Here is a 57,671-nt window from a genome sequence, read left to right as displayed (position 1 = left end):
GAAAAAGAGCTGTTTGCACACCGCTATAAAATGGCACCGAAAGCCCCATTATTGCACAGCAAACTACGAATATTACAAATCCATTTGGAGGAAGTATTCCCGAAACGGCTAAACTGGTCCCCATTATAAAAAATGAACTTGTTATTAGTAATACATGCTTTTCGAAGCCCCCTAATCTTCCTAATAATAAGCCTCCTGCTAGCATCCCAAATGCAAAGGAAATTTCCGTAATAGAAATATGCACAGGCGTTCCATTAAAGTGTTCCATGTTTATTAAAGGAAATAGTGCATTGATTGGCATATAAACAAAAGTATATAGTGTTCCTAAGAGTAATAAGGCAAACAATCCTTTGTTTTGTCTCAGAACCACAACTCCTTCTTTCATCTCCCTTATGAAATTTGGTTCTAAACTTTGCACTTGATTACCCAGCTTAGGTATACGTACAATTGCTACCGTAATAGATGCAATCACAGCACCCAATACGTCGATGGCAATAATAGCATTTAAATCCCAAACGGAGTATAAGAGTGCTGCAACTGCCGGACTAACAATATAGCTTATAGACTGCAAAGACTGACTATAGCCTGCGCATTTCGTTAGCTGTTCTTCTGGTACTAAAAGTGGTGTAACCGCATTGAGTGCTGGGGTATGAAAAGCTGTTCCAATGCTACGGATAAACAATACTATCATAATCATCCAGACAGGTAGCTCCATACAGAATGCAACAATAGCAAGCACTGCACCAGCTGCTGCGATAATTAAATCGGCACCAATCATTATCTTCTTCCTATCATGACGATCCACTAGCACACCAATGGCAGGTCCCAAAATCGCATAGGGTAAAAAACCTACTAATGAAGCCATAGACAAGACCATCGCAGATCCTGTTTTTTCTGTAAGGTAAAAAATAATCGCCATTTGCAGGATGGCACTAGTGATTAATGATACTGCTTGCCCTGCCCATATTGCATAAAATTTTCGTTTCCAATTGTTGTATTTTTCCATTTATATTATCTCCTGCATATTATTTTGCTTGAATTTCTATTTTGAATAGCATTCTAGGCAATAAAAAATGCAGGCCAAACCCCACAATGTGGCTTTTGGTCTGCATACATACAATTTGGAAACATTCATATTAAAGACATAGTTAAATAAAGGTATAGTTAAATAACCAATATCCTCACCGTAACTAATGAATGCTCAATATCGTATAAATAAGCACAACAAAAAAGCCTATCATCGGGTATAGATTCTGCTTTTTTTATTGCCAGCTTATCTTAAACGCATTGAGGCTGTCATAGTTTCGGTTCCTCCTACATCTTTGTTTATATCAATTTATAGTATAACACAACAAGATGATATGTTCAATATAAAAGTTATGGAATGAGACTCATACTTCCAATTCGATGCCAGATTTAAAGGATATGACGAAGTTTTCTTCATAGACTGTAACGCTCTGGATTATCTTCCTTAGTAGCAAGCGATTAGCTTTCACAAAATCTTCTGTTTGTAGTTTTAAAAATTCATCAGGATTTTCTAACTCAACCTCAAAATATTTCATTTTACATTCCCTCATTTCATTTATTGATAAATTGAGTTTGCAAAAAAGAGTGGACAATTTTTGTCTACTCTTAACCTTTAAAATAGTTTTTTTTAATCGATTTGAAGTTGCCTAAATTATTACTTATTCGGTAAAATGAAGTATTGCTTTCAACAGATTTCCTTCAACTACACTTCACTTGATTCAAACAAGGTGGGTACATTTCTATTCCCACAAACTCCTTGTCAATGGAAACAAACACGTACCCACAGGGTAAATGGAAATAGAAACTGATAATTTCTAGCTATCACTTCTACTCATTCCAAAAATTTTCTCACTCTGATACTTACCCACCATAAAGCAAAAAGCCTTGCAATCAAGGCTTTCATTATCCCTTTCGTTCAAAGGTTTCTAAGCTTTTACGAGCAGAGCGACACACTCAGCGGTTCGCTATCTCCGTTCTGTCTGCGTGCTAGCACTTGTCAATCACGGACAGCTATCGCATGGGCGGAAGTAAATGCTAATCTTCGTCGTTTTACTCCTTGACTAGCAAACTTACCGCCTCAACATGTGGAGTTAGTCAACATCTATATTATATAACAAAAATGAGTGAGTTGTTGTTTAAAATTAAACTGTAGAATGAAAATATTTAAAAAAAGTAGATCACTTTTAGAAGTGTCCTACTTGTATTATTTTCATTTAAAAAGGTATAAATCCTCAACAAAAGGGGGTTACTCCCGCGCCTGCGGGAAGTTTATCTTCTCCAACACTTGTTCAATTCGCTTCATTGGCACGTTTAAAATAAATGCCAAAATCATCCCTAAAATAAGCGGGAACATCATCCCAATAAATTCGGAAATCCATGTGAGGATGGCGCTAAAATTCAAGACGACAAGTAACGAAACAGCCGCCAGAGCAATCATCACTGCCCAATCTTTTCTAATCTTATCCATACTATAACTCCTTTTTTAATTGTTCTAAGAGCGCATTGCATCCCAATGTCACATCGCGGTACGTCGCATCAAAGTCTCCTGTATACCACGGATCGGCAATATCGCGTGCAACTCCTGCCACTTCTAATAAGCGAGCCCGTTTACGTGTTCTTCCGACTTGACGAAGCCTTACCGTAACCGTTCCTTCAGAGTCACAATACTTGTTAGCATTATCCACAAGGAGAGTTACAAGTTCAAAGAGAGACTTTTCCTCGGCTTTCACATGGATATCTGGGGTAATATCCATAACGAAGGATTTGCCATCTCGGACGACAGGTCCCTTAAAGTCCTCGGCTGCATCCTCTGTAATATAGGAAAAATCCACATCTTGAAGAACAATGTCCGGCTGCTCCTCCAGACGAGATAAAGCCACAAGAGAATTAATTAGATTGGTCAAACGTGTCACCTGGTCGTTAGTAGACTTGGTCCATTCGTTTTCTCCAGTCATGAGTTCCTGTAGCTCCGTATTAGCAGAAATAATAGCTAACGGGGTTTTCAATTCATGACCGGCATTGGTGATAAAACGCCGTTGCTTTTCATATTCTCTTCTAGCAGTGTTTGGCAATAAGGTCACGGACTTTATGCATTGCTTTTCCTGGCTAAGTATGCGATTATCTCACTATTAATAGCAGCAACATGATTTCTGATGAAATTACTATCATCACTATATCCAGGATGCCCATTAAGCGAATAGAAAACAATAAGCATCAGAAAAGGTAGGGAAATTAAAAAAATAATCAGCTTATTGGATTTTAACACGGGGCTCCTCGTTACTTTTTTACATGTTTACAACTCCTCAATTTTAATTAAGGATAAAATCTTGTAGTACTCTGGAATTTGTGACATTCTCATAAACACAAAACCAAACCAGGATATAAGGCCATTCACAATCAATAATGCCCCCTTCGGTACCATTACTAGTTCCAATTTTAAAATATCCTTACAAAATGACTGTAAAAGTGATGGTGTCATCTTTGTAGGAGGCAAAGAGACGCCCTTTAAATAATTTGACCATGCTTTGAGCCATGGATAGGCCTATGCCAAAACCTTTAATTTCCTTGTTATTATGAGATTCTTCGATACGATAAAAGCGCTCAAAAAACTTACTATAATCGACTGTCTTACCATCTTTATAGGTATTTGACACTTCTAAGCGAGCCCGTTTACGTGTTCTTCCGACTTGACGGAGCCTTACCGTAACCGTTCCTTCAGAGTCACAATACTTGTTAGCATTATCCACAAGGAGAGTTACAAGTTCAAAGAGAGACTTTTCCTCGGCTTTCACATGGATATCTGGGGTAATATCCATAACGAAGGATTTGCCATCTCGGACGACAGGTCCCTTAAAGTCCTCGGCTGCATCCTCTGTAATATAGGAAAAATCCACATCTTGAAGAACAATGTCCGGCTGCTCCTCAAGCCGAGATAAAGCCACAAGCGAATTGATTAGAGTGGTCAATCGTGCCACCTGGTCGTTAGTAGACTTGGTCCATTCGTTTTCTCCAGTCATGAGTTCCTGTAGCTCCGTATTAGCAGAAATAATGGCTAAAGGTGTTTTCAATTCATGACCAGCATTAGTGATAAAACGCCGTTGCTGTTCATAATTTCGAATGAAGGGGCGAATGACAATTCCTGATAAGGCACTGACAATGATGACAAAAAAGATAAAGGCAAACAGTGATAAAAGAATAGAAAGATTGAACAAGGATTGGGAAGAATTATAATAATAGGTCGTGTCCAGAAAGACTACCAAAATCTTATCTTTACTGACCTTGCTAACTTGATAGCTAAGATTGATATTTTTTTCTCTAATCGTTCCAAGATTATTGGTCAAGCGACTAACTTTCAGGGCATATCTAGCCGCTTCCTCGTCGTTTATTAGAGACATATGACTGGTATCCTGGCTAACAACCTTATCACCCGACAAGGTCACGCTGAAAAATTGATAACTGTCCGAAGGAATCTCAAGTCCTTGATTGGTCTCAATTTCTGTGGTTTTTCCAAAGATTCCATTATTTTCCGTGAGTGTGTTGAGGACCTTGCTAATTTCCTGCTCCGTCTGAAAGGAACTCACAGCATTGATGATTCCTACCGTAAAGATCAAGATAAAGAGGATAGACAAAGAAGCAATTGTTATAAACTGAAGTCGTAAACGTCTAAACATGGACTACTCCTTTCTAAATTTGCAGAAGGCAGAAGTCACCACCCTTTTCACCAAGAATACTGATATCAGCTTGAATAGCTTGCAATTTCTGGCGCAGATAGGAAATATAAACCCAGACAATTGACTCGTCCACATCTTCCTCATCATCCCAGATAGTTTTAAAAAGGTGATCAGTGGTTAATTGCTTAGCAGGGTTGAGCATGAAGTGGGCCATTAACTTGGTCTCTCTACTTGAAAGTCTTATGGCGTTGCCAGCTACCAACTCCTGCTCCTCTTGGTCCAAGCGAACAGAACCAAGGGTCAAAATTTTGGCAGTAAAGGTTTCACTAACACGACGCTCTAGCGACCGCAGACGAGCCAAAAGTTCCTTTAGGGAAATCGGCTTGGTCAGGTAATCATCTGCCCCAGCATCAAGTCCTGTCACACGATCATCAACTTCAGCCATGGCCGTCAACATAATGACATGAGTAGTATTCCCAGAGGAGCGAATCTCTTTCAGGGCCTCAATACCTGTTTTGATAGGCATCATAATATCCATAATGATTACTTGATAGGCATTCTGTGCAGCTAGGTCGACTGCCTTTTGACCATTAAAAGCCTGATCAACTTCAAAACCTTGATGCTCAAGTGCCGCCTTGTAAACTCGAGATAAGGCTTCCTCGTCCTCAGCCAATAAAATTTTCAGAGCCATTCTAGTCACTTCCTTCTTGAATTAAGTTACGGATGGTCTGCATGGTCAGGTCACATGAAGCTAATTCATCTGCACAGCGCTTAAGCTCACGGGTAATCATTTCTGAATTCTTGATGTCATGTTTATACTTCATCTGATGCTCCAAACTGGCCCACGAGTCCTGAGCGATGGTCCGAAGCTGAACCTCAACAAAATAGGTCCCTTTATCATTGCCTAGGACATCTGGAAAATTTGTCTCCATTTGCAAAATGAGGTGATAAGAGCGATAGCCGTTAGGCTTGGCAGTTGAAATATAATCCTTCTCATTGTAGACCATGACACCAGGAATAGCCTTGATTACTTCGATGATCTTGTAAATATCATTGACAAAACCACAAATAATACGGATTCCAATGCTGTCACGAATTTCCCTAAGGGCAGACTGGCTCGTCTCAGGCAAATTCTTTCTACGACACTTTACACGCATGGAGTCGCTTTCCTTAATCCGTGAAATGAAATGTTCATAGAGTTTAAAACCTGTTTCTTTTTTGCTAGCAATATTAGCCGCAATAATGGGGTCTGTTATTTCTTGTAAAATTTTGGGGAGATATTGAGCATACTCCCCATAAATACTTTGAGTTGACATATAAACCTCCTCTAATAGCTTCACTTCATTATAACATAGATGGTCTTAAAAATAAGGAATGAGATTGTGACTATAACTTTTATGCCCACCAAATCCAAACTTACTTAGTCCATCATTAACAAGCAAATCACCGTATCTAATCAACAGTGCTATGCATTCCTCTCTTGAACAACCATCAATATAATAAACATCCTTATGGGATTCCTTGATAATATTCTTTGCTATCACTTTTTCTCTATCAATACTGACAGGTAATTCTAAAATAAAAAACAATGGCTCATCATGAATCGCAATAAAGTGTTGAAAAACCTCTAATATTTTTTCTGCGTGTACATTCGCCGTCAAATGATGTTCAGGTAACTTTGTAAATGATTCAAACAGGTTCTCTACCAAGCTAACTTGGTGACCTTTTACTAAATTCAACATTATGAGTCCTCCAGAGAATTTAAACAATATCCACATTTATAATCTCATTATACCATTAAACCCCTAAAAAGACTGTAACTTCCCAGTAACAGTCTCTTATAAATCTACCTCAGTTCCTTCAAGGAAAGTTACTACAATTTGTCCAGCTTCTGAAATAGATTGATAGCATGTCAGACTATAGTATCCAGAAGCCATACTTGAACTATTACTCTGATTCTTACCCTCTATTCGATTAGAGAAGCTACCTTCACGCTTTTCATTCTCCCTTTCGTTTAAAGGTTTCTAATTTTTTACAAGCAGTGATACCGCCTCAACGTGGGTTTTAGAGGACTAAATGGAGTCTGAATTACCTGATAGAGATGTAGTATTGATTAAGCAATCAACAAATTATGTACAAAACAAAAATAAAGTACACTGCTTAATGAGTGTACTTTATCCTTCTAATTCAGTTTTATCAATGGTTTAGCTCTAGTTAAGTCGATTAGTTAAATGAATTTAGACTATTGCTTTTTATAACGACTATAAATTGTATGCTCAATGTTATAATTTATCTTCCGAATCTACTTCTTCATAATTTATCGGAATTAAAGCAACTTCACTGCTTAGAGTAGATTGTTTTTCATTTTCACTTATTTGAATGGCATTTTTGAGTGAAAAAATAACTTCTCTTACAAGATTTAATAAATCTAATGTACACTCTTGAAGTTCAAATTCAGTTAGATACAGTCTAGTTTCATTATTTTCTTCACTTCCATCAATAAAATTCAATGTAATATTAGTAAACCTATGCTCTAAATAATTTCTAATAGTTTTTAATAGCTTTGCGTGTGGATTTGCTGTCAAAGAATTATTACCATTATCAAAATCTTTCGATATCCAAAATATAGATGATAGACCAATATTCTTATCCAACAACTTACCTAAATTGCTATCTGTTCTCCAAATTGAATGAAAATTTACTTGTCGAGTCTTAATTTTTAAAGAATAATATTCATTTATAAACATTCCTACTTTATCTAATAATGAATATAGTGTTTTAAAAGCTGCTTTTAATCCTTCTACTCGGATAGAATATTGTACGTATTCTAGACAATCAATAAGATCAACATTCTCATCAGCATAATGAACCGAATCAATTTCAATGCTATTAAAACAGAGATAACGCGCATAAACATATTCTTGCTTAATTTGATTAAACATAGAAATATATTTGTTTAAATCTTTATCCGATTGAAATAATAAACTTGGTAGTAAAAGATTATCATCATATCTATTTATATCGTCAGCTTGTAAGTCATTAAGTGGATTAAGATACAGCCCGTTATTCCAACACCATTCGCGATACTTTTGTGAATTAGGATTATAATCGATGGTTTTACAAGAGCATTCATCTAAGTCTTTATAATTAAGATATTGTTCGTAAAGTTCAATAAATCGCTTTTCTGCATAATCAACTCTGTTTGGATCTGAAACAGTTATGCTTGTTTCTATTAAATTTTTAATTTTTTTAATAAAGTGGAGGTGTTCGTTATCATTCAAAAAATTACGATAATGATCTAGACAAATAGCCAAGTTACCACTAGCCATTGTGAATCTTGGATTGATTTGTATACATTTACAATACATCTTAATAGCTAACTGCTTTCTACCACAAGCATCTAATAAATTTGCGTAATTAGTGTAAAGTGAACATAATAATGGGAAAACAAACCTACTGTTCTCAGAATTTATATCAACGTTATTTGAAATTTCTATAGCTTTTCTTAAGTAATAAATTTGTTGAACTGTAAAATCGGTATCTATGTTGAAAACTAAGTTATCACTTAGTTCAAATATATCAGCGTATGCTGTCCCAATAGAATAAAATAATTGAATTTTGGAAATATCATCAATAGTGTTTTCCATATTTTTTCCAAATTCTATTAGTCTATAGATTTCCTCTATATTTTTATGTTTAAAAGCATTATCGAAATCCATTGACAATTTAAGTACACTATGATTAATTGGATTATTTGTTAACATCTTCACCCCAAACTAAATATCTCGATTTTAAATTTGATTTTCCTTTATTTTCCTGTTCTTCAACTAACATATCAGATAAAAACTCTTTTATCATGTCCCAATTAAAATTCTCTTTAAATCCTCTACTACCATCAGAAGGAACATTTAATGAAAATGTTGCAAATACGGTTTCACAAGTTCTTCTTGGAAATTTTGCTAAGTAAGAATCAAAAAATGAATTTGAATACCTATAATGATGGCTATGAATAAAGTCTTTCCATGTATTTAGCATAGTCTCTTCGTCTATAATATCTATTACGGAAACTTCTTCAAGTGGTCGGTCTTCAATATTTCCCCATGCTTTTTTCATTAAATTAACAGCATCTACATCGCTCTTAGGAGCACTGTATCCAAAAATAGTTAACATATATGAATGATCGACAAAGTAATCTAATGCTTTCCAACACCAATTTATGTATCCATCGGAAGAATAGTCTTTGTTTTTTACGGGATACAATAATTTTGTTGGATTTAATTTTTTATAACATGTTGGGCAATAGTAATCTACTGTTCCAAACTCAGTATGTTCTTCACAAAAACCGACAGCTACATTCCCATGTAAACAAAGAATTTGTGGCAGGTTCAGAGTAATTTTTGAACAGCGAACATAAGCTTGTATAAGTAAAGGGTCCCAATTAAACGTAGCTATGCAATCTTTATTAGTTAAACTTAATATTAAAAGATCATAAATTGTTGGTTCATCAGGTAACTCCAACGAAGCAAAATAATCATAGAGTCTTTCTTCTAGTTTTTTAACTATTTCGGAGCACTCTTCTCTCTCAAATAATTCTGAATAGATATCTTCTAAATTTTCGCTCTTTGTCTGTAATTCAACACCAGCAAGAATTTCTTCTAAATTTAGTTTTTTTAGCAATCCATTCATAACTGAAGAACTTTTGCCGTTTTTATCACCATCTGGAATTGCTGCAATAGTAGCACCAGCACCTAGAATAACTGTGTGCGATCTCATGTCATTTCTCCTGAAAGTCTTTTGACACTATTATACCACTGTATCTACTTTATTTATGCTTCAAATACTAATCTTATAACTATAAATATTTTAAATAAAATGTACAATTGAACCACCACTTCTTCTACCGTTACTAGAGTAAAAAAATGTACAAATCAATTTCTTCGATTAGCTGATATTATGCACTAGCAAACATACAAAATACCATTCCAAAATAATGTACAAAATAAAAATAAAGTACACTTTTTAAAGAATGTACTTTATGCTTCTAATTTAGTTGTATCAATGGTTTAGGTCTTGTTTGGTCAATTGTACATAAACTTTTAGTTTTTCTTTCTATACTAGATCACTTTTAAACACAATAAAATCAGCAAATCACATGGATCTACTGATTATTTTCTTCTCTAACTTATTTTTCTACATATTGAAATGGAATCTTGCTACCACAGAGCCAATTATAGACTCGATCATTGACTTGAACGTTCATAGCTTCGTGGGCATATTCTGGCATGATTAAATGCTCTTTTGGACATTCTAATCGATTATAAATGGCAAACTGTGTCACAGGATAACAGACATCATCATCTAGACCGGTAATCATGTGAACCTGTCCTTTGATGCGATGGGCAAAGTTTTTTACATCAATATAGGCCAATGTCTGCATCAAACGATCTTCGGTTTCGTGGAATGGATCATGGAACTTGAAATAACGGAAAAGCTCGTCATAGGCCTCACTGGTGTTCCCGATCTCTAATACTCGTCTGAAGTCTGATAAGAATGGATAAATGGCTACTGTTCGGCAAATTCGTGGATTCAATCCGGCAGCAACCAGAGCTAGGGCACCACCTTGAGAGGCTCCATAGCTGGCGAGTTTGCTGTCGTCTACTTGAGGAAGGCTGGCTACAATTTCAATTAACTGATAAAGATCCAAGTAGACATCCTTATAAAAGAGCTCCTCAGGACCATCCACGGCTCCGCGGATAATCTGTCCTTTTACCGTATTACCAAGTGGTGAACGGTCACCGTCTGTTGAATAGCCTGACTGCCCTCTTACGTCCATAGACACAACACCATGGCCGGCTACTGTATAAGCCAGCATATCAGCCCAATCCCAACAACGACCCATATAGCCATGAAAATGGAAAATGACGGGAACCTTTTTATCCGTTTTTGGAAAAACAACCCGCGCATAAACTAGTCCATCTCGTGTTCCTTTAAAGGTTAATTCATAACAAATCACATTTGGAATGCTGAAATCTCGTTCTTCGAGCTTGTATTCAGGCAGTTCAGTCATCTTTGCTAGGGCTTGATCCCAAAAAGCATCAAAATCTGCGGGAACCTCATCCCGTCCCTTGTAATCTTTCATTGTTTCTAATAATTTGGGATCTTTCATAAAATCCTCCTTAAGTATGTGTAATCGCTACCAAAAATGTATCATATTTACTTAAGGATTGCAAGAGACAAACAAAAATTACATAACCGAAATTATGTAATTTCACTATAGATTCAAAAATAGACTTAATTGTTTCACTAGATCTGGATTAGTGGGTAAAGCTGAATGATGAGCCTTACGACCGTTTAAATTCACTTCTGTATAGGTTTGATTGTCAAAAATAGATTGTGCTGCTTGGGCACTAGAGAGAGGGACGATGCCATCTGATTTCCCAGCAAAGCTACCCACAAAATTAAGAACTTCTACTTCTTTTCCCAGACGATGCTTCCATGTTTGAAAATCGTCATACATCTCTTGATTGAAACGGTAAGGACTTCCAATAATAGCCAACTTGGTTACGGTTACCTTCTTTTTCTCTAAAAAGCCACTTTCCAATAAACCAGTCAAAACCAGTCCACCATTAGAATGCCCTACTGCCTTGAAGTCTGTAAAATGATAGTGATCAAGAAGGTAGGTTAGAGCTATCTTAAGGGATTCGATTTGCTGCTTGATATTGCTGTAGCCATCTCGATTGTTCTCAAAGCCAATCACAATCATCGGATTCGGCTCTTTTGTATTTAGTCTTCCTTCCATCTCTATAGAATCATCTTTGTTGACTTTTATTTTTAAGAGACTCTGCTTTTTTCTAGAAAAGCGATGGAGCATGCGAATGGTTCCGTTGAATCGCTGTATACTGGCTGAACTCCCAGGTACAAAGATGATTGGTCTAATCGGTGGTTTCTTCGACCCTTTTGGGAATTCAAAGGGCTTGCTGTGCGAAGAAAACAATCTTGCAAAGAAACGAATGAGTTGTTGAATTAGTTTTTTTAACATCTTTCCTCTAGTAGTAGTTTCTAAAAGAACCCAGAACAGTGTGTTCCAGGCCCTTATTAGAAACGATTATTTCCGTTTTTTCTTATTTTTGCGCATTTGTTTGGCCATCTTGTTCATCGCCCGTTTCATCATAAATTCACCGGCTTTTCCTTTGAGACCACCGCCAAACATTTGGCTCATGTCAGGCATTCCAGCGCCTCCGCCAAGAGCTGACAAGTCAGGCATGCCACCTTGTCCCATCATGCCTTCGAGGGCAGACATATCAGGCGTGCCACCAGGCATATTCTTCGGCATGTTATTTGGATTGAGCCCCATTTGTTTCATCATCTTGTTCATATCGCCAGAGAGGACGCCTTGCATCATCTGTTTGGCTTGGTTAAAGTCCTTGATGAATTTATTGACTTCGACAAAGCTGTTTCCTGAACCAGCCGCAATCCGACGACGACGGCTTGGATTTAACAAATCTGGATTTTCCCGTTCAGCTGGTGTCATGGATGATACGATCGCACGTTTGCGAGCAATTTCTCGTTCATCGACCTTGAGGTTCTTCATGGCTGGGTTATTGGCCATGCCTGGAAGCATCTTGAGCAGGTCTTCCATTGGTCCCATGTTTTGGACTTGGTCTAACTGATCGATGAAGTCGTTGAAATCAAAGGTGTTTTCTCGCATCTTCTCAGCGAGTTCAAGCGAACGTTTCTCATCGTATTCTTGAGAAGCCTTCTCGATCAACGTCAGCATATCCCCCATACCGAGGATCCGACCAGACATACGGTCTGGGTGGAAGGTTTCGATATCAGTGATTTTTTCACCAGTACCAGTGAATTTGATTGGCTTCCCAGTAATCTGACGGACAGAAAGGGCCGCACCACCACGGGTATCCCCATCGATCTTGGTCAAGATGACCCCAGTTACTTCGAGTTGTTCATTGAACTCACGCGCCACATTGGCTGCCTCTTGACCAATCATGGCATCGACAACCAAGAGGATTTCGTTTGGCTCGGCAAGGGCTTTGACGTCGCGCAACTCGCCCATGAGTTTTTCGTCGATTTGCAGACGACCAGCCGTATCGATCAAGACATAGTCATTGTGATTGGCTCTTGCCTGCTCCAAACCTTGGCGAACGATCTCTACTGCAGGGACTTCTGTACCAAGTGAGAAGACAGGGACATTGATCTGTTGACCAAGGGTCTTCAACTGGTCGATGGCCGCTGGACGATAAATATCGGCCGCAATCATCAAAGGACGCGCTTTTTCTTCCTTGACTAATTTGTTAGCCAATTTACCCGCAAAAGTTGTTTTACCAGCCCCTTGAAGACCGACCATCATGATAATGGTTGGAATCTTTGGAGATTTGATAATTTCTGCTGTTTCTGAACCCAAAATCGCTGTCAATTCTTCATCGACAATCTTGACGATTTGTTGGGCAGGGTTGAGGGTTTCGATGACCTCATGACCTACGGCCCGCTCGCGGACGCGTTTGATGAAGTCTTTTACAACTGGAAGGGCAACGTCGGCCTCTAAGAGGGCAAGACGAATCTCTTTAGTCGCCTCTTGGACATCTGCTTCAGAGATTTTCCCTTTCTTACGAAGATTTTTAAAGACGTTTTGTAAACGTTCGGTTAAACTTTCAAATGCCATTATTTTCTCCTATTTTTTCAATTCAGTGGATATCGTCCGAAATGTTGCAAACATTCTAGTTCTTCGGGTGTGACTTCTTTCATGATTTCATTTGGATATCCCCAACAGCTAAAACCTATTTGCATAGCCTTGGAGATATCATTGGGCGAGATAATCTGTAGTCGAGTAGGAAATACTTCCTCTGCGACTAATAGTTTGCAAGGTATTCCTTGATAAATGACGAGACTGCCCATAATCACTCCCGATTGTCAATGCTTGATAAAATTTCAACCTGCTCTTGTAGAAAAGTATCTTCCGGATAGCGTTCTAAAATCTGATCAAAAATCTGGCTGCGTACAATGTAGTCAGAGTACATGTGCAACTTCATTTCATAATCCTCAAGAATCTTCTCTGTCCGCTTGATATTGTCATAAACCGCCTGACGACTGACCCCAAACTCTTCAGCAATCTCAGCCAAGCTATAGTCATCTGCGTAATAGAGCTCGATATAGTTCATTTGCTTGTCTGTCAAGAGCGCTGCGTAAAACTCAAAGAGCGCATTCATTCGGTTGGTTTTCTCAATTTCCATACCTTTCATTATATCAAAAAAGCCCGCCAAAGACTAGCGGGACTTCATGCTTTTTGCCTGTGTTTTTAGGAGTAGACACTATTTTTTATCTAAGCAAAGAATTAGATTTTCAGAGCCAACATATTGACCGTCATACCCGCTGCAGTTCCCATTAAGAAGATGGTATCTCCTTCTTTGACAAGGCCACGTTCCAGGGCGTAAGCTAGGCCAAAAGGTATAGCTACTGAAACCATGTTTCCGTAATCGCTGACAATGTTAAGATACTTATGGTCTGGTACCCCTAATTTTTCCATGACCAAAGGAAGGGCACGACTAGCTTGGTGAGGAATGATATAGTCTACATCAGCAAGCGATAGGCCGACCTTGTCTTGAAATTCTTGGAACATGTCAGGAATAACACGCGCAGATAGAAGCAAAATCTTCTTCCCCTTCATGTCAAACATGAAGTCGGTTTTGGTTGATTCAGAGTACAATTTCGGATGATACGCTGTCAAACCACCACGAATTTCGGTGTCATGGGCTCCCTCAGACCAGGTACGTTGCATACTGGCAATGATTCCTTTATCTTCCTTTGTTGCTTCAAAAATAAAGGCTGCAGCTCCATCGCTAAACAGTTCAAAACTTTCTTTTTGTTTAGGATTCAGCCCTAGGCTTCCTACTTCACTTGATACAATCAGAACCCTTTGGTATTCACCACCTTCAATCAGATAAGAAATGGTGCTTAAAGCAGATACAAAACTGGTACAAGTGGTGTTGATATCCATAGCAGGAATCGTCAGTCCCTTGGCCACGCGCTCATGGATCAGAGCTGCTGTACAAGGAATGGGCTGAACGCCAACCGCACTAGCCGAAACCAGGCAGTCGATGTCTGCCATTTCAAGCCCCGCATGGTTTAAAGCCGCTTCAATCGCACGCGCTGCAAGATCAATCTGTGTTTCTTCTCCTTCTTTCACGCGGTAACGAGTCTGGTCTTTGAAAGTTACGGTATGAGCTGGAAGCGCTGTTCCATAGCCTTTAATTTGCAAATGTCTTTTTACAGTAGTCATAGGACTCTCCTTTTATTGAAGTCGTTGAACACGTTTTAATTTACGTGTGGGGTCCCATTGGTAATCGATAAATTGAATACTTGGGAGAATGAATTGTTTTTGCTGAGCTAAGAGTTCAAATTGAGCAAAGATTGCTTGCTCTATAGACTCTGTCCGGTAACTCAAGGCAATGGTAATGGATCCATCTGCCAACTGAGTCACTTGATAGTCCTGAATATTTTCGACAAAGAGAATGCACCGTCGAATAAAATCCGGATAGATCATTTGGCTACTGCCATCGTCTTTTTTGAAATAGAAGATATCATCTGATCGTCCTTCGATCTTTGCGATTCGAGTAAAGACGGAACCGCAAGGGCAAGGAGACTTTTCTTCCACCAAAATATCATTGAGGCGGTAGCGATAGATGGGTTGACTGGTTCGTTTGAAATCCGTAATAATCGGATAAAAGCGGCTATCATCTAGATACTCTTTTTCGACATACAAAATATCTTCGTTGAGATGTAGATTGCCTTCTGAACAGGTACAAGCTAAAAATCCTTCTGTCGCTTGGTAGACCTGATCAAGCTTGTCTAGTTGAAAAGCTTTGGCTATGATCTGAGCATCTCGATCTTCTAGGATCTCTGCGACAGAAACGACCTTGACGGGTTGAATCGCAAGTTGCTGATTGCTGACATAGTTGGCTAACTCAATCAAGGTTGAAGCTGGTGCAACCACAATGGTTGGTTGATAGTCTTTGAGACGCTCTAAATGCTCCTTGCTATCCTTGAAAATATCAAAATATTCCAAGCGAATCAGGCCTGAATTAATGGTTTGATAGAGTTCATTGTCCGCTCGTAAGAAAAAGGCAATGCGATGACCAAAGAGTTTTCCTTTCGGTAGCATCTTGGCTAGAATCGCTGCAGCCCACATACTTCTTTCTTTTTCTGTGGTGACAAAAACTCCTCGGTGGCCGGAGGTTCCAGAAGACAAGCCTACTGCTACTTCTCCATTCATCTCAGTAAAATCTCGCGTCTGTTCTCCGCGAATCGCCATCTCTAAAGCCTGATCTCGATCCACTCCCAGGGTATTGAGTTCGTTGAAATGTGTCATCATGAAGGTTTTATCCATGGTTCCAAAGGATTCGGGAGAATGGGTTTGAAAATAGGGGGATTGAGAAGTGATAAATGCATGGTAGCGTGCCAATTGCTTTTTTTGGTACCTTTCTAAGGCTTCCCTTGAACGGAATCGATGGCACCATCTGGTTTCAATAAAGGTTTTCAGAAAGACTATTTTTTTCATTTAAAATCCTTTCAATCCGATCTTGCGGGTCGTGGCTGACCACAACTTGAATGCCATCTTGCAAGAGTGTTTCCAGCAAATCAGCTCCTTTTAAATAAGCCTTCTTATCATCCTGAACCAAGGAAGGAATGAGACGCATTTGCCGTGTGAAAGGCAAGAGGTCTACTCCCCAAGAAAGATCTGCTCCGATGAAGAGTTTGAGCTCATCCAGATAAAGACAACCTTGCCCTCTCGCATGTCCATCAATAGACGATACAAGAATGCTCCCATCACCAAAAAGATCCGCAGTCGGGCGATAGGGGAAAGCAGGATGCCTTTGATCTGCTTTGAGACAAGTCACCCGATCTTTGAAATCAGCTGGCAAAAACTCTTTAAAAATCAGATCTTTAAATTTCGGTTTTTGGTACACCTCATAGACTTCCCGGGTAACAAAGAAATGAGCATTTGGAAAAAGTGCTGCTCCGCCGAGATGGTCAGGGTGCAGATGCGAAAGAATCACATAAGTAATTTCTGCTGGATCAATCCCACGCTCTTGCAATAAATAATCGATCTGGTCTTCTTTTTTCATCTGCATTGGGGTGGCTAGACGGTACCAGAAATACCGTGCTTTTTTCTTAATCTCGAAGTGATAGCCGGTATCATACAAAATATAGCCTTTTTCACGATGATGAATCAAAAAGACACCTGCTGGAAATTGCATTTTTTCATTTGGAATTCCTTTAAATAAGAGACCAGAATGACTGCTACAATAGCCTGCTGGAAAATAATCAATGCGCTTGATCATGTTGGACATAGTTGTCAATCCCTTCTTCAATAGTCATTTTTGGATAGTAGCCAAGTTCGGTTTGGGCCTTTTGAATATCGAGGGTTTGGCTATATCGAAGGAGATAATAGGTATAGCGAGTCAATGGAGGTTCAGTTTTCAGATGGAATAATCGATACACTCCTTCAAGGCTATAGGCCGCACCTGCTACAAGACCTGCCGGAATTTTCCGATAGCGAATCGGCTCTCCCAATCCCTTTAGTGTGGTTTCGATCAAATACTTAAAGGTCTTTGGTTCCCCATTTGTAATATTATAAACCTGCCCGTGTGCTTCTTTTGCTTCCAGAGCCAAGCGAATGGCTAGGGCAACATTTTCCACACAGGTCATATCCATGAGCTGCTCTCCTCCTCGAATCAAAGGAATTCCAATTTTTCGACTGAGGCGTAAGACACGAGGCAAAATACTGGTATCTCCCACACCAAATAATCCTCTAGGACGCAAGATGATACTTGGCACATCCGGATAGTCAGAAAAAAGTTTTTCAGACGCCAATTTGCTTCGGATATAATTGTTGAGGTGATTTTCTTTTGGAGCATCGCTTTCCTTGATGTTAAATTGATCTTTTCCAGCTGCGTAAATACTGGGAGAAGATACGTAAACCAAGCGTTTTACCGCATATTCACTACACAAGTCAAGGACATTTTGAGTGCCAACTACATTCGCCTGATAGAAGGCCTTCCAAGGTCCCCAAGCGGAAGATAAAGCTCCTGCATGAACCACAGCATCAACAGACTGAAAGGCTTGTCTTAATTCCTCAATAGAGGTCAAATCCCCTTTGATAAATTGGACGCACTCACCTTCCAGAGCCTTCCCAATTTTTTCATTTCGGCCAAAGGCTACAATGGAATAGTTGTGTTCCAACAACTCATCAATCACATATTTTCCAAGGAAGCCAGTCGCACCTGTTACAAGAATTTTCATAGTTTCCCATCCGTTCCACGTCTTAATAATCGTTGAATCTCAAACTCCAAGGTATCCAACGGCTTGTAGGTTTTTGAAAGTTTGTTTAGTCTCTCTAACTTTTCCCAAGATTCTTTTTCTAATAGGGCATTGAAACCTGCTTGAATCTCTTCGGTGCGATTGCGATGTGCTTGAAAAGCAATTCCTGCTTCTACTCCTCGAATCGCATAGTCAAATTGGTCATAATCATGTGGCAAGATCAAGGCTGGTTTTTTAAATTCGATACACTGATAAAAGATTCCAGCTCCTCCATGGTGAATGACATAGTCCATCTGCGGAATATATTCTTTGTAGGGTAGATAAGAGACAACCGTCACATTTGGCGCTACTTCTTCTTCAGAGAATTCCTTTGCCCCATCTCCAAGAGTGACAAAAAAGTGACATTCTGGATGCTCTTTGGCCAACTGCTTGGTTTGTTCTAGCAAATTCTCCTTCGCCCAAGGCAACTGGGTTCCACATGTCACGAGGACCTTCGTCTTGTCCTCGTAAGGACTGAGATCTAAAGGATAATCTTCAGCTTTTTCAAGAGAAGTTCCCAAAGGGCCAAGCCACGCATATTGATGAGGGAAGTGTGTCTTCAACTCTAGCTCCATCATCCCAATTCCAAAGATGGCATAAGGAGAGTAGATGGTCTCCACTCCATTTTGATTGTACAACTTGAAATTGTATCGTTTTAAGCGTTTGCGTAAGAGGAAAGCCCCACAGTATTTTCCAATGCGCGTGAGTTTACGGCATAGTGCTTGGATCTTCTCTTCCTTCTTCGTACGCGCGACTCCCATCCCTCCGAAGAAGCAAGGAGGACCATAAGGAGTTTCGATTGCAAATTGTGTTGCCATGGTGGTAATCCAAGGAATTTCTAACTCTTCTGCCACAAAGCCTGCTGATAGAGTGATAAAGTCAGCAATGACAATATCTGGACGGTTGACACGCCACTCCTCTAGCAATTGATCCGATACATGATTAATCAAATCAAGACTCCTAGACAATTGCCGATAAGCTGAAAAGAGATTGTGTTTTTTATCGTTATTAGCCACACGTTCAAATTCTTCTACTTTGTCCTCTAGAATCGGAACGACCGTGAAGCCGAGACTTTCTGCGACGGCTTTTTTCTGAGGACCCGTGAAAACTCGGATTTCCATAGTTGGATCATCTAATAAGGGTTTAACGAGATTTAAAGTTGGGTACAGATGCCCACTCAAGGGAACAGCTACCACATCGATTTTAATTTTTTTCATTTTTTCCTGCCTTATATCTTTTTTAGATCTAAAACTAGCTTCTATCTATTAATTCGTAAAAAAAAACAAAAATTGAAGAAAAAATAAAATTTTTTTTAAAAATTTTTAAAAATTTTCAATGTTGCCTTTACTATCACTATTTAGAAAGAATGATTTCAACCTAAAAAAGCTCCCAAATGCCAAAGAGAGTGAGCCTCTCACACATTTGAAGAGTTTTCTATTTTTACGATTTGCGAGCTTAGTTATTTTCTAAATAAAATTCGAACCGCTCGCCGACATACTGACTTTTTACATACTCAAAAGCCGTCCCATCTTCAAAATAGGAAACCTGTGTCAGACCTAAAATAGCCTGCCCTTTTGAAATCTGTAAGTACTCCGCAATCTTATCCTTGGCCAATCGCGCATAGATGGTCTGGTGCGACTTTCCAATCTTATAGCCATGACGCTCCAAGGTTTGGAAGAAATGGCTGGTAACCTCTTCACGATTGAAATTCTTAATAAATTTCTCTGGAATAGAGGCCACTTCATAAACAACAGGGATCCCATCGGCATACCGGACCCGCTCCATCCGAATGATGGTTTCTGTCTTATCAATGCCCAATTTGTCCACTTCTTGGAGGCTAGGAATGGTTTTACGGTAAGAAATCACTTGGCTAGAAGGTTCCTTGCCTTGCGATTTCATAATTTCTGTAAAACTGGTTGTGCCTCGCATTTTTTCTTGGACGCGCGTGCTAGTGATAAATGTGCCACTTCCTACTCGTCTTTCAAGCACTCCTTCTTCAACCAGAAGGGTAATGGCCTGACGAAGCGTCATCCGACTCACTTGAAATTTCTCAGCTAGATCGCGTTCGCTGGGAAGGCGCTCCCCGATTTTCCATATTTTTTGATCAATCTCAGACTTAATCTGATCATGGATTTGAATGTAAGCTGGAATCATAACCTTGCTCTTTCTCTGTGTTATCTCTATTGTAGCGTAAAATTCCTAATTCTTCAATCAGAGATTGGTAAAGACATGGCTTTTGTGTTAGAATAGAGGAAAGTAAATTTCTTTAAGAAGGGGATAAGATGACAAACCTATCAACTGATTTGCATGATGTTGAAAAAATCATCGTGCTTGACTACGGTAGCCAATACAATCAGCTTATTTCACGTCGGATTCGTGAAATTGGAGTCTTCTCAGAGTTGAAGAGCCATAAGATTTCTGCTGATGAAGTTCGTGCAATCAATCCAGTTGGGATCGTTCTTTCAGGCGGACCAAACTCTGTATACGAGGAAGGTTCTTTTGATATCGATCCTGAGATTTTTGAACTCGGTATTCCAATCCTTGGAATCTGTTACGGGATGCAATTGTTGACCCATAAATTGGGTGGGAAGGTCGTTCCTGCAGGTGATGCTGGTAACCGCGAATATGGTCAATCCGAACTGACTTTGACAGAATCTTCTGCTCTTTTTGCCGGCACACCAGACAAACAATTGGTCTTGATGAGCCACGGGGATGCTGTTACAGAAATTCCGGCTGACTTTATCCGCACTGGTACTTCTGCTGACTGTCCATTTGCATCCATTGAAAATCCAGACAAGAAAATTTACGGAATCCAATTCCACCCTGAGGTTCGTCACTCTGTTCACGGTTATGATATCTTGCGTAACTTTGCCTTGAACATCTGTGGGGCTAAAGGTGACTGGACCATGGACAACTTCATTGATATGCAGATCAAAAAAATCCGTGAAACCGTCGGAGACAAACGTGTCCTTCTTGGTCTTTCAGGTGGTGTTGACTCTTCTGTTGTTGGGGTTCTCCTTCAAAAAGCTATCGGCGATCAATTGATCTGTATCTTTGTAGACCACGGTCTTCTTCGTAAAGGAGAAGCTGACCAAGTGATGGATATGCTTGGTGGTAAGTTTGGTTTGAACATCGTCAAAGCAGACGCTGCAAAACGTTTCCTTGATAAGTTAGCTGGTGTGTCTGATCCTGAGAAAAAACGGAAGATCATTGGTAATGAGTTTGTATATGTCTTTGATGACGAAGCAAGTAAACTCAAAGATGTGAAATTCCTAGCACAAGGAACTCTCTATACAGACGTAATCGAGTCAGGTACGGATACTGCTCAAACCATCAAGTCTCACCACAACGTTGGTGGACTTCCAGAGGATATGCAGTTCGAACTGATCGAACCACTGAATACTCTTTATAAAGATGAAGTTCGTGCGCTTGGTACTGAACTTGGTATGCCCGACCACATCGTTTGGCGCCAACCATTCCCAGGACCAGGTCTTGCTATCCGTGTCATGGGTGAAATCACTGAAGAAAAACTTGAAACAGTCCGTGAATCTGACGCTATCCTCCGTGAAGAAATCGCTAAAGCAGGTCTTGACCGCGATATTTGGCAATACTTCACGGTTAACACAGGCGTTCGTTCAGTAGGTGTTATGGGTGACGGCCGTACCTACGACTACACTATCGCCATTCGTGCTATCACTTCTATCGATGGAATGACAGCTGACTTTGCGAAGATTCCATGGGAAGTCCTCCAAAAAATCTCAGTCCGTATCGTAAACGAAGTTGACCACGTCAACCGCATCGTCTACGATATCACAAGTAAACCACCTGCAACTGTTGAGTGGGAATGAAAAAAAAGGTCCGGGGGACCTTTTTTTCACGAGCTAAGAAATAGAAAAGCGAATCTAAGGTCCAGTGGACCTTTTTTTATGAGCTTAACATAAAATTTCTAATTGAGTATAAAAATAGGAAACGACACACAAAAAGCACTCTGACTTATTGTCTGCAGTGCTTTCGTGCTATTTTTAGCCAACTAAACCACTAAAGAATTTAACAATTGCATTCCAGATGGCTCCGAAGAAGCCAGCAATGGCATTCCACGCATTTGTGAAGAAGTTTCCACTGTCTTTTAGAATAGCATTTGTATCAAAATTGAGATTGATATTATTAAAGGTATCGCCTGCCTTGTCTACGATACTATCTTTCAGATCCGACAAGGTCTTCGTAAAGCTTTTGCTACTGATGACGCTACTCTTTGAAAGATTCACTGCGAAATTCACGATCAAATTGATCTGGTTACCTGTCACAGTTGTATCCAGCTTATAATTTTTCAGTGTTTCTTCGACGATCTTTCGAATATCATCCTTGCTTAAATCCTGATTGTTCTGTTTGGCATTGGCTACTGCTGTTTTAATGTCGGTCAATGCTACGTTTAACTTATCCGCATCGAAGTTTTTCTTTCCCGCGTTCTCTTCATTGATCCCTGATAGAGTCTTTAACTCTTCTTGGGCCAGATCTTTGCTTTCTTGAGAAACTTTGGCACCATTTTTTTCAAGCGAGTAATAGATCCCAGCTAAGGCACTTTCTCCGGTCACTTGGATAGGGGAAGCTACTGTAATTTGAGCATGCTCCAATCCAAGTGTAACGGCTGCATTACGATACATATCTGCAGTGACCTTGGTGATGTTTTGAGGCGTTACGATATTCACTTCTAGAGCCTTATTCTTACCTAATTTTTGAATTTTAACGGAGGAATAGAGTTCTAGACTATCATCGTTAGCAACGTTCATAATCGAAGAGTAAACCTCTGGTGTCATGGTCTTCCACTCTTCTTTGTCTTTTGAACTATCGTAGTTCAAGAGACTCAAGGTTTGCTCAATTTGACTTTGGTCCAGCGAATAGCCCAAAACATAGTCTGGTTTGACATAAGTTTCATCAATGACTTTCTGGACATTAGTATCTGCAGAAACACGTGGGACAGCTGTAAACAAAGCCAAAGTCGTCGTTACAAACAATGCAATCTTTTTTAATTTCATCTTTTTCTTCTTTCTAATTCAAATTACCTCTGGGTATCTCATATTACCTTTCTTACCTCACTAGAGATGAAAAAAGAAGTAAATAAAGAGTTTACCCACTTCGATTTTCATTATACAGTTGATTTCTTAAAACTAGCTTACAGTTTTTTTAAGAATGCATGACATTTTTATTTTCCCTAAAAACCGGAGGCAGAACTGATCAGCTTAAAAAAGAGCCAATTGGCTCTCTGGAAAATGATTAAAACCATGAAAATAACTTCATAATTGTCATATTAGTTTCTACTAAACGAGAATAATAAATGTTCCCCCCATTAATGTAGAGTTCCATCCCATTTAATAGGGAAATAGGGTGAAGATAAAGATAGGTTTCTCCGGTTACATTGCCAAGGCTTGGCGCTACTACATCCCGCGAATAAGCTCGGGCCAACTCTAGGGAATTGGTTCCACCGTGTTTAGCTACATAATCAATGTAGTCCTTCCCGAAATTATAGGCTTGAACGGCTGTCCAGCTATCAACCCCTTTTTTCTTGGCTTCTTTCAACTCATCTGAAAGAGTCTGAATACCTTGGCGAATGCTGGCCTTATTATCACTAATGGTATTGGTCTCACCACTTGCACTCTCGCTAGCCTGCATGACATCGTCCTCTCGACCTTTGGTCTCTGTATAGATCATAGCCAGAATGAGGTTTTCATTGGCTGTGGTATCCTCCTCAGCAAGGACTTCTCTAACCAAAGAGCGATACTGCATGACTTGTTTAACATCATGGTGGATCTGGATCCCCTTGTAGATTCCAAATATAAGTAAGATGAATAAGAAGATCTTCACTATGCGTTTAATCATTATTTACTCTGTATATCCTCAATGTTTTTGATCAGAATAGAATAGGTCCCGTTCTCGTTTAGAATAAATTCAACAGATTCTGCATCTTCATAGACATTATTCGGAACGATCAGTTCAATTCCATTTGACAATGACAATTTCTGATTTTCGAACTTCTTCAACTGACGACTTGCATCAATTTCTTCAAAAGTGACAGGTTCAGGTACCGCTTCTTTAACTTGGTCAATAAAACTGAGGCGGGCTGTCAGGTTATCATCAAAGAGATCATCTGCTAATTTCTCTGGAGAGAGTTTATTTTCTTCCTCGATATGATTGAAAATAGCTGATTTAACCTTTGATTGAAATTGAAAATCATCTGTATTAAAGCTTTCCGCAATCTTCTGGGCTGTTTTTTCTAGAGCCTTGATCGATTTTTTAGGAGAAATCTTGGGTTGCGCCTGCAAGAGATTCTCAGAAAAATAATTCAAGAAGGTCCCGTTATACTTGATCCGTTTTTCAATCAAGTGGTATTTGTGGCTTTGAAGATTAATGACCAAGGCTTCATCAGCACCAGTCCCAAAACCAGGTAGATTGTTTTGCGTCAGCTTAATCGGATTGTCCACTTCACCGCCAAGATGGGTCAAGGTTTCTCGTAAAGCGATTCGAAGAAAGGCAAAATGCTCCACTCCTTCTTTCGAGAATTGGACGAATACCAAATCGTTGGTCTTTTGATTCTCAGAGACGACAAATTCTTCCTTCCAGCGATTCGCTACTGCGACAGATGTTTCTAACAGATCATCTGAAATCATCTCAAGAAAAGGATTGTCCTCTTCGAAAATACCGGTCCTGGCTTCATCGGAATAAACTCGCTCAATCTTCTTGCGCAAGTATTCCTCAATTTTAGGCGTGATATTGAGGAATTTATCTGCCAGATAGAGATCGGTATCATCTGGGCTAAATTGATGAATGATGGCTTTCTTTACGTAAATATCCATAAGATGATTTAGTCCTCGTAAAGTGGGAAGGCATCTGTCAAGGCTTTAACTTGAGCACGCACCTCTTCTAATACTGCTTCTTTATCTGCATTCTTCAGCGCTTTGATCATGAGTTCAGCAACGGTGCGACTTTCTTTTTCACCAAAACCGCGAGCAGTGATGGCTGCTGCACCAATCCGAATCCCACTGGTCTTAAATGGAGACAAGGTTTCATAAGGAATAGAGTTCTTGTTGAGGGTAATGTTGACCTCGTCCAGTAAGTTTTGCGCCACTTTCCCATTTTCAACGACTTTAGTCACATCGACAAGGAAAAGGTGGTTCTCAGTTCCGCCTGAAATGACACGGAAATCAGGATCTTGCAAGAAGACATCAGCCATAGCCTGACTGTTCTTAATCACGTTAGCTGCATACTCTTTAAAGGCAGGATCCAACGCTTCTTTGAAAGCAACGGCTTTAGCTGCAACGACATGCTCTAGTGGTCCTCCTTGAATACCAGGGAAGATAGCAGAATTAATTTTCTTAGCTAACTCCTCGTCATTGGTCAAGATCAAGCCACCACGAGGACCACGAAGGGTCTTGTGAGTGGTTGTTGTCGTGATATGGGCATAAGGAACTGGACTTGGGTGAAGACCTGCTGCAACTAGACCAGCAATATGGGCCATATCAACCATGAGCTTAGCTCCTACTGCATCTGCAATTTCACGGAATTTTGAGAAATCAATAATGTGAGAGTATGCTGAGGCACCAGCAACAATAAGTTTTGGTTTGACTTCTTGGGCTTGTTTTAAGATGGCGTCAAAATCCAAGAGTTCTGTTTCCGGATCTACACTATAGGACACAAAGTTATAAGTTTGACCAGAGAAGCTCACAGAAGCTCCGTGCGTCAAATGCCCACCGGCAGCTAGATCCATCCCCATGACAGTGTCACCAGGTTCAATCAAGGCCATATAGGCAGCACAGTTGGCCTGACTACCTGAGTGGGGTTGAACATTGGCAAACTTAGCCCCAAAAATTTCCTTAGCGCGTTCGATGGCCATGCTTTCGACGATGTCTACAACATCAGTCCCACCGTAGTAACGGCGACCTGGATAACCTTCTGCATATTTATTGGTCAGAATAGACCCTTGCGCTGCCATAACCGCCTTAGAGACGACATTTTCAGAAGCAATCAACTCGATATTGTTTTGTTGGCGTTCCTCTTCTTTAGCGATCGCATTCCATAGGTCTGCATCATAGGCTTTGTAATCTTCTTTATCAAAAATCATCCGTCTACTCCTTATTAAAAATTTTTTTATATACATTATGACAGAGGAAGGTCATCTTCCTCAAAGATAAGCTCGGGCACTTGTGCAAGCAAATTAGCTTTCGTAATCGAACCTTGTCGTAAAATCCTGGCCTTGGTCCCAGAAATATCTAGGATAGTCGAATCTTGCCCAGTAAGGAAAGCATCGTCCTCAAAGCCAGGAATTACCTGATCGAATTCTTTTACAATAGCTTTATACTTTGTTCCGCTAGCATGTCCAGATAGATTTGCAGAAGGACCAACTAAAGGACCATATTTACGAATTAATTCCAAGGTCTTTGGATGGGCTGGCATCCGAAAGCCAACCGTAGACATCCCTGAATGAATCCAGTCAGGCACCTTTTCATTTGCTTGAAGAATAATAGTTAAAGGCCCAGGTAAAAATGAATCAATCAGTTTTGTTAAATAGCTAGGTTGATTTTTCGAATAAATTCGAACACCTTCTTCATTTGCTACATTCAAGTTCAGGGCTTTCTCTCTAGGTCTACGTTTTAATTCGTAAATATAATCAACTGCCTCTTGATCCAAAGCTTTAGCGAAAATGCCATAGACTGTTTCAGTTGGCAGAATAACCGCACGTCCTGCTTCTAATTCTTTCTCAATGTGATCCATTGTCTACTACTACCATTCTATCTTGTCCAAATTGGTCTTTCAAAACTCGAACTTGTTTGTTGGAAAATGCCTCTTGAAAAAGCTCTTTTACCTTGCTTCCTTGCTTATAGCCAATTTCTAGATAGATCTTTCCTTCTGGTGTTAAAACACTTGGTGCTTGCTGAGCAATTTTTTCGTAGATGGCATAGCCATCACGGTCTGCAAAGAGAGCTAAGTGAGGTTCAGAGGCTAATACATTAGCTCCAACTTCTTCTACATCGTCCTGTGAGATATAGGGTGGATTGGAAACAATCAAGTCGTAAGGACCTTTTAGATGATCCAGAACATCAGAATACTTAAAATTAAGGATTACTTCTAACTGCTGGGCATTTTCTTGAGCAAGCTCCAAAGCCTCCTCTGACACATCACTAGCTTGAATCTGCCAGTTAGGTCTAGCAAGGGCTATGCTAATGGCAATGGCACCACTTCCTGTTCCAACATCCAGAACTCGTAAGGATTCCCCATCGTTTTCCTCAAGTATGAGAGCGACCAACTCCTCAGTCTCTGGGCGTGGAATCAGCACGCGCTCATCAACTGTAAAAACATGGCCACAAAATTCTGCACTCCCAATAATATATTGGGCAGGGATGTGATGTTTCAACTGCTCAAAGATGGATCGAAGCAAGTCCTGATCCTCTACTTCCACTTCTTTTTGCAAGGCAAGGACAAAGTCTGTAAAGGTCCAGTTTTTTAAAGCACGATATGCGAAGGAGAGGCTTTCTGCTTCCTCTCCAACTGCTATTAATGCTTCTTCATACTGGGCTAATAATGATCCCAACAACATTATTTATTCAACTCTTCTAGTTTTTGTGTTTGATCATACAAGACCAAAGCATCGACCACTTCATCTAATTTACCAGATAAGATAGTATCCAGTTTTTGAAGGGTCAAGCCAATCCGGTGATCAGTCACACGGTTTTGAGGGAAGTTATAAGTCCGGATCCGCTCTGAACGGTCACCAGTACCGATAGTTGACTTCCGCTCTGCGTCTTGCTCGTCTTGGGCAATCTGAGCGAAGTGGTCAGCCACACGCGCACGAATGATCTTCATGGCTTTTTCACGGTTCTTTTGTTGCGTCCGTTCTTCCTGCATCTCTACCTTGATATTGGTTGGCAAGTGGACGATACGAACGGCTGTTGCAACCTTGTTGACGTTTTGTCCACCCGCACCAGATGCGTGGTAGATGTCAATCCGAAGGTCTTTTGGATCAATGTCGTACTCAACTTCTTCGATTTCTGGCATGACCAGAACGGTTGCTGTAGAGGTATGGACACGACCTTGGCTTTCTGTCACAGGAACCCGTTGCACCCGGTGGGCGCCTGATTCGTACTTAAGTTTTGAATAGACAGATTGACCAGATACCATGGCTACGACTTCTTTGATCCCACCAACGCCATTGTAAGAGGCTTCCATGACCTCAAAGCGCCAGCCTTGGCTTTCCGCATATTTTTGGTACATCTGCAAGAGGTCGCCAGCAAACAACTGTGCTTCGTCTCCTCCTGCTGCCCCACGGATTTCCAAGATAATGTTCTTGTCATCGTTTGGATCTTTTGGAAGAAGTAAGATCTTCAGTTTTTCTTCGTACTCTTCTTTTTCAGCCTTGGCATCTTTCAGCTCTTGCTTGGCCATTTCTTCCAAATCTGCATCGCCGCCTGCTTCCTTGATCATTTCTTCAGCATCGACGATATTTTGAAGCACTTGCTTGTACTCTCGGTAGGCTGTCACCGTGTCGCGAGTGGAAGCCTCTTCTTTTGAAAGCTCCATAAAGCGTTTGGTATCAGAGACCACATCTGGGTCACTCAATAATTCCCCTAACTCTTCATAACGGTCTTCTACAGCTTGTAGTTGATCATAGATATTCATGTTTGCTCCTTAATTCTAGGTTGTTAGATCATAGATTGCTACAATTTCGTCTTCTATGACTTGGCCAGTTTCTTTAAATCCATAATGGAGATAGCAAGATCTCGCTTGATTATTTTCCGGTTCATAAGATAACCAAAGACTTGTTGCTTTTCCAGCTGGCTCTGTTCGAACAAAGTCAATGACTGCATCCATAGTCGGTTTAAAATAGCCTAAACCTTGAAATCGTTTATCGATCATAAAACGAAATAACAAGTAGTTCCCCTTACTGATCCCAATTTTCCGGTCATAGGCAATCATAACAAAACCAACTAATACTTCCTTATCATAAACTGCTAAGGGAGCTATAAAATCACCATTTTTATCATATACATAGGCTTCAGCTAAACTAATGGAATTGGATGCAATAAAATTCCTTTGGTTTGGATGAACTTCTAGATTTAAAACGTCAAAATAATTCTCTATTGTAATATCTTTTAAACAAATAGACATTATTATCCTCTCTAAAACGTTCTAGACGCTTTCAGTTGGTATGTCCGGATTAAAATAATGCTTGCGGCAAACCGAGATATAGGTCTCGTGTCCACCAATCTGGATCTGCTCTCCGTCGTAGACAGGTTTGCCCGCTTGGGTGCGCAAGACCATGGTCGCCTTTCGGGAACAGTATTGGCAGATGGTTTTGATTTCCTCGATCTTGTCCGCTAACAAGAGGAGGTGTTTAGAACCTTCAAAGAGTTCATTTCGAAAATCATTTTTGAGGCCAAAAGCCATCACCGGCACATCCAGTTCATCAACGACTCTTGCCAGATCATAGACATGGTGGCGTTTCAAAAACTGAGCTTCATCGATTAAGACACAGTAAGGTTTGATTGCTTGGTTTTTAATAAAGCCAAAGATATCGGTTTCGTCTTCGATCGCAACGGCTTCCCGTTTCATACCGATCCGGCTAGAAACCACTCCAAATCCATCACGCGTATCGATTGCTGAGGTCATGATAACGACGCTTTTGCCTTGCTCTTCATAATTATGGGCCACCTTCAAAATCTCAATGGTTTTACCTGAGTTCATGGTCCCATATTTATAATATAATTGTGCCATTTTCCTTCTGTTCTCTCTAAAATGTGTTTCATTATCATTTTACCATAATTTTGCTGACCTTTGTATCCCAAAATGTGATAAAATAGTCCTATAAAAAATTTAGGAGGTGGCCATATGCCATTTGTACGAATTGATCTATTTGAAGGACGCACTTTGGAACAAAAGAAAGCCCTCGCTAAAGAAGTAACGGAGGCTGTTGTCCGCAATACTGGCGCTCCTCAGTCAGCTGTTCACGTTATCATTAATGATATGCCTGAAGGAACCTACTTCCCTCAAGGTGAAATGCGCACCAAATAATATTTCCACTAGAAAAACCTTTCTTGCTTGTGATAACACATAGCAGGAAAGGTTTTTGTTTTATTTTTCTTGTGCTTGACGTTCTGCTTTACGTTCTTCAAATTCTTCATCACTCATCAGAGTTCCACCGACATTAGCTGATTTAGCAAATGCAGTGTAGCGGCGCAACCATCCGCTTGAAATCTTAGATTTGAAAGGTTTCAAGTGTTTACGGCGTTCTTCAAGCGTTGCATCATCGACAAGCAAATCAAGGGTACGATTTGGAAGATCAATCACGATTTCATCCCCATCTTCGATTAAGGCGATATTACCACCTTCTGCTGCTTCTGGAGAAACGTGACCAATCGCAATCCCACGAGTAGCTCCTGAGAAACGACCATCCGTAATGAGAGCCACATCCTTACCAAGACCGCGTCCGACAATCTTAGAAGTTGGCGCAAGCATCTCTGGCATACCAGGACCACCTTGCGGACCTTCGTAACGAATGACAACGACATGTCCCTTCTTGACTGTTCCATTGTCAATCAACTCAAGGGCTTGATCTTGTGAATCACAACAAATAGCCTTACCGCGGAAAGTGGTCACAGACGGATCGACGCCACCGACCTTGATGACCGCCCCATCTTGAGCAATATTTCCGTAAAGGATAGACAAACCACCAACTGGTGAGATAGGATGCTCAATTGGATGGATAATTTCTTCATTTTTGATTTCCGCACCAGCTACGTTTTCTTTCAAGGTTTTACCAGTAACTGTAATACGATCACCCTTAATAGCACCTTTTTTGATCAACTGATTGATAATGGCTGGAACACCACCAGCTTCTTGCACATCATGCATAGTGTAAACACTTGAAGGTGCAATTTTAGAGAGATAAGGTGTCTTCTTGGCAATTTCGTTGATATCTTTGAGATCATAGTCAATCCCTGCCTCACGCGCAATCGCAAGTGTATGGAGAACCGTATTGGTTGAACCACCCATGGCCATATCAAGCGCAAAGGCATCATCGATAGCTTCTTTGGTCACAATATCCCGTGGACGGATATCTTTTTTAATATTCTCCACCAATTGTTTGGCTGCTTGGCGAACCAATTCGCGGCGTTCATCTGAAACAGCTAGGATGGTACCATTTCCTGGAAGAGCAAGACCTAATACTTCCATCAAACAGTTCATGGAATTGGCGGTAAACATACCAGAGCAAGAGCCACAAGTTGGGCAGGCATTTTTTTCCAAGAAATCCAGCTCATCCATGCCCATATCACCAGCTTGATAAGTACCGACAGCTTCAAACAAACTTGAGAGAGTCGCCTGATGCCCCGTCATGTCAACGCCACCCTTCATAGGTCCACCAGAACAAAATACAGCTGGCACATTGGTCCGCATAGCTGCCAAAATCATTCCTGGTGTAATCTTGTCACAGTTGGGAATATAGAAAACACCGTCAAACCAGTGGGCGTTGATGACTGTTTCAGCAGCATCTGCGATCAACTCGCGTGATGGCAAACTATAACGCATCCCGATATGTCCCATAGCAATTCCATCATCGACACCGATGGTATTAAATTCAAAAGGAATCCCACCAGCCTCGCGAATAGCTTCCTTAGCAACATCTGCTAATTCACGCAGGTGAACATGGCCTGGAACGATATCAATATAGGAGTTACAAATGGCAATAAAGGGCTTTTGCATATCCTTTGCTGATTTTACTTGCCCTGTCGCATAGAGGAGACCACGCGCTGGTGCTCGGTCGATCCCCATTTTGATCATATCACTTCTCATCTTGTTCTCCTTCTAGTTCTTCATTTCTACCTCCTAATCTTACCACTTTGACATCAATTGTCAAGAACTTTCAGAAAATTTATAATATTCACGGTACACAAAAAGCCTGGTTTCCCAGACTTCATTTTAGTTTGCCTGCTTTTTTTCGATCTGCCAGAGCCGAAGCTGGTAACAAATTCCACTCACGACAAGGCTAGAAATAAGGCCGATCCAATAGGCGTATGGACCCAAGTTGGTCACATGATCAAGGAAAATCCCTAGTGGGATAGAAATGCACCAATAACTAAAGACTCCTAATAAGAATGGAACGGTTGTATCTTTATACCCTCGCAAAATCCCTTGTAGGGGTGCTGCAAAAGTATCAGCCACTTGGAAAAAGAGACTATAGGTCATGAAAATAGCTGTTTGTTGCACAAAAATTGGATCCTTGCCATACAGCCCTGCTAGTTGGAAGCGGAATGTATAGAGAAAGACGAGAGTGACAATGGCAAATCCAAATGCTGTCAGTCGTCCCAAACGGCAATATTGTTTGACCACTTCTGGTCTTCCTGCTCCCAGTTCGTAAGATACGATAATCGCCATGGTACTAGAGATACTAACCGGGAAAGCATACATCAGGGTAGAAAAATTCATGGCTGATTGGTGGCTCGCGATGGTCAGTGATGGGAATTTTGCCATTAACAGACCAACCAACGAGAAAATGATAACTTCTGCAAAGACAATTCCACCGATTGGAAGCCCAAGTCGCAATACTTCTTTCATCCCTTTAAAATCATAAGGCTGCGGCTTCCACAATTGGAAAGGTGCTACCTTGGGATGCTTGCACAAGATCAAAACCGCAATAACCAGCAAGACCCAGTAGGCCAGAGAGGTTCCAAGTCCTGCTCCTGCTCCTCCCATCTCAGGAAAACCAAATGCCCCATAGATCAGGATATAGTTAAAACAAGCATTCAAAGGCAAGAGCAAGAGCATCAAGTACATGGATAGACGCGTCATTCCCAAAGTATCGAGGAAGGTCCGCACGATACTAAAGAGCAACAAAGGTAAGATTCCTAGAGAAAGGAAATATAAATAGCGAATGGCTATTTGGGCAACAACATTTTCTAAACCGATCTGCCTGAGAATCATGGGCGCAATCCACCAAACAAAGCCTATTAAGAGAATGGCCATACCAAATGACTTATAGAGGAATTGGTAAAAATCGCCAGCAATCCGTTCTTTATTTCCCTTGCCTAAATGATGCCCAACAATCGGCGTCAGCGCAGAGACAATCCCTGTCAGGAAAGTAAAAAATGGATTCCACAGACTGGTAGCTGTAGAAACACCAGCCAAATCAAGGGTCCGGTACTGACCAGTCATGGCTGTATCGACAAAGCTGGCTGAATAATTGGCTAATTGGTAGATTAAAATCGGCAAAAATAGACTCAAAAACAAGCGCAAGCGCTCTTTAAAGTGATAGGTTACATACATGATTCTAACTCTCTTCTCATCAAATAAGATTTTCTCCTCTTCCACTCTACTATATGTTTCCTTAAAAGTCAAAAAACCGAAGATCCAAGGACCTCCGGTTCATGTGAGATTAGTGTTTGTTGCGGTTTAAAATAGCATTGAGAACGATCGCCAAGACACTGGCAACGACAATTCCGTTAGCAAAGAACATTTGGAATCCTGTTGGAAGGCCATTGAAGAGGGTGCTGTTGTTCAAACCAACCCCTGCAGCAATCGATACAGCAGCGATCAAGAAATTGTGCTCATTGTGTTCAAAATCAACACGCGCAAGAATCTGCATCCCTTGAATCGATACAAAACCAAACATCACTAGCATCGCTCCCCCAAGAACTGGACTTGGAATGATTTGTGCCAGAGCTCCAAACTTAGGCAGGAGACCAAGAAGAACAAGGAAACCAGCCGCATAATAGATTGGGAGACGAGTCTTGATACCAGACAATTTCACCAAGCCAACGTTTTGTGAGAATCCGGTGTAAGGGAAGGTGTTGAAGATACCGCCGAGAAGGACGGCCAACCCTTCAGCGCGATAACCATTGCGAAGGCGCGTGCTATTAATTGGATCTTTAGTAATATCAGAAAGAGCAAGATAGACACCTGTTGATTCCACCATAGAAACTGTTGCGATGATACACATCATTAAGATGGAGGTGATTTCAAACTTAGGAGCTCCAAAGAAGAATGGCGTTGGAACGTGAATCACTGGTGCTTGCGATACAGGTGTGAAATCCACCAAGCCCATAGAAGCCGCAATGGCAGTACCTGTGATCAAACCAATCAAAATTGAAATGGATTTAATAAAACCAGTCGTATAGATATTAACAACTAAAATGATGAGAATAGTCACCACAGCCAAAATCAAGCTTTGAACGGTTGGTTTTGGCGCATTATTTCCCATATTTCCAATCGCTACTGGAATCAAAGTCAAACCAATGGTTGTAATAACAGATCCCGTTACAATAGATGGGAAGAGATTAGCAATCTTAGAGAAGAAACCAGAGACAAGGATGACATAAATCCCTGAGACAATCAAGGCACCAAACATAGCCCCACTACCATGGCTAGCTCCGATCATGCTAAGAGGTGCTACCGACTGGAAGGCAACCCCAAGGACTACCGGAAGACCGATCCCAAAGTATTTATTGAGCTGCACTTGAAGGAAAGTTGCGACCCCACACATGAAGATATCTGTAGAGATGAGGTAGGTTAGTTGATGAGCGTTATAGCCCAAAGCTCCTGCGATCATGATCGGCACCAAAATAGATCCCGAATACATGGCCAAAAGATGTTGCAAGCCTAGAATGGCCGCCTGTGAATGGCTTTCTTGTTTTTGCATTAGATGTCTGCCTCCTTGAATACAACCTGACCATTTTCAAAACGGTCCAAACGTGCGAGGGATACAACTGGATATCCCAACTCTTCTAACAATCCCCGTCCATCTTGGAAGGATTTTTCAATCACGATCCCAATCGCTTCGACTTGAGCCCCGGCTTGTTCGATGATTTGAATCAAGCCTTTGGCTGCTTGCCCATTTGCAAGGAAATCGTCAATGATCAAAACCTTATCTGATGGATCCAAGAATTTACCAGCAATCGAAACTGTGCTGGTGACTTGCTTGGTAAAGGAATAAACCTCAGCCGTCAAGATGCCCTCATTCATCGTGATGTTTTTCGCCTTTTTAGCAAAGATCATGGGAACATCCAGTGCTTCAGCTACATAAAGGGCAGGTGCAATCCCAGATGCTTCAATGGTCACGACTTTGGTCACACCAGCATCTTTGAACCGGTCCGCAAAAGTCTGACCAATTTCTTTCATCAATTTGAAATCCACTTGGTGGGTCAAAAAGGAGTCCACCTTGAGGATACTCTCACCTAAAACATTGCCATCTTTTAAGATGCGCTCTTCAAGTAATTTCATACTTCCTCCTACTTTTTTAAAAAATCCTCTACTCATTCACAAAACACAAAAAGGCCTGCTAAGCAAGCCTTGAAATCTCTCTAGAAAGAGAGATAATCCCGACTTACTTATTGTTAGGTGTTCCGGCACCTTGTAGAAACATCACGCCCATTCGTGAAATAAATAAGTAATTCAATTAGTGTGCATCGCCATTCCAGATAGAATTCTTAACGATCACATAGTCAACGTGTTTCAAATCTGCTAATTTTCGGCCTCCTGCATAAGAGATCGAACTTTGCAAATCTTGTTCCATTTCCGTTAAGGTGTCTTGCAAATGACCCTTGGCAGGCAATAAAATCTTCTTACCTTCGACGTTCTTATAAGCGCCTTTTTGGTACTCGGAAGCAGATCCATAGTACTCTTTGAAAGACTCTCCATCAATCTCTACTGTTTTACCAGGACTTTCGATATGTCCTGCAAAGAGAGAACCGATCATGACCATAGACGCCCCGAAACGAATCGATTTGGCAATATCACCATGAGTCCGAATACCACCGTCCGCAATGATTGGCTTACGAGCTGCTTTTGAGCACCAGCGAAGAGCAGCCAATTGCCAACCACCTGTACCAAATCCAGTCTTCACTTTGGTGATACAAACCTTACCAGGGCCGATTCCGACCTTAGTCGCATCAGCTCCCGCATTTTCCAATTCACGAACAGCTTCAGGAGTTCCAACATTTCCAGCAATGACAAAGGTATCTGGCAATTCTTTCTTGATGTGTTGAATCATCCGAATGACACTATCCGCATGACCGTGTGCGATATCAATAGTGATGTACTCAGGCGCATCTGCCTTTAATTGACTCACAAAGTCGTATTCGTATTCCTTAACACCAACCGAAATGGAAGCGATCAAACCTTGATCATGCATGCGTTTGACAAAAGGAATCCGACCCTCTTCATCAAAACGGTGCATGATGTAGAAGTATCCACCACGCGCCAACTGCTCTGCTACATTCTCATCCAAGATTGTCTGCATATTGGCTGGAACAACTGGAAGCTTGAAGGTATGATTTCCAAATTGAACGGTTGTATCTGCTTCTGAGCGGCTATTGATGATACATTTGTTGGGGATCAACTGAATATCTTCATAGTCGAAAATAGGAAATTCATTTAACATAGATTGAAAAATCTCTTTTCTAAAAACTGACCTACCTATGCGCAAGCGCATCGCTACGTCTCTTGACGTTTCCTTGATAGATTATACCAAAGATACGGACCTAATGCAACGGGAATGATTTTATAGGAAATAACGTTCGGAAATTACAAGATAAAAACCTGTTTCAAACAGAGAAAAAGGTTTTATTTATGAACATTTTGGAGCCAATTGTTGACTTCTCTAGCTACAATTTCTGGCGCCTCTGTATATAGTTCGTGTCCCAAACCTTCTAGCAATACTTGCTTGATCTGGGGATCTAGTTGCTTCAGAGCTTCTTTTCTCCATTCAGGCTCTTCTTGGTATCGAGGTCCAATAAAGAGAACAGGCAGGTCTGCCAGTGGAATCTGGTAAGTCTTGATCTGACGCCGTAGACGCAATAAAGCCATGACCTTTTCGAGATCCAGATTTAATTCATATTGTTCACTCACTGGATTCCAACGATAGCTAGCCTCTACCGCTTTTCGCGCTATAGGAGTAGGATCTGCTCCATCACCAAGTTCGGATAACACAGCTTCTTCTAAAGTTGCAAAGACTTGCTGCTGCATGAAGGACGATGTGCCGTCTAGCTCTTCCTCCAAAGGCAGGATCTTTTCCATATCCAGATAGCCACCATCCAGGAGAATCAGAGCCTGAATCTGAGGAAACTCAGCAGCCAGATAACGAGCCAAATCTCCACCCAAGGAATGCCCCAATAAACAGATCTCTTCTGCCTGGCCAATCTGACCTTGAAACCAAGCATGAAGATCTTTTTCTGTCCGAATCATTTCCCTATAGGGATCTAGAAAAGTTACGGGAAAGCCTAGTTTTTCAATAAACGGAGCCAGATGGTAGCTATTGCTACCTAGGCCACCGATAAAATAAAACTGCATGTGTTTTGTCCTCACTATTTAAATTCTGAAAACTATAAGTGATCGCGATTTTTTTCATACCACTCTCTGTATTCTTTATACGTATTGATCGGAGTTTGCTCATTTGTCTTTGGATCTGTTGCAATAACATCTAATTTATCCTGACCAACTGGCGCAAACCAATGGCGCATATCTTGGAAAATAGCTTCCGGATCATTGTAGTCTCCTTGTCTAACTACAATAAAGGCTAATCCTCCATTCCTCTTAAAATATTCAGGATATTCTTTAATAAAATTTAGCTGAACGTCTTTTCTTACTTTAAAATTCTTTCTGTAAGATAAATCATAATAGCTTATAAAACCGTACTCATTAGCTATATCAGCTAGATTGGTATAAGAAAATGAAAAAGGGCGCCATTTATATTCTGTCTTATCTTCAGGAAGTGCCCGTGTGATCTTCTCACTTTCTAAATCTAAAGCAACTTCTTTTTTATCTTTATCGTTCTCCTTATTTACCAAAGAAAGAACCATATAATCTCTACCATTATCCGAATATCCTCCTCTTGCCTGAAAGTCCAGTTTGTATCTCTGATCATAGGTTTGTAAAAGCTCGACCACGTTAATCGTTTTCGGTGGATTCTTCAAATGATTAAGATCATAGACATCAAATGATAATCCAACCGGTTGATTAGATCCGCTACCAATAAACTTATCTGTAGTTGCAACATAATAATTGGATAAAACAAAAGATCCATTAGCTCCACTCGTCTCATAATAAACATAGCGATTCTGAGATCCAAAAGTTTCGATTCTTTCTACCTTTGTTTTAACAATCTGTACTTCATGGTCTTCCTTCCACTGAACATATTTAGGCCAGACATAGGAATAAGCAGAGTAGGCAAAGAGAGCTAACAAAATCAAACTCACAATCACCTTAGTCCGAAAGCTGAGGGCCTTTAGGTATTTCATTCGATTAACATTCTCCTATCTATTTCTAGTTTTTAATCAATTCTCTAGTTTTTTACACAAACTATTTCTATTAAACGAGGGGTTGGTATTACTCCGGCAATTCTATCTTCAAACTCATATCCGTCGGTTGTAACACTTTCTGAACCGCCGCAAGAAAGGCCAATCCATTATCAGATGGGGAATACTGGAATGTGATATGGATGATTTTTTTATCAAACTTATCACCATATCGCTCCACATACTGCTTGCTTTCGAGGAAGTAGATGTAGTTGTTGAGTTTTTCTTGAAGCTTCAAGAGATGCTCCTCTTCTAATGACTCTATCCATTTGTTTTCATCAATCAACAACAACTCTAGATGATCATCTGAAACACCCATCGCATCGATACTCGTAACGTCTAGTACAATTGGCCATACCTCTGCAACTGATTTAATTTTTCTTCTATTCTTATTTTCCTCTTTCTTTTGCTCTTTAATGATGTATTCTACTTTCTCTTTATCACAGTTTTTGAAAAGCTCCATAGAATCAATTAAATTACAAATATTACGGTAATAATTCACCTTTTTCTCATTAGGAAGATTATAAATTCTGTCAAGAACAATAGGTACTATGGCCTCCGCATCAATAATAAAAGGTAAAGAATCATATTCTTCCAGTAAATCCTCTTGTTTTTTGATAAATGATACAACTTGATATAAATGTATAATATACTGACTAGAAGCTAATTCCTTTAAAATATTAAAAGTTCGATCTGGAATATCAAAATCTCCCTCTACATAAATTGGATAAAGGCTATATTCTATCAAAATATGAGTATCTGTAATATCTTGATAATATGAGTCTCGATGACCAATTCTATACTCGGGATCAATACCTAAGAAAGCATCTATTTCTCTGTGATTTTCAATAGCTTTTTTATACCGCATAATATCCCACTCGGTATCTTTTTTTAGTCTATATGTCTTCATTTATTACTCCATTGAATCTAAAATGAACTTTCATGACGTTTCTCTACCTTTCGTTTCGATTAAATAATAGTGCAATATCATTCACTATCTTAAATTGACATTCTCACCCTCTTCAATCCAATATTGCTCCTCTTTGGGGATCAAATGATCAAAACGTCCTGAAAAAAACTTCCATCCGTTTGGCACATATCTTTCGTAGTTTTTCATCCCCAGATGGTTTGAATAAAATTCTTCTTTATCAAAATCGATGAAAAGATCCGGAAGCAAGGCTTTTCCTTCCAGAATAATCTCTGAATTCAAGTTCTCCTCTTCCATTGAACGTTTGATCATTGAGATCAATTCTTCAACGGTCACCTTCAGCCAATCATCTTTATACATTTCTAAGTAGGACTCAAGATTGTTTTTTGTAACCACATAAAGATTCTGTTGAATCTCAGGTAAATAGGAAAAATCAAGATCCCAACCTGCTTCCTTGTAGGATTGAATATATTTATCAATATCCATTGTCCACATATCATTGGAACAAACGTACCAGTTAAACCTATGGTTCGCAATAACTCCAACAATATTTATTTCTGGCTTGTTTATTAATTGATCTTTATCCACTAGTATTTATCCTATATCTATTCTTCAATTGTAATTAATCCTCACCATATACATCGCTGCCACAAGCTAACCAGAATTTTTCTTCTTCTGGAATCTTATCCCCAAATGATTTATATTTGCCTTTCCATGGTTCTGAAACATATTCTTCGAATGATACGTATTCTGCGTACTGCGAGTACAGTTCCATCTCATCCATATCAATAAACAGGGAAGGTTTAAAGTCGTATACTGCGTTCAATCTATCTTCCTGATACGATTTAGCAAAAGCTTCTCCCAGCTCATTTCGATTACATTTGTATGCTTCCATATCTTCTAAGAAATATGGCAATGTTTCATTGGTCAGTTTCGAAGAACGTTTTCGCTCATCATACAGAGTATCAAGCGAATAGCGTGCCACCTCATAATCAATATACCAGAATTCCAAATCCGAAACATACCAGGTATATTTATTTTTATGTTTAAAAAGAACAACAATATTTTCACCGTACTTAGGTTCGATCATAATTTCCCCAATCCAACTATATTTTTTCTCTTATTTCTCTCTCGATGTGACATAATATCAGCGAATCGTGTTGTGATTGGCAAACGGCTATCTTTTGTAACAAATTCTAAAACAAATTCCCGAGTCGTTTCCAGATCAATCCAATTCCCACAAGAAATATAGATTGGTTTGACATCTTGATGAGTCCGTAAAACTTGCCCATAAATTTCACCGTCTTTTACAATATTTGTATAAGCTCCCTCACGATTTTCAGGGACAGTATATTGAGCCCCATCAATATGGTAATAGTTTTTAGCGACGCCAATTGTCGGCTTATTTAAGTAGAAAGAAGCGTGTGTCGCTATTCCCATATTGCGCGGATGCAAATATCCATTTCCATCAAACATATACAAATCTGGTATAACACCTAAAAGTTTTACTGCCTCTAAAATCAAAGGTAACTCTCGAAAAGCTAAATAACTAGGAAGATAAGGAACATGGATTTCGTCAGAGTAACTCACTTCCTCCAACGCTTCCATAGTTTTACGGTCGATGACAACGATACATGCAACACCGTATTCCTTATCTCCTTCTTTCCAATAAGCAAGGTCCACTCCTGCCACATATTGGATATCAGAAGGTATGAAACGATTCGTCAAATCAATCTGAGATCTCAAGCGATTTTGTTCTACTTCAAATTTATGTCTAAAGTCGATAAATCAACACCCCACTTTTTTGCTATCTTGAAATCATCTTCGGTAGGCTCTGTTTTTTCTTCAATAACTTTACCAGTCTCATCATATTTCTTATAGAGAATTTTTCCTCCTGCAATACAATAAGAAACCGACTTAATATCACCATTTTCAAAATATTCTTTTTGAATTCCTTCGGCTGAACCTCTGTCTTGATTATTAATTCTTTTAATTTTTCCATTAGAATAAAAGTAGACAGCTAGACCATGCCTATACCCATTATCTATATATCCATAAAACTCTAATTGACCATCTGAATATAAATCATAGGCTAAACCAGTATAAGGAACCTCTTCTCCTAATTCATTTTCACAGACAATTTGTTCATAGAATTCTCCGCCCCAATCAAGTTCTTCTTCAAAACAAACACCATTTTGAAGCACTTCTTCTTTTGTTAAAATCTTCTCTTCCATCATTTTTCAACCTTAGAATTTTTTTTATAGCGTTCCTTCCGCAACCAAATCATAAGGGAAGTACGGAAGTCCTTCTAATCCCTTGTAATCCAATCCTTTAATTTTACAAAGAGCACCTGCTTCAAAGGACCAGTAGCCATAATAACTTCTGTTATTGGTTTTATGTAAATTGTACCATCCTGTATCTCTGCTACCTTGGTACCATTTCTTAGCCACATATTCTTTAAGCAATTTTAGAGCTTGTTCAGAATCCTCTTCTTCAATAATTTTTCTGGTAAAACCATAAGGCTTTGGAAAATTATAATTCAGTCGAATCTTCCACTCTGGACGACGATATTGAATCAGATAGTCAATCAAATAGTCCTCTGAGTCATCCTTCTTGACCAAATCTACTAGCTGATTAAACATATTCTCCTCAATATCTAACAAAATTCCAATAGAGAGAGCCCAGACCATTTGTTCATAGCCAGAATTTCCTTGCCAAGATAGTTGCAAACTCTCTAAATACTTAATATACTCACCCTTGAAATCTTCAATAGAATAACCCGCAGTATAAGTCGCTATCATAACTTCTTTTTGGTACCGACATATTGATGATCTTATATTCGAAATGACAACATTATTGTCCAAAGAAAATTTTTGGATCCCTTCTTTCTCATCCTGTTCAATTACTTGAATTCGTTCTTCAGAATCTTGAATGGCTTTTTGAAAAACTTGGATTAGTCCATTTATATTATTTTTATCTGAAAACGTGTCTCTTAGTTCCAACTCTATCTTCTTTCTATGTCCTTATATAGATTATCTATATATTCCACCTTCTGCAACCAAATCATATGGAAAATATGGAAATTCTTCTAACTGTTTATAATCTAAGCCCTTCATTTTGCAGAGAGCGCCTGATTCAAAGGACCAGTAACCATAATAATTATCAATGTTGCGCTTATGCAAATCATACCAGCCTTCATCTCTACATCCCTGATACCATTTTTTAGTCAAGTATTCTTTCAAGAGAGATACAGCCTTTTCAGAATTTTCTTCCTCTATAATCTTTCGGGTAAAGCCATAGGGTCTTGGGAAATTATAGTTGATCCTAATTGTCCACTCTGGATGACGAGACTGGATAAGGTAATCGATCAAATAATCCTCCGGATCATCCGTTTTGACTAAGTCTACTAACTTATCAAAAGTCGTTTCATCAACTTCTAATAAAATACCAATAGAAAGAGCCCAGAGCATTGCATCATATCCTGAATTGCTATGCCACACAGGGACAAGACTATCAACATATTTAAGGTACTCTTCTTTGAATTTTTCAATAAGATGCCCCGCAGTGTAGGTGGCTATCATATTCTCCTTCTGATAAATAGAAATATCAAGTTGTACTGATTTGATAATTTCTTCAATCGGTCGTTTGTATGAATTTTCCCCTTGTTTTAATTTTGTTAATTCTTGAGTCCAATCATCAATAGATAATTTATTAAATAGAATGAGTTCATTAATTTTTTCTTCTATAAATATATTATCTCTTTTCACTGCTTATCCTCAAATAGTTATATAGAGCTTTTCATAGGCATTACACAAAACTAAACAAACAAACCGTAAATCTATTACCTACTATCATACCGAAATACAGTTTGAAGTTCAAGTTAGTCACTAGCTAGGGAAATTAGATAAGTAAAAAGACACCACAGGGTCTCTTACTATTTGATTCTATACTGAATGATCGAGACACAAAAAATCCACTCACTCAGGGTGAAATGGATTGTTTCTTTATTAACGGTTCAACAAGAAATTGAACAATTTTTCGACAATTTTTACGACCAACCAGCATAAGAATCCGATATAGCTGAAATAGAAAATGAGTGACAAAATCGTAATAATCATGGTTTCCTCCTTCGTCGATTGCAAGTACTTGTCTTATTATACCTTTTTATGCAATCGAACTCAATAGAATTTTGAAAATTGTCTGATTATTCTTTTTCTTCTTTAGCTTCTTTGGTGTCTTGATCGGCTTCTTCACTGCCTTTGTTGACAGCTGTCTTAAATTCAGCAAACATTTTGCCGATGGATTGGCCCAACTCTGGTAGGCGTTTTGGTCCAAAAATCAAGAGGGCGCCCAGGATGATGATGATCAAACCTGGTGCTCCAATATCACGTAAAATTCCCATTAGTTTCTCCTTTTTCTTGAATAGATGACTTTACTGATGGCGACACTGACTTCAAATAAGAGGATCAAAGGGAGTGTCATGGCCAAGTCACTGATAAAGTCTGCAGGGGTTAGCACGACGGCTAAGACCAGCAGAACAAAGTAAGCGTAACGTCGGTAGGTTATTAAAAACTGTGGTGTCAAGATCCCAATCGAGGTCAGAAAAGCGACCAAAACTGGTAACTCAAACAAGACCCCTAAAGGCAAGGTGGTGTGCCATAAGAAGGTTAAATAATTTTGTGCCGTCAATTGGGTATCAAACAGCCCTTCTCCCAAGCGCATCAGGACCTCTAAAATAGCTGGACTGACAAAGAAATAACCAAATGCAAGCCCCAGTACAAAGCAAATAAAGCTAGCTGGGATGTAGGCAAAGACTGCACGCGCCTCCTTCTCCTTCAGAGCCGGCCTTACAAATTGCCAAATCTGGTAGACAATAAAGGGTAAGGTCAGGCTAAAGGCTGTGAGATTGGCCAGCGATACATAGATCCATAGGATATCATTTGGCCCCAGTACCAGCAGTTTTTGATGGAGGCTAGCCGTCAAAGCTTGGTAGAGCTCTCCTCCAAATACAAAGGCTACGATGAAGACGATAATATAACATAAGACCACTGCGATCAATCGTTTTCGAAATTCGACCAAGTGCTCAACAATGGTCATTTCATCTGCTCTACTCTTTGCCATGTTGTCTCACCGTGATGAGGGCGATCAGAGCCACAAACATTAACTGAGGAAGAAGAACTTCCCAGCTTGGATAGATGCCCGCCCAATCGATGGTTGGAAGTCCATTGACCAAATGGCTAGGTAGGATATTGGTCAACTGCAGGGCGTGGATGCTGACACCGAGCATCTTGAAGGCCAAAGCGTAAATCAACCACGTCAGAATGAAAAAGATTCGATGAGGTTGGATAGCTTGACTGGCCTTGGTCATGGCCACTGCAATGATGATGAGAACGGCTATGGCAAACCCTATTCCCAGTAAGAAATTCGCGGTTGTAATCCGCGGAATGATCCCGACATAGAAGAGAATAGTCTCAGCCCCTTCACGAAAGACTGCTAAGAAACTGAGAGCAAACATCGACACAAAGCTTCCTGTAGCCGTTACGGTCTTCATTTGACGGTCCATAAAGGCATTCCACTGTTTGACAGAGGACTTGCTGTGGAGCCAAATTCCAATGAGGATCATCATGACCACAGCGAAAATCCCAACGCCCCCTTCAATGATTTCCCGGTTAGACCCCGAAGTAACGGCTGGAAAAGCTACTTGCAGAACAAGAGCGATCGCTGCACTGGCAAGAACACCAGCAAGAGCTCCACCATAGACCCATTTGAGGCCTTTCCTCATCTTAGCAGCCTTAAGGGTCGTCACAAGGGCCATGACGATCAGAAGCGCTTCTACTCCTTCACGTAGAAGAATCAACATAGCATCAAAAGCGTTGTAAGAAGCTGTCGTATCAATCGCAGACAGGTCCCTGATCAAGGCTTGTAATTTCTCTTGATAGGTCTTTTCTTTCCCCTTAACCATAATGACCGGGGATTCACTCTCTACGAGCGTGTAGAGACTTGGATTGGTCGTGCTGACATCCCCCTCAATAGTTGGCCAGATGGTGATGAACTGCTTCATAGTTGCTGCAGCAGATTTATCGTCGCCGGATTGGAATTGGCTTTGCGCCTTCTCCAAAAGCTTGATCCCATCTTTCAGTGTCAAATCCGTACTAGCACTGCTAATCGCTTCTCCTTTTACAAAGGCATCAATCCCATTTTTGAGGTCATCATAGGAGGACTGGATGCTGGTGAAGTCAGTAGGCTCTGTTTCAATGCTACTACGTAAGAGCGAAATGGCCGTCTCGATTTTGCCATAGTAGGCTGTGCTATGATCCCTTACCACTGCTTCGTTTCGTGTCCAGGTATTATTGAGATCTGCATAGGTTTGACGGGTTTTATCCAGATCCTTAGCTGTAATGGCATCTTGTAAGTTCTTAAAATAAGGAGCGAGGCGACTCACGAGTTTGTCTTTTTCCGCCTCTAAATCGACCGGATTTTGCTCTTTTTCAAAAGCTAGCAAGGCTGATGAAATCTTAGTGAGATCCTCTTTGGTTACCTCCCCTTTTATAGCTAGAGCCTGGCTAACTTTTTTTCCTGCCTTGGAATCATGGTGATCTTTGGATTCAAAATTATCCTGAATCTCAGCGATCAATTTCTTGGCCTTATCCTGGTTTTTATTCTCTACAGCGGTTGTTGCATCTGTGATCTTGATAAAGAGATCGCTATAAGATTCCGCAGCAACTGGATAAGTCCAGAACAAGGCAAGAAGGCCTAACAAGATCAAAAGTTTATTCAAAGAGTGCTTGACCAAGATAGCCTCCTTTCTCTACGCCTGCAAAGCAAGCAAAGAGTCCGCTTCCGATATGGGTGATGTACTCGTTCATTTTATCCACTGCACCTAGATTGGTTTGGATTTTAACAAAACTGTTTGGATCTTTTTGAAAGGCGATAAAAATCAAACCTGCATCAAATTGCCCAGTCTGTTCATTGATGCCATCCGAATAGGAATAGGAACGCCGTAAAATCGGACGATCCACTTCTTTGGCCAAACGGACATGTGAATCTACTGGTAGTTTAGATAAATCCACTTCATCAAATTCGTTGGTTTTCCCAAATGGAGCGCCTGACTCCTTGTAGCGACCAAAGGTGTTTTCTTGCTCCTGCAAATTGGTCCGGTCCCAAGTTTCCAAGTGCATTTGGACTAGGCGAAGAGCCATATAGGAACCACCCTTCATCCAGTCCTTGCTGTCAGTCCAGACGACCTTATCAAAGTCCTTCTCCGTCGTGACATTTGCTGTTCCATCTTTAAAGCCAAAGAGGTTACGCGGTGTTTCTTTTCGGTCACCAATCGCTGCAAAACCGGACTTGCTCCACTTCATGGTGATGGTATTGCGACCCTTGCGGATGAGATTTCGGACCGCATGAAAGGCTACTTGCTCATCGTCGGCACAGGCCTGAATGACGATATCGCCACCAGTGTATTTGTCCTGCAACTGCTCCTTTGGAAATGGAGGCAAATCACGAAAGAGCTTTGGACGTTTAGCTTCCAAGCCCAGTTTCTTGAGAAAGGTAGCCGAAACCCCAAACGTCAGACTCAACCGATAGGGGTTGAGTCCCACTGTTTCACCTGTATCTGTTGGTGGCAAGAGGGCATTGGAACCATCTTTTTTGACCAATTCTCCTTCGACTAATTTACTACTATAGTCGGTCCAGTCTTTAAAAAGCTGGATGACTTCTTTTTTATCCGTCGTGTGAAGATCCAGCACCACCAAGTAGCAAGCCTTCTGCATGGCCGTCGTAATCCCGGCTTGGTGCTTGCCATAAAAGGAGATGTCTTCATCCCCATCATAAGCTTTTTTACTGGAACTGTCTTGATTAGCGAAAAAAGCAGATGCACCAGAAAGGCCCAGTGCAATACCGGCCCCTCCAATACCTGCTTTTTTAAGAAATTCACGACGGTCCATTTTTTTATCTAAAAATTTTTCGTCAGCCATTTTTCTTATTTCCCATCTAAAATCACACCCATTTGAGACAAGGGTTCACCAAGTTTGGTCACCGCTTCTGCCAATTCCTTAGTATCTTCCTTGGTCAAATCTGTGTAAGACTTGTAATTTGTTTCATCAGTCATGTGTTTGTCCAATAAATCATTGACATTTTTGAATTCTGCTTCCAAGGTTTTAACCAACTTGGCATCTTTTTTCTCAATCAAAGGTTTAAAGAGTGAGAAAATCTTTTCAGCTCCTTCAATATTGGCACGGAAGTCGTACAGATCTGTATGAGAGAAGACTTCTTCTTCACCCGTGATCTTTTGCGTTGCCACTTCATTGAGCAGATCAACAGCCCCAGTTAGCATCACATCAGGAGTCACATCAACGGTTGCGATCTTAGCTTTCAACTCCTTGATATCGTTCACCAGTTGGTCTGCATATTTGTCAGTGCCATCTGTGGTATTGTTTTCCCAAAGGATGCGTTCAATCCGGTGGAAGCCAGACCAGCCTTCTTCTGATTTATTTTCATCCACATAGTCCACCAAACGGTAGTCAATCTTCACATCAGACTCCCCAAAGGTTTCAGCAATCGGTTCTGAGCGTTCATAGGCCATGCGGATCAAGGGATATTGTTTTTTAGCTTCTTCCAAATTCCCAGCTTTTAGGGTATCTCGGAAACCTTCTGTATCCTTGAGCAATTGGTCAATTTGCATTTCGACAAAGTCTTTGTATTCAGCTGTCGCATTGTCCAAGGTCTTCTGGTCAGCCTTTGACAACTGCACCGTTGAGCTGGTTTGCGTCTTTTGACTCGACTGTTTGCTACTAGAATTTGCACACCCTGCTAAAAGAGCAACACTCAATAAGAGTAGACTATATTTTTTCATGAAAGACTTCTCCTCTTTTGTTCTTGGACTTATTTTACCAGAAGTTTTCTCATTTTTCAACAATTGTCTGAAAATTTAATAATAGAAAGACTTTTCTAAGAAACTGTCTTTTACAAAAGAATATCCTTGACTCGTCCAATTTCAGATTCTTTCACCACCACAAAGATGCTATCACCTAGATACAAGCGGGTCGCACCATTGACCGTATAGCTCTTACCACTTCGCATTTGCGTAGTAATCAAAATATCTTGAGGGAGTTCGAGTTCATGAACTTGTTTCCCTGCAATCTTTTCGGATACAGGAATCTCAATCAAGGTCAACTCTCCTTCTTCTTGCGCCTTATCAGGTAAGAGTTGCTCCAGCATGGCTTCATAGACTGGTGCTCCATGGAAGAGATCCATGATCATGTAAGCCAGCAAGGTGACCATACCCAGTGGCATTAAACTACGAATATCACCGACCATCTCTGTTACCAAAATCATAGCGGTTAAAGGAGCTTTCGAAATAGCCCCAAAATACCCACTCATTCCTAAAATAATGAAGAGAGGTAATTGATTTTGAGAGATAAAGCCAATGTTTTGGAGGAAAGTTCCAACGATCGCGCCTAAAAGAGATCCTAATGCTAGTATAGGCAGGAAGATGCCACCTGGTAAGCCACTACCATAGCTCAACATACTCCAGATGAAACGGATCGCAAAATAAAGAAGGATGGTCAGCACTGGATACGGTACTCGAGCCAAATCCAAGACCAATTGATTTCCACCACCAAGAATTTGGGGAAGAAAATAGCCGATTGGAAGAATCAAGACAAAGGCAAATAAGGATGAGTAATGAGAGGGAACATGAAAAATCTTTTCAAGTAAACGATACAATCGACCGATATTCAGCACCACTACTTCATAGACATAACCTGCTGCCCCCAAAAAGACTCCGAGAAAAAGGTAAATCCAGTACTGAGACAAATGGAGCGGCGGAATATTTTGCGGCATATGAAGTACGGGTGTTTGACCAAAGACATTGAGTGAAATAAAATTAGCAGTCAGACTAGCAGCCAAGGTCGAAATCCAAAAGAATCGAGAAAAATGATGGTAGACTTCTTCCACGACAAATAAAAGTCCTGCTATAGGTGCATTAAAGGCGGCTGCAAGGCCTGCAGCAGCTCCACTTGCAATCAAAGACCGCTCTTCAACTGGGCTGACCTTCAGATGATGGGCCACTCCTTTTCCACCCATAGCCCCTAATTGAATACTAGGACCTTCACGACCAAGCATCAAGCCACTTCCAATGGCTAAGACACCTAGAATATACTTCTTCCACAAGGTATCCCACCAGCTCACCGCTAAGAGTCCCTTGAGCTCTGCTTCGACTTGAGGAATTCCTGATCCCTTGATATCCCGATTGGTGCGAATGAGGCGACCAGAAATCAGTACGATCACCCCGTACCCCAACAGCATCGCCAGCAAATATAGTGGTTGGCCAGACATCTCCTTGTAGACGCCTTGAACAAAATGAAAAATATGTTCGATCAAAAAACGAAAACTCGAGACGACACAGCCCACAACGATCCCAACCAGAACACCTCTGACAATATGTGCCACAATCGAACTAGAGGCAAAACGAAATTCATTTTTAAAGGCTTCTTCTTTAGCAGACATTCCCTAACTCCTTCAAACTCTTATCCTATTCATTATACCTTATTTCACTGCCTCTGAATACATGTAAAGACAGAAAAAAACAAAACCACCCTTGTTAGTTTTGTTTAGAATGTAGACAAACCATTTTATCCAATAAAAATAAGTTATGAAATTCTACAAAGAAATATAAATATGTCCTATTTATGAAACGAATAAAGAAAAGTCAAAACTTTCCGCTGTGAGAAAAGTGCCTGAAACAATACAGTTTCAGGCACTCGGAATTATTGAGACCTTAGGCTCAATAATTAGTCATGGAACTTCTACGAAGTTCGCTGACGTCCGTACTCACCTAAGGAAAGTTTTTAATAGAACTTTAGCTATTATTCAGCTGTTAAAGCTGCCATTGTGATGTAGTTGTAAGGTTTGTTGAAATGTGGCAAGAAGAACAAGTCTGTCAAAGCCAATTTATCAATCGTCACGTGTTCTTGAATCGCAAGTGAGAACATGTGGATAGCCATTGAGATGGCGCTATCACGTGATACCATTTGAGCTCCAAGGATTTGACGAGTGTCTTTGTCATAAACAATCTTGATACCAACTTCATAGTTATCGTGTTTGATAAATTCAGGTTTTTGAAGGTCGTTAAAGCCAGTTTCAGTGGCATTGAAGCCTGCAGCTTTCGCTTTTTCAAGAGTCAAACCAGTTGAAACCATGTGAAGGCCGTAGATAGAGATACCGTTAGAACCTTGAACACCGATTCCTTCCAATTCATGACCGGTCGCATTGTAGGCACCAACAATACCTGAACGAACCGCATTAGATGCAAGTGCGATGTAGCTCATTTCACCACGTGCATTGTCATAGATAGTCGCACAGTCACCAACTGCATAGACACCTGGAAGTGACGTTTCTTGTTTCTTATCGACAAGGAAGGCACCGTTGCGGAAGAGTTCAATCTTACCATCTGCAAGAGCTGTATTTGGACGGAAACCAACAGCCAAGATGACCATGTCTACATCGAAGGTTTCTTTATCAGTTACAAGACGTTCTACCTTACCATCTCCTTCAACTGCTTGAACAGTTTGTCCAAGAGCCAAACGGATGTTGTGGTCTTCCAAGTTTTTCGCCATGATGTCTGTAAAGTCTTTGTCATAGTAGCCGTTTAAGACAGTGTCTACGATATCCACCAAGACAACGTCTTTACCAAGACGTTCGAAAGCTTCAGCAAGTTCAACACCGATGTAACCACCACCAACTACGGCGATACGGTTCAAGTGTTTGCTGTTGTCTTTCAATTTTTCAATCACTTCTTCAGCGTTTTGGTACAATTTAACGAATTGAAGATTTTCAAGAGTTGCTTTGAATTCGCGGTTACCAGGAACGATTTCAACTCCTTTAATTGGAGGAATGATTGGTGTTGATCCAGTCGCAAAGATCAATTTTTCGTAAGATTCTTTGTGTTCTTTCCCATCAACTTCCGCTGTTACCACTTTGTTGTCATAGTCAATTGAAAGAACAGGAGAGTTCATGTAGACTTTTGCACCTTTTGCTTCCAATTTTTCTTTGTCAGAGTAGAAAAGACCTTCAGGACCATCGATTTGTTCACCAATCCAAAGTGCCATCCCGCACCCAAGGAATGAAATGTTTGAGTTTTGGTCAAAAACTACAATTTCATTTTCATTTCCGAAATTATCTAACATAGTGTTGATACAAGCTGTCCCGGCATGGTTTGCCCCTACAACAACGATTTTACTCATAGAATAAATCCTACCTTTAATTTAATTTACTTCTTGAGTATATCACAAAAATGATATCGGTTACAATAATTTTGCTCAAAAATTGTGAACTTTTTTTCAATTTTCCAGAAAATCAAAATTCACATGTTTCAAAAAATGTCAAATAATTTGTCCGAAAGGATTGTGAAAACGGTCTCTTTCTGATATACTATAAATAAGTGAAAATAGGAAAGGATAGATTTTTAGTGGACCTAAGTAGTCGATCCGAACGTTTGATGGGAACGACCATCACTGTTTCGATCTGTCACCCACAAGCGAATGAACTCTTAGCCCGCTGCTTTGAACTTCTTCGCTCCTACGAACGTCGCTTCAGTGCTAATGATGCAAGTTCTGAACTCATGAAGGTCAATCACCAAGCTGGTCTTACTCCTGTCCAAGTTCATCCAGATCTTTTTGAACTGATTGCATTAGGAACCTTGCATAGTCAAGCTCAAAACAGCCATTTAAACATTGCTATTGGTCCTCTTGTTCAGACTTGGCGAATTGGATTTTCAGATGCTAGATGTCCCCAGAAAGGGGAAATTGATCAAGCCCTGACCAAGATCGATCCTCACCAAATACAACTAGACCCAGAAAATCATACGGTCTTTCTGATGCGGCCTGGAATGAAGATCGACTTGGGAGCTTTAGCAAAAGGCTATAGCGCAGATCTAATTGCTACCTATCTGAGAGGTAAGGGAATCAAGGACGCCTTGATCGATCTTGGAGGAAATATCCTAACCGTCGGTCAACACCCCGTTAAACAGCAGCCTTGGCGGATTGGTATTCAAAATCCTGTCGAAAAAAGAGGAAATCACTTACTGGTCCTTTCGGTCAAGGATAAGTCTGTTGTCACCTCTGGCATCTACGAACGTCATTTAGAAGTCGACGGCAAATCGTTTCACCATATCTTTGATAGCGCGACTGGCTATCCGGTTGAGACAGACTTAGCTAGTATCACCATCCTATCTGATCGATCCGTAGACGGGGAAATATGGACTACCCGCCTGTTCGGGGAATCTCCTACTTCTATCCTCAACACTGTTGAATCACTTCCTGGTATAGAGACCTTATTGGTTTCACAATCAGGTAAGATCGCCTATACAAGTGGGCTTCAATCTTATTTATAATTCTGTTATCAGAAAGGAAAATTCCATGATAAAACTTATTGCGATTGTGGGGACTAACTCCAAACGTTCTACAAACCGTCAACTGCTTCAATACATGCAAAAACATTTTGCTGATAAGGCTGAGATCGAATTGGTCGAAATTAAAGATATCCCTGTCTTTAACAAACCAGCCGACAAACAAGTGCCTGACGCTGTCTTGGATATTGTTGGAAAAATTGAGGAGGCTGATGGAGTCATTATTGGAACTCCAGAATACGACCACTCTATTCCAGCAGTCTTGATGAGCGCTCTAGCTTGGCTCTCATACGGAGTCTTCCCATTGTTGAACAAACCAGTCATGATTACTGGGGCTTCATACGGTACCTTAGGATCTTCACGCGCCCAACTCCAACTTCGCCAAATTTTAAATGCTCCTGAAATTAAGGCGAATGTTTTGCCAGATGAATTCTTGCTATCTCATTCAATACAAGCCTTTGATCAAAATGGAGACTTGGTAGATTTGGATGTTATTCAAAAATTAGATGCCGTCTTCAATGATTTCCGTGTGTTTGTGAAAATTACAGACAAATTGCGCAACGCCCAAGAATTACTTCGCAAAGATGCTGAAGAATTTGACTGGGAAAACTTGTAAGATAGGAGACAAAATAGAATGAAATTTGTTGGACTTGTAGGATCGAATTACGATCAATCATATAACCGTAAACTTCTGGAATTCATTCGCCGCCAATTTAAGATTAAATTTGAATTGGAAGTCCTTGAAATCGATGAAGTTCCAATGTTTAACCAAGATGAAAAATGGGACGAAAGTTTCCAATTGCGTCTATTGTACAATAAAATTACTCGAGCAGATGGTGTCATCATTGCTACTCCAGAGCACAACCATACGATCTCTGCTGCTCTCAAGTCCGTTCTTGAATGGCTATCTTTCGAAGTGCATCCATTTGAAAACAAACCAGTTATGATCGTTGGTGCTTCCTACTATGATCAAGGGACTTCACGTGCGCAAGTTCACCTCCGTAAGATTCTTGATGCCCCAGGTGTCAATGCTTATACTCTTCCAGGAAATGAATTCCTTCTCGGAAAAGCAAAAGAAGCTTTTGACGAAGACGGCAATATCATCAACGAAGGAACCGTCAAATTCCTCGAAACCTGCTTGGATAATTTTATGAAATACGTTGAGGTTGTATCCAAATTGAAAAAACCAAAACCAATTGAACCAGAAGATTTAGATTGTAATCATCCAATTGCTACAACTGTTACTGAGGTCGATCCAGATGATCCAGATTGGGTTGAAAAAGTAGCTGAACTTACAGGTGCTGTTTCTGGAGATACTTATGTCAAACTTGACCACGGTATCCTAACCGTTGACCAAATTAATATGTTCTTGAAGGCCATGCCATTTGAGTTGACATATGCCGATGATAACAACCAATTCCTCTACTACAACAATGCTCATCAAGATCCAGATACCATGTTTGCTAAACGCGTGCCACCTCAATCTGGTAGCCGAATGTCAACCGTTCACGGATCCCTTCCACCAGCACGTATGAAAAACGTTGAATGGGTAATCGGCACTCTTCGCAACGGAAACCAAGAATATGTTCGAACCATTGTTCCAGGATCTCCTGAAGGCGTGATCAACACCCACAACTACCAAGCTATGTATTATGAAGATGGTTCTTACGCTGGTATCAATGAGATTGTCTTCAACTTCAAACCATGGTTAGATTGGTACCTGCAAACAACCGGGCAACGCCTTGTAGGTGGTAGCGGACCATTTGCTCCTACTGGTGGTCATGGTGATGCAGATGCAACTTCTGGTGCTTCTGATGCTGGAGGTCACGGAGATGCAGATGCAACTTCTGGTGCAAGCAACTAACAAAAAATGAAGCTTTATGCTTCATTTTTTTATTTTAAGTCTTTGATAATCTTCTTAGCATCTTCGTTTGAGATAGCCCCTAATTGAACATGTCCAATTTTTCCTTGGCTATCGATAAAGACTTCCGTAGGAATCGAACGAACTTGATAATTCATAAAGGCAGATCCATCTGGATTATACAAAACAGGAACCGATTGATAGTCTTGTTGGGCAAACCATTTGACGAACTCTTCTTCTGTTTTTTCCCCTTGCATTCCCGGTGCCATAACCGTGAGAATCTCAAAATCTCTATCCTTTTCTTCAACCAATTTATTAAGTTCAGGCATGCTTTGACGACAAGGACCACACCAGGTAGCCCAGAATTTCAAATAAACCTTTTTTCCTTTATAATCTGAAAGCTTAACTGTGTTCCCCTTCATGTCTTTTAGTTCGAAGTCACTTGCTTCTTTTCCTACTAAGGGATGTTTACTAGCGGTTGTGTTGGTCATGGTTTGATTGCTCATATTGTTCATACCACTCTCACTTGATTGCTCCATCGAACAAGCAGACAGTAAAGCGATTGAGAGGATTGAAAAACATGTATATTTGATAAATTTCATAGGTATAATACCTCCATTTGATTTATGAAAAGATTGAAGACAAGCTATTTAATTGTCCCAAGAGTAATAGAATCCCCATAATAATGATGATGGCTCCACCGATTTTCTTCAGCAACAAGAGATGGGGTTTGAGACGATTGAAATAAGGCAATACAAGACCTGATGCCAGTGCTAAGAGCAAGAATGGGATGGCCATCCCTAATGTATAGATAAAGAGATAGAGAGCACCCACGAGGGCATCTTGTCCATTGGATGCTGCTAATGCTAGAACCGATCCTAATACAGGACCAATGCAAGGCGTCCAACCAAAACTAAAGCCAAGACCAAGAAGAAAGGCTGAAAACAACTCATTCTTCTGTTTGTTGGCTCCAAAATCTACTGATTTTTGCTTCTCAAGGAAATGAAAATGAAAGACTTCCATCTGATGAAGACCAAGGATAATGATCAGCGCTCCCATCACATAGCGGAACCAGTTGGTATACATAACCTGCCCCAATAAGCCAGCTCCGAAACCTATGATAAGGAAAATAACAGAAATACCTGCGATAAAACACAAGGTCTTAACGATGCCATGCCAGCGTATCTTTTTCCCAAAAATCTGAACGGATTTTTCCTGATCACTTCCTAGCAAAACGCCGATGTAGACCGGGAGCAAAGGAAAGACACAGGGAGAGAAAAAGGAGAGAATCCCTGCCAGAAAGACAGTGAAAGAGAAAACGATTTGATTCATAAAACGCTCCGTATATTGATATGTTAGAAATAGTATAACATGCCCTTCCTTAAATTAAAAATTTCTGCTACGTTTTGGTTTTAAAGAATCCATTTCGTTACTAGTTTCAAAATAAAAAAACTCTAAAGCGGGGAACTTTAGAGTTTCTAGTAAATCTTATTCTTCTTCTGCACTTTGTTTATTGGGCAAGAACAGAGCAAGGACAATACCAACGACTGCTGGTAGTAACCATGGGAGGGATTGGGCAGCAAACGGCAAGTGCTTAATGATGTTTGCTAGACCTGCAAGTTTAAAGGTACTTGCCAGAACGTCTCCAAACGCAACCAAGCTAACTAAGAAAATAGTCAATTGCATCCCTGGTTTTGATAGTTGAGTAAATTTATTTACAATCACAATCAACACAATAGTAATCGTGATTGGATAGAGGATCATCAAGACAGGCAATGAATAGGCAATAATGGCACTCAAACCAAGATTGGCAATGGAGAATCCAATCAAGGTAAAAAGAGTTGCATAGACCTTGTAAGAAATTTTAGGGAAAGTGTTATGGAAGAATTCCCCTGTCGATACGATCAAACCTGCTGTTGTGGTAAAGCAAGTCACCGTTACCATACCTGCAAGGAAAATTTGAGCAACTGGGCCGAAGATAGCCTTGGTTGCTTCTGAGAGGACATAAACACCCTTATTGGCATCGGAAGCCATCACTTCTGCTGGAATTGGGAAGTGATTTCCAAGATAACCCAATCCAATATACAAAATACTAAAGCCAATAGCTACAACGACACCAACAATCCAGATCGTTTTAATGTATTCTTTTTTGCTGGTGAAACCAAGTTGATTAAGAGTAGTCACTGCGATGACGCTAAAGGCTACTGAAGCAAGAGCATCCAAAGTGTTATACCCTTCAAGGAAACCTTGACCAAAGGCAGATGCTTGGTAGTCTTCTGTTGCCACTTGAGGCGCGTTTCCGCTGTACTTGAGAGCACCAAGGACAACGAGTACAACGATCAAGATAGCAAAGACAGGTGTTAAAATCCGACCAATACTATCTAGGATTTTAGAAGGATACAAGGCAATCAAATAGGCCAAACAGAAATAAATCAAGGTAAAAATGAAAAGACCAAGTCCTCCATTGGCATTTCCTAACAAGGGGGCGATTCCAACTTCGTAAGAAACAGTAGCTGTTCTTGGAATGGCAAAGAAGGGACCAATAGACAGATACAAGGCTACCAGATAAACGATGGCAAACCAAGGGGCTATTTTACGAGAAATCTCATGGATATAGCCTTTAGGATTGAGTGTCCCAATAATCAAGGTGATAATTGCAATCCCTACTCCTGATAAGACAAATCCAGCAATAGCTGGCCAAAAATGGCTACCCGACTGGGCGCCTAGCGCAGGTGGAAAGATCAAATTCCCTGCACCGAAGAAAATACCAAATAACAGCAAACCTGTTAAGGAACCTTTTCGTAACATGTGTTCTCCTTTTCATTTGTCAATCTTTTCTAGTATAACAGCTTTTATCCACCACGGCAATTCTTTTTTTCTGAATCTATTGTTTTTCTCAATTGGCAGTTAAGGCTTTTAATAACATTGAACGATTGTGGAGTTCATAAGCACATTTTAGCCAAGTGTGTTACAATTGAACTACTACTATATTTAGGAGTCATCATGTTTTTCTATCTATTCTGGTTGGTTCCAGCTACCATTTTTTTATTTTTCTTTATAAACGACCGCAGACGAC

The 57,671-nt window shown here is 40.3% G+C and carries 59 protein-coding genes, 1 pseudogene and 1 riboswitch (2 of these 61 cut by a window edge); of the genes and pseudogenes, 6 read left to right on the top strand and 54 right to left on the bottom strand.

The annotated features are described in order from the left end of the window. The 21 genes and pseudogenes from mef(A) to QM351_RS02580 all read right to left on the bottom strand — a co-directional run. Positions 1-1,006 carry the 5' portion of a macrolide efflux MFS transporter Mef(A) gene (mef(A), locus tag QM351_RS02680; protein WP_414326445.1) on the bottom strand. 212 nt of this gene lie to the left of the window's left edge, so the window shows 1,006 of its 1,218 coding nt (coding positions 1-1,006); the start codon lies at positions 1,004-1,006; the stop codon falls past the left edge of the window. A gap of 385 nt (positions 1,007-1,391) precedes the next feature. Further along, positions 1,392-1,562 (bottom strand): hypothetical protein, encoded by a 171-nt coding sequence (locus tag QM351_RS02675; protein WP_000873143.1) that lies wholly within the window; start codon positions 1,560-1,562, stop codon positions 1,392-1,394. Positions 1,563-2,272: 710 nt separating this feature from the next. Beyond that, a complete protein-coding gene (locus QM351_RS02670; RefSeq protein ID WP_414326443.1) occupies positions 2,273-2,494 on the bottom strand; it encodes a hypothetical protein in 222 nt (73 codons plus the stop codon). A gap of 117 nt (positions 2,495-2,611) precedes the next feature. After that, positions 2,612-3,080, bottom strand: a pseudogene (locus QM351_RS02665) (sensor histidine kinase); the annotation flags it as partial. A gap of 393 nt (positions 3,081-3,473) precedes the next feature. Further along, a complete protein-coding gene (locus tag QM351_RS02660; protein ID WP_414326441.1) occupies positions 3,474-4,697 on the bottom strand; it encodes a sensor histidine kinase in 1,224 nt (407 codons plus the stop codon). 13 nt (positions 4,698-4,710) lie between these two features. Then, on the bottom strand, positions 4,711-5,388 hold the full coding sequence (locus QM351_RS02655; protein WP_255777579.1) for a response regulator transcription factor: 678 nt from the start codon (positions 5,386-5,388) through the stop codon (positions 4,711-4,713). Between the two features lies 1 nt (position 5,389). Further along, on the bottom strand, positions 5,390-6,013 hold the full coding sequence (locus QM351_RS02650) for a GTP pyrophosphokinase family protein (protein ID WP_269796880.1): 624 nt from the start codon (positions 6,011-6,013) through the stop codon (positions 5,390-5,392). Positions 6,014-6,058: 45 nt separating this feature from the next. After that, a complete protein-coding gene (locus QM351_RS02645; protein ID WP_269796879.1) occupies positions 6,059-6,439 on the bottom strand; it encodes a hypothetical protein in 381 nt (126 codons plus the stop codon). Between the two features lie 540 nt (positions 6,440-6,979). Next, positions 6,980-8,461: an LA2681 family HEPN domain-containing protein gene (locus tag QM351_RS02640; protein WP_049492832.1), complete on the bottom strand. Its 1,482-nt coding sequence runs from the start codon at positions 8,459-8,461 to the stop codon at positions 6,980-6,982. Beyond that, entirely contained in the window at positions 8,448-9,470 is a 1,023-nt protein-coding gene (locus QM351_RS02635; RefSeq protein WP_036757376.1) for a hypothetical protein, read from the bottom strand. The genes QM351_RS02640 and QM351_RS02635 overlap by 14 nt, the downstream gene beginning before the upstream one ends. A 409-nt stretch (positions 9,471-9,879) precedes the next feature. Then, positions 9,880-10,863 (bottom strand): acetylxylan esterase, encoded by a 984-nt coding sequence (locus QM351_RS02630; RefSeq protein WP_048691195.1) that lies wholly within the window; start codon positions 10,861-10,863, stop codon positions 9,880-9,882. 105 nt (positions 10,864-10,968) lie between these two features. Next, positions 10,969-11,736, bottom strand: coding sequence for an alpha/beta hydrolase (locus tag QM351_RS02625; protein WP_414326438.1), 768 nt, complete (start codon positions 11,734-11,736; stop codon positions 10,969-10,971). A 66-nt stretch (positions 11,737-11,802) separates the two neighbouring features. Next, positions 11,803-13,374: a signal recognition particle protein gene (gene ffh, locus QM351_RS02620; RefSeq protein WP_195623223.1), complete on the bottom strand. Its 1,572-nt coding sequence runs from the start codon at positions 13,372-13,374 to the stop codon at positions 11,803-11,805. Between the two features lie 17 nt (positions 13,375-13,391). Next, positions 13,392-13,607 carry a hypothetical protein gene (locus tag QM351_RS02615; RefSeq protein WP_037615282.1) on the bottom strand — a complete coding sequence of 72 codons (216 nt, stop codon included), beginning with the start codon at positions 13,605-13,607 and terminating at the stop codon, positions 13,392-13,394. A gap of 2 nt (positions 13,608-13,609) precedes the next feature. Then, entirely contained in the window at positions 13,610-13,942 is a 333-nt protein-coding gene (locus tag QM351_RS02610; protein ID WP_003001435.1) for a putative DNA-binding protein, read from the bottom strand. A 101-nt stretch (positions 13,943-14,043) separates the two neighbouring features. Further along, complete coding sequence (locus tag QM351_RS02605) at positions 14,044-14,988, bottom strand: 3-oxoacyl-[acyl-carrier-protein] synthase III C-terminal domain-containing protein (RefSeq protein WP_414326435.1); 945 nt, start codon at positions 14,986-14,988, stop codon at positions 14,044-14,046. Positions 14,989-15,000: 12 nt separating this feature from the next. Further along, positions 15,001-16,266, bottom strand: a complete 1,266-nt coding sequence (locus QM351_RS02600; RefSeq protein ID WP_414326434.1) for a F390 synthetase-related protein — start codon at positions 16,264-16,266, stop codon at positions 15,001-15,003. Further along, positions 16,232-17,059, bottom strand: a complete 828-nt coding sequence (locus QM351_RS02595) for an MBL fold metallo-hydrolase (protein WP_023918122.1) — start codon at positions 17,057-17,059, stop codon at positions 16,232-16,234. Before QM351_RS02595 ends, QM351_RS02600 begins: the two co-directional genes overlap by 35 nt. Beyond that, positions 17,034-18,011: an NAD-dependent epimerase/dehydratase family protein gene (locus tag QM351_RS02590; RefSeq protein ID WP_227223631.1), complete on the bottom strand. Its 978-nt coding sequence runs from the start codon at positions 18,009-18,011 to the stop codon at positions 17,034-17,036. Before QM351_RS02590 ends, QM351_RS02595 begins: the two co-directional genes overlap by 26 nt. After that, complete coding sequence (locus QM351_RS02585; RefSeq protein ID WP_414326431.1) at positions 18,008-19,285, bottom strand: glycosyltransferase; 1,278 nt, start codon at positions 19,283-19,285, stop codon at positions 18,008-18,010. The genes QM351_RS02590 and QM351_RS02585 overlap by 4 nt, the downstream gene beginning before the upstream one ends. 238 nt (positions 19,286-19,523) lie before the next feature. Next, positions 19,524-20,222 (bottom strand): GntR family transcriptional regulator, encoded by a 699-nt coding sequence (locus tag QM351_RS02580; RefSeq protein WP_003007291.1) that lies wholly within the window; start codon positions 20,220-20,222, stop codon positions 19,524-19,526. A 128-nt stretch (positions 20,223-20,350) separates the two neighbouring features. On the opposite strand from QM351_RS02580, the gene guaA reads away from it, so the two are divergent. Continuing rightward, entirely contained in the window at positions 20,351-21,916 is a 1,566-nt protein-coding gene (gene guaA / locus QM351_RS02575) for a glutamine-hydrolyzing GMP synthase (protein ID WP_003012033.1), read from the top strand. A gap of 174 nt (positions 21,917-22,090) precedes the next feature. Here the strand turns inward: guaA and QM351_RS02570 are convergent, their stop codons facing one another. The 9 genes from QM351_RS02570 to QM351_RS02530 all read right to left on the bottom strand — a co-directional run bounded on the left by QM351_RS02570 (position 22,091) and on the right by QM351_RS02530 (position 29,828). Continuing rightward, positions 22,091-23,101 (bottom strand): DUF1002 domain-containing protein, encoded by a 1,011-nt coding sequence (locus QM351_RS02570; protein ID WP_414326429.1) that lies wholly within the window; start codon positions 23,099-23,101, stop codon positions 22,091-22,093. 238 nt (positions 23,102-23,339) lie between these two features. After that, entirely contained in the window at positions 23,340-23,942 is a 603-nt protein-coding gene (locus QM351_RS02565; protein ID WP_003007284.1) for a lysozyme family protein, read from the bottom strand. Beyond that, positions 23,942-24,916, bottom strand: a complete 975-nt coding sequence (locus QM351_RS02560; protein ID WP_414326428.1) for a nucleoid-associated protein — start codon at positions 24,914-24,916, stop codon at positions 23,942-23,944. Before QM351_RS02560 ends, QM351_RS02565 begins: the two co-directional genes overlap by 1 nt. Positions 24,917-24,924: 8 nt before the next feature. Further along, positions 24,925-26,181 (bottom strand): serine hydroxymethyltransferase, encoded by a 1,257-nt coding sequence (glyA, locus tag QM351_RS02555; protein WP_414326427.1) that lies wholly within the window; start codon positions 26,179-26,181, stop codon positions 24,925-24,927. Between the two features lie 35 nt (positions 26,182-26,216). Continuing rightward, complete coding sequence (locus tag QM351_RS02550; protein ID WP_414326426.1) at positions 26,217-26,831, bottom strand: L-threonylcarbamoyladenylate synthase; 615 nt, start codon at positions 26,829-26,831, stop codon at positions 26,217-26,219. Beyond that, positions 26,818-27,654 (bottom strand): peptide chain release factor N(5)-glutamine methyltransferase, encoded by an 837-nt coding sequence (prmC, locus tag QM351_RS02545; protein ID WP_414326425.1) that lies wholly within the window; start codon positions 27,652-27,654, stop codon positions 26,818-26,820. The genes QM351_RS02550 and prmC overlap by 14 nt, the downstream gene beginning before the upstream one ends. Continuing rightward, the gene (prfA, locus tag QM351_RS02540) at positions 27,654-28,733 is read right to left on the bottom strand and encodes a peptide chain release factor 1 (RefSeq protein WP_003007273.1); all 1,080 of its coding nucleotides are present in this window, start codon (positions 28,731-28,733) and stop codon (positions 27,654-27,656) included. Before prfA ends, prmC begins: the two co-directional genes overlap by 1 nt. Positions 28,734-28,748: 15 nt before the next feature. Continuing rightward, on the bottom strand, positions 28,749-29,222 hold the full coding sequence (locus tag QM351_RS02535) for a GNAT family N-acetyltransferase (protein ID WP_254728124.1): 474 nt from the start codon (positions 29,220-29,222) through the stop codon (positions 28,749-28,751). Between the two features lie 21 nt (positions 29,223-29,243). Beyond that, complete coding sequence (locus tag QM351_RS02530; protein WP_070674102.1) at positions 29,244-29,828, bottom strand: thymidine kinase; 585 nt, start codon at positions 29,826-29,828, stop codon at positions 29,244-29,246. Positions 29,829-29,942: 114 nt separating this feature from the next. Between QM351_RS02530 and QM351_RS02525 the strand changes: the two genes are divergently transcribed. Further along, a complete protein-coding gene (locus QM351_RS02525) occupies positions 29,943-30,125 on the top strand; it encodes a 4-oxalocrotonate tautomerase (RefSeq protein ID WP_001117401.1) in 183 nt (60 codons plus the stop codon). Between the two features lie 60 nt (positions 30,126-30,185). Here QM351_RS02525 and ilvD read toward each other — a convergent pair whose 3' ends face one another. From ilvD to nox, 21 genes are all read right to left on the bottom strand, one after another. Continuing rightward, positions 30,186-31,904, bottom strand: coding sequence for a dihydroxy-acid dehydratase (ilvD, locus tag QM351_RS02520; protein ID WP_414326424.1), 1,719 nt, complete (start codon positions 31,902-31,904; stop codon positions 30,186-30,188). A 126-nt stretch (positions 31,905-32,030) separates the two neighbouring features. Continuing rightward, complete coding sequence (locus QM351_RS02515; protein WP_414326423.1) at positions 32,031-33,374, bottom strand: MATE family efflux transporter; 1,344 nt, start codon at positions 33,372-33,374, stop codon at positions 32,031-32,033. A gap of 109 nt (positions 33,375-33,483) precedes the next feature. Next, positions 33,484-34,746, bottom strand: coding sequence for a nucleobase:cation symporter-2 family protein (locus tag QM351_RS02510; protein ID WP_195529457.1), 1,263 nt, complete (start codon positions 34,744-34,746; stop codon positions 33,484-33,486). After that, positions 34,746-35,327 carry a xanthine phosphoribosyltransferase gene (locus QM351_RS02505; protein WP_045759435.1) on the bottom strand — a complete coding sequence of 194 codons (582 nt, stop codon included), beginning with the start codon at positions 35,325-35,327 and terminating at the stop codon, positions 34,746-34,748. Before QM351_RS02505 ends, QM351_RS02510 begins: the two co-directional genes overlap by 1 nt. Before the next feature lie 90 nt (positions 35,328-35,417). Then, positions 35,418-35,513: riboswitch (purine riboswitch) on the bottom strand. After that, entirely contained in the window at positions 35,503-36,486 is a 984-nt protein-coding gene (gene guaC, locus QM351_RS02500; RefSeq protein ID WP_045759434.1) for a GMP reductase, read from the bottom strand. (Overlaps the previous riboswitch by 11 nt.) A 182-nt stretch (positions 36,487-36,668) precedes the next feature. After that, positions 36,669-37,394: an alpha/beta fold hydrolase gene (locus QM351_RS02495; RefSeq protein ID WP_195487213.1), complete on the bottom strand. Its 726-nt coding sequence runs from the start codon at positions 37,392-37,394 to the stop codon at positions 36,669-36,671. Positions 37,395-37,426: 32 nt separating this feature from the next. After that, positions 37,427-38,341: a hypothetical protein gene (locus QM351_RS02490; RefSeq protein WP_414326420.1), complete on the bottom strand. Its 915-nt coding sequence runs from the start codon at positions 38,339-38,341 to the stop codon at positions 37,427-37,429. 88 nt (positions 38,342-38,429) lie between these two features. Next, positions 38,430-39,308 carry an NAD glycohydrolase toxin immunity factor gene (gene ifs, locus QM351_RS02485; protein WP_414326418.1) on the bottom strand — a complete coding sequence of 293 codons (879 nt, stop codon included), beginning with the start codon at positions 39,306-39,308 and terminating at the stop codon, positions 38,430-38,432. An 84-nt stretch (positions 39,309-39,392) separates the two neighbouring features. Further along, positions 39,393-39,914, bottom strand: coding sequence for a hypothetical protein (locus QM351_RS02480; RefSeq protein ID WP_254728115.1), 522 nt, complete (start codon positions 39,912-39,914; stop codon positions 39,393-39,395). A gap of 34 nt (positions 39,915-39,948) precedes the next feature. After that, entirely contained in the window at positions 39,949-40,416 is a 468-nt protein-coding gene (locus tag QM351_RS02475) for a hypothetical protein (RefSeq protein ID WP_254728113.1), read from the bottom strand. Next, positions 40,413-41,072, bottom strand: coding sequence for an endonuclease V (locus QM351_RS02470; RefSeq protein WP_302849505.1), 660 nt, complete (start codon positions 41,070-41,072; stop codon positions 40,413-40,415). The genes QM351_RS02475 and QM351_RS02470 overlap by 4 nt, the downstream gene beginning before the upstream one ends. A gap of 11 nt (positions 41,073-41,083) precedes the next feature. Then, entirely contained in the window at positions 41,084-41,563 is a 480-nt protein-coding gene (locus tag QM351_RS02465; RefSeq protein WP_414326416.1) for a toxin-antitoxin system YwqK family antitoxin, read from the bottom strand. A 21-nt stretch (positions 41,564-41,584) separates the two neighbouring features. Continuing rightward, the gene (locus QM351_RS02460; RefSeq protein WP_254728109.1) at positions 41,585-42,328 is read right to left on the bottom strand and encodes a PoNe immunity protein domain-containing protein; all 744 of its coding nucleotides are present in this window, start codon (positions 42,326-42,328) and stop codon (positions 41,585-41,587) included. Between the two features lie 30 nt (positions 42,329-42,358). Next, positions 42,359-43,093 (bottom strand): PoNe immunity protein domain-containing protein, encoded by a 735-nt coding sequence (locus QM351_RS02455; protein WP_254728107.1) that lies wholly within the window; start codon positions 43,091-43,093, stop codon positions 42,359-42,361. Between the two features lie 437 nt (positions 43,094-43,530). Next, positions 43,531-43,728, bottom strand: a complete 198-nt coding sequence (locus tag QM351_RS02450) for a twin-arginine translocase TatA/TatE family subunit (RefSeq protein WP_003007243.1) — start codon at positions 43,726-43,728, stop codon at positions 43,531-43,533. Next, positions 43,728-44,447, bottom strand: a complete 720-nt coding sequence (gene tatC / locus QM351_RS02445) for a twin-arginine translocase subunit TatC (protein ID WP_414326413.1) — start codon at positions 44,445-44,447, stop codon at positions 43,728-43,730. Before tatC ends, QM351_RS02450 begins: the two co-directional genes overlap by 1 nt. Continuing rightward, positions 44,434-46,119, bottom strand: coding sequence for an FTR1 family iron permease (locus tag QM351_RS02440; protein WP_414326411.1), 1,686 nt, complete (start codon positions 46,117-46,119; stop codon positions 44,434-44,436). Before QM351_RS02440 ends, tatC begins: the two co-directional genes overlap by 14 nt. Further along, positions 46,097-47,302: an iron uptake transporter deferrochelatase/peroxidase subunit gene (gene efeB, locus QM351_RS02435; RefSeq protein ID WP_414326409.1), complete on the bottom strand. Its 1,206-nt coding sequence runs from the start codon at positions 47,300-47,302 to the stop codon at positions 46,097-46,099. Before efeB ends, QM351_RS02440 begins: the two co-directional genes overlap by 23 nt. Before the next feature lie 5 nt (positions 47,303-47,307). Further along, positions 47,308-48,180, bottom strand: coding sequence for an iron uptake system protein EfeO (gene efeO, locus QM351_RS02430; protein WP_049482961.1), 873 nt, complete (start codon positions 48,178-48,180; stop codon positions 47,308-47,310). A gap of 110 nt (positions 48,181-48,290) precedes the next feature. Beyond that, a complete protein-coding gene (locus QM351_RS02425) occupies positions 48,291-49,835 on the bottom strand; it encodes a ClC family H(+)/Cl(-) exchange transporter (protein WP_414326407.1) in 1,545 nt (514 codons plus the stop codon). Positions 49,836-50,194: 359 nt separating this feature from the next. Continuing rightward, a complete protein-coding gene (gene nox, locus QM351_RS02420; protein ID WP_023918076.1) occupies positions 50,195-51,571 on the bottom strand; it encodes a H2O-forming NADH oxidase in 1,377 nt (458 codons plus the stop codon). Between the two features lie 224 nt (positions 51,572-51,795). Here nox and QM351_RS02415 point away from each other — a divergent pair, with 224 nt between their 5' ends. The 3 genes from QM351_RS02415 to QM351_RS02405 are packed head-to-tail and all read left to right on the top strand — an operon-like array spanning position 51,796 to position 54,598. After that, positions 51,796-52,719, top strand: a complete 924-nt coding sequence (locus QM351_RS02415) for an FAD:protein FMN transferase (RefSeq protein WP_414326404.1) — start codon at positions 51,796-51,798, stop codon at positions 52,717-52,719. A gap of 25 nt (positions 52,720-52,744) precedes the next feature. Beyond that, the gene (locus QM351_RS02410) at positions 52,745-53,350 is read left to right on the top strand and encodes an NADPH-dependent FMN reductase (RefSeq protein WP_414326402.1); all 606 of its coding nucleotides are present in this window, start codon (positions 52,745-52,747) and stop codon (positions 53,348-53,350) included. 18 nt (positions 53,351-53,368) lie between these two features. Beyond that, a complete protein-coding gene (locus tag QM351_RS02405) occupies positions 53,369-54,598 on the top strand; it encodes an NAD(P)H-dependent oxidoreductase (protein WP_414326401.1) in 1,230 nt (409 codons plus the stop codon). Positions 54,599-54,627: 29 nt separating this feature from the next. On the opposite strand, the gene QM351_RS02400 is transcribed toward QM351_RS02405, so the two are convergent. From QM351_RS02400 to brnQ, 3 genes are all read right to left on the bottom strand, one after another. Further along, on the bottom strand, positions 54,628-55,197 hold the full coding sequence (locus tag QM351_RS02400; RefSeq protein WP_414326399.1) for a TlpA family protein disulfide reductase: 570 nt from the start codon (positions 55,195-55,197) through the stop codon (positions 54,628-54,630). 22 nt (positions 55,198-55,219) lie between these two features. Then, positions 55,220-55,927 carry a thiol-disulfide oxidoreductase-associated membrane protein CcdA2 gene (gene ccdA2, locus QM351_RS02395; protein WP_049497920.1) on the bottom strand — a complete coding sequence of 236 codons (708 nt, stop codon included), beginning with the start codon at positions 55,925-55,927 and terminating at the stop codon, positions 55,220-55,222. A gap of 156 nt (positions 55,928-56,083) precedes the next feature. Then, positions 56,084-57,403 carry a branched-chain amino acid transport system II carrier protein gene (brnQ, locus tag QM351_RS02390; RefSeq protein WP_223324733.1) on the bottom strand — a complete coding sequence of 440 codons (1,320 nt, stop codon included), beginning with the start codon at positions 57,401-57,403 and terminating at the stop codon, positions 56,084-56,086. A 195-nt stretch (positions 57,404-57,598) separates the two neighbouring features. Here brnQ and QM351_RS02385 point away from each other — a divergent pair, with 195 nt between their 5' ends. After that, a protein-coding gene (locus QM351_RS02385; protein WP_414326397.1) for a YdcF family protein crosses the window boundary here: on the top strand, positions 57,599-57,671 show its 5' end (the start). The gene runs 950 nt beyond the window's last position; 73 of the gene's 1,023 nt are visible here — the first part of the coding sequence; it begins with the start codon at positions 57,599-57,601; its stop codon lies off the right edge, out of view.

It is taken from the genome of Streptococcus parasanguinis (genome assembly GCF_047465465.1).
GTDB classification, from domain to species: Bacteria; Bacillota; Bacilli; order Lactobacillales; family Streptococcaceae; genus Streptococcus; species Streptococcus parasanguinis_AI.
The sequence above is the reverse complement of the archived record's forward strand: the minus strand, read 5'-3'. Positions and strand labels throughout refer to the sequence as shown.

What these genes read in the sequence shown, in the direction of transcription:
- QM351_RS02675 (WP_000873143.1), bottom strand. Translation starts at nt 1,562, where the DNA reads ATGAAATATTTTGAGGTTGAGTTAGAAAATCCTGATGAATTTTTAAAA.
- QM351_RS02670 (WP_414326443.1), bottom strand. Translation starts at nt 2,494, where the DNA reads ATGGATAAGATTAGAAAAGATTGGGCAGTGATGATTGCTCTGGCGGCT.
- QM351_RS02660 (WP_414326441.1), bottom strand. Translation starts at nt 4,697, where the DNA reads ATGTTTAGACGTTTACGACTTCAGTTTATAACAATTGCTTCTTTGTCT.
- QM351_RS02655 (WP_255777579.1), bottom strand. Translation starts at nt 5,388, where the DNA reads ATGGCTCTGAAAATTTTATTGGCTGAGGACGAGGAAGCCTTATCTCGA.
- QM351_RS02650 (WP_269796880.1), bottom strand. Translation starts at nt 6,013, where the DNA reads ATGTCAACTCAAAGTATTTATGGGGAGTATGCTCAATATCTCCCCAAA.
- QM351_RS02645 (WP_269796879.1), bottom strand. Translation starts at nt 6,439, where the DNA reads ATGTTGAATTTAGTAAAAGGTCACCAAGTTAGCTTGGTAGAGAACCTG.
- QM351_RS02640 (WP_049492832.1), bottom strand. Translation starts at nt 8,461, where the DNA reads ATGTTAACAAATAATCCAATTAATCATAGTGTACTTAAATTGTCAATG.
- QM351_RS02635 (WP_036757376.1), bottom strand. Translation starts at nt 9,470, where the DNA reads ATGAGATCGCACACAGTTATTCTAGGTGCTGGTGCTACTATTGCAGCA.
- QM351_RS02630 (WP_048691195.1), bottom strand. Translation starts at nt 10,863, where the DNA reads ATGAAAGATCCCAAATTATTAGAAACAATGAAAGATTACAAGGGACGG.
- QM351_RS02625 (WP_414326438.1), bottom strand. Translation starts at nt 11,736, where the DNA reads ATGTTAAAAAAACTAATTCAACAACTCATTCGTTTCTTTGCAAGATTG.
- ffh (WP_195623223.1), bottom strand. Translation starts at nt 13,374, where the DNA reads ATGGCATTTGAAAGTTTAACCGAACGTTTACAAAACGTCTTTAAAAAT.
- QM351_RS02615 (WP_037615282.1), bottom strand. Translation starts at nt 13,607, where the DNA reads ATGGGCAGTCTCGTCATTTATCAAGGAATACCTTGCAAACTATTAGTC.
- QM351_RS02610 (WP_003001435.1), bottom strand. Translation starts at nt 13,942, where the DNA reads ATGGAAATTGAGAAAACCAACCGAATGAATGCGCTCTTTGAGTTTTAC.
- QM351_RS02605 (WP_414326435.1), bottom strand. Translation starts at nt 14,988, where the DNA reads ATGACTACTGTAAAAAGACATTTGCAAATTAAAGGCTATGGAACAGCG.
- QM351_RS02600 (WP_414326434.1), bottom strand. Translation starts at nt 16,266, where the DNA reads ATGAAAAAAATAGTCTTTCTGAAAACCTTTATTGAAACCAGATGGTGC.
- QM351_RS02595 (WP_023918122.1), bottom strand. Translation starts at nt 17,059, where the DNA reads ATGTCCAACATGATCAAGCGCATTGATTATTTTCCAGCAGGCTATTGT.
- QM351_RS02590 (WP_227223631.1), bottom strand. Translation starts at nt 18,011, where the DNA reads ATGAAAATTCTTGTAACAGGTGCGACTGGCTTCCTTGGAAAATATGTG.
- QM351_RS02585 (WP_414326431.1), bottom strand. Translation starts at nt 19,285, where the DNA reads ATGAAAAAAATTAAAATCGATGTGGTAGCTGTTCCCTTGAGTGGGCAT.
- QM351_RS02580 (WP_003007291.1), bottom strand. Translation starts at nt 20,222, where the DNA reads ATGATTCCAGCTTACATTCAAATCCATGATCAGATTAAGTCTGAGATT.
- guaA (WP_003012033.1), top strand. Translation starts at nt 20,351, where the DNA reads ATGACAAACCTATCAACTGATTTGCATGATGTTGAAAAAATCATCGTG.
- QM351_RS02570 (WP_414326429.1), bottom strand. Translation starts at nt 23,101, where the DNA reads ATGAAATTAAAAAAGATTGCATTGTTTGTAACGACGACTTTGGCTTTG.
- QM351_RS02565 (WP_003007284.1), bottom strand. Translation starts at nt 23,942, where the DNA reads ATGATTAAACGCATAGTGAAGATCTTCTTATTCATCTTACTTATATTT.
- QM351_RS02560 (WP_414326428.1), bottom strand. Translation starts at nt 24,916, where the DNA reads ATGGATATTTACGTAAAGAAAGCCATCATTCATCAATTTAGCCCAGAT.
- glyA (WP_414326427.1), bottom strand. Translation starts at nt 26,181, where the DNA reads ATGATTTTTGATAAAGAAGATTACAAAGCCTATGATGCAGACCTATGG.
- QM351_RS02550 (WP_414326426.1), bottom strand. Translation starts at nt 26,831, where the DNA reads ATGGATCACATTGAGAAAGAATTAGAAGCAGGACGTGCGGTTATTCTG.
- prmC (WP_414326425.1), bottom strand. Translation starts at nt 27,654, where the DNA reads ATGTTGTTGGGATCATTATTAGCCCAGTATGAAGAAGCATTAATAGCA.
- prfA (WP_003007273.1), bottom strand. Translation starts at nt 28,733, where the DNA reads ATGAATATCTATGATCAACTACAAGCTGTAGAAGACCGTTATGAAGAG.
- QM351_RS02535 (WP_254728124.1), bottom strand. Translation starts at nt 29,222, where the DNA reads ATGTCTATTTGTTTAAAAGATATTACAATAGAGAATTATTTTGACGTT.
- QM351_RS02530 (WP_070674102.1), bottom strand. Translation starts at nt 29,828, where the DNA reads ATGGCACAATTATATTATAAATATGGGACCATGAACTCAGGTAAAACC.
- QM351_RS02525 (WP_001117401.1), top strand. Translation starts at nt 29,943, where the DNA reads ATGCCATTTGTACGAATTGATCTATTTGAAGGACGCACTTTGGAACAA.
- ilvD (WP_414326424.1), bottom strand. Translation starts at nt 31,904, where the DNA reads ATGAGAAGTGATATGATCAAAATGGGGATCGACCGAGCACCAGCGCGT.
- QM351_RS02515 (WP_414326423.1), bottom strand. Translation starts at nt 33,374, where the DNA reads ATGTATGTAACCTATCACTTTAAAGAGCGCTTGCGCTTGTTTTTGAGT.
- QM351_RS02510 (WP_195529457.1), bottom strand. Translation starts at nt 34,746, where the DNA reads ATGCAAAAACAAGAAAGCCATTCACAGGCGGCCATTCTAGGCTTGCAA.
- QM351_RS02505 (WP_045759435.1), bottom strand. Translation starts at nt 35,327, where the DNA reads ATGAAATTACTTGAAGAGCGCATCTTAAAAGATGGCAATGTTTTAGGT.
- guaC (WP_045759434.1), bottom strand. Translation starts at nt 36,486, where the DNA reads ATGTTAAATGAATTTCCTATTTTCGACTATGAAGATATTCAGTTGATC.
- QM351_RS02495 (WP_195487213.1), bottom strand. Translation starts at nt 37,394, where the DNA reads ATGCAGTTTTATTTTATCGGTGGCCTAGGTAGCAATAGCTACCATCTG.
- QM351_RS02490 (WP_414326420.1), bottom strand. Translation starts at nt 38,341, where the DNA reads ATGAAATACCTAAAGGCCCTCAGCTTTCGGACTAAGGTGATTGTGAGT.
- ifs (WP_414326418.1), bottom strand. Translation starts at nt 39,308, where the DNA reads ATGAAGACATATAGACTAAAAAAAGATACCGAGTGGGATATTATGCGG.
- QM351_RS02475 (WP_254728113.1), bottom strand. Translation starts at nt 40,416, where the DNA reads ATGATCGAACCTAAGTACGGTGAAAATATTGTTGTTCTTTTTAAACAT.
- QM351_RS02465 (WP_414326416.1), bottom strand. Translation starts at nt 41,563, where the DNA reads ATGATGGAAGAGAAGATTTTAACAAAAGAAGAAGTGCTTCAAAATGGT.
- QM351_RS02450 (WP_003007243.1), bottom strand. Translation starts at nt 43,728, where the DNA reads ATGGGAATTTTACGTGATATTGGAGCACCAGGTTTGATCATCATCATC.
- tatC (WP_414326413.1), bottom strand. Translation starts at nt 44,447, where the DNA reads ATGGCAAAGAGTAGAGCAGATGAAATGACCATTGTTGAGCACTTGGTC.
- efeB (WP_414326409.1), bottom strand. Translation starts at nt 47,302, where the DNA reads ATGGCTGACGAAAAATTTTTAGATAAAAAAATGGACCGTCGTGAATTT.
- efeO (WP_049482961.1), bottom strand. Translation starts at nt 48,180, where the DNA reads ATGAAAAAATATAGTCTACTCTTATTGAGTGTTGCTCTTTTAGCAGGG.
- QM351_RS02425 (WP_414326407.1), bottom strand. Translation starts at nt 49,835, where the DNA reads ATGTCTGCTAAAGAAGAAGCCTTTAAAAATGAATTTCGTTTTGCCTCT.
- nox (WP_023918076.1), bottom strand. Translation starts at nt 51,571, where the DNA reads ATGAGTAAAATCGTTGTTGTAGGGGCAAACCATGCCGGGACAGCTTGT.
- QM351_RS02410 (WP_414326402.1), top strand. Translation starts at nt 52,745, where the DNA reads ATGATAAAACTTATTGCGATTGTGGGGACTAACTCCAAACGTTCTACA.
- QM351_RS02405 (WP_414326401.1), top strand. Translation starts at nt 53,369, where the DNA reads ATGAAATTTGTTGGACTTGTAGGATCGAATTACGATCAATCATATAAC.
- QM351_RS02400 (WP_414326399.1), bottom strand. Translation starts at nt 55,197, where the DNA reads ATGAAATTTATCAAATATACATGTTTTTCAATCCTCTCAATCGCTTTA.
- ccdA2 (WP_049497920.1), bottom strand. Translation starts at nt 55,927, where the DNA reads ATGAATCAAATCGTTTTCTCTTTCACTGTCTTTCTGGCAGGGATTCTC.
- brnQ (WP_223324733.1), bottom strand. Translation starts at nt 57,403, where the DNA reads ATGTTACGAAAAGGTTCCTTAACAGGTTTGCTGTTATTTGGTATTTTC.